Source organism: Pseudomonas sp. 25 R 14, assembly GCF_900004755.1.
In the GTDB taxonomy this organism is placed as follows: domain Bacteria; phylum Pseudomonadota; class Gammaproteobacteria; order Pseudomonadales; family Pseudomonadaceae; genus Aquipseudomonas; species Aquipseudomonas brenneri.
This window is the reverse complement of the sequence record NZ_CVTS01000047.1, coordinates 55,771-109,146: the sequence shown is the minus strand read 5'-3', so window position 1 is coordinate 109,146 and position 53,376 is coordinate 55,771. Positions and strand designations below refer to the sequence as shown.

Sequence of the window (53,376 nt, the reverse complement as noted above, 5' to 3'; positions counted from 1 at the left end):
ATCTGCGACAGGCGACGGTTGGCGATGAATTTGAGGTAGTCCTCCATCATCGCCGCGTTCATGCCCAGCACGCCGCGCGGCATGGTGTCGCGTGCGTATTCGATCTCCAACTGGGTCCCTTGCAGGATCATTTGGGTCGCTTCTTCCTTCATCTCGGCATCCCACAAATGTGGGTTTTCGATTTTGATCTGGTTGATCACGTCGATACCGAAGTTCAGGTGCATCGACTCATCGCGCAGGATGTACTGGAACTGCTCGGCCACTCCGGTCATTTTGTTGCGACGGCCCATGGACAGGATCTGGGTGAAGCCGCAGTAGAAGAAGATGCCTTCCAGTACGCAGTAGTAGGCGACGAGGTTGCGCAGCAGTTCCTTGTCGGTGTCGACGGTGCCGGTTTCGAACTTCGGATCGGAGATCGAACGGGTGTACTTCAGGCCCCAGGCGGCTTTTTTAGCGACCGATGGGATCTCGTGGTACATGTTGAAGATCTCGCCTTCATCCATGGCCAGCGATTCGATGCAGTACTGGTAGGCGTGGGTGTGGATCGCCTCTTCGAAGGCCTGGCGCAGGATGTACTGGCGGCACTCCGGGTTGGTGATCAGGCGGTATACGGCCAGGACCAGGTTGTTGGCGACCAGGGAGTCGGCGGTGGAGAAGAAGCCCAGGTTGCGCATGACGATGCGACGTTCGTCGTCGGTCAGGCCCTCGGGGTTTTTCCACAGGGCGATGTCGGCGGTCATGTTGACCTCTTGCGGCATCCAGTGGTTGGCGCAGCCGTCGAGGTATTTCTGCCAGGCCCAGTCGTACTTGAACGGCACGAGTTGGTTGAGGTCGGCGCGGCAGTTGATCATGCGCTTTTCGTCAACGGCGACACGGGCGCTGGCGCCTTCGAGCTCGGCGAGGCCTTCGGCGACGTCGAGTTTGTCCAGGGCAGCCTTGGCCCGCACGATGGCGGCGGAGTCATTGGCGGTGACGGCGCGGGCTTCGATGGCGGCGGCAGCGCCGGCACCGTCGAGGCGGTCCATGTTGGCTTCGGTGGCGTGGCCGGCGTTGGCGCCTTTAGCGGCTACTTCGCCTTCTTCTTCTTTGTCGAATTCGTCCCAGCTCAGCATGACGTGTCGTCTCCTGCGTGAGGGCCAATGGTGCCCGTGTGAAACCGGATGGTTGGGTGTTCACACGGCCCAGGGGCCGCGGTGGATCTTTAAGGAATCGTTTGTTGCAACAGCTCGCGCAGGCATTAAACGCAATGGGCTACGGGTGTTCTGCTTGAGGCCTGAGGGGCGGAGCGACGGTGTCGTACTCCTGCGGGGCCTCAGGTCTGGCTCGTGATCCCATGTAAAGGGATATTGCAGGCCCGATTTACCCGCGCATTATAGGGAAAAATTTGGCTTTGTGTTGCGGCGGATGGCCTCAGTCGAAGGTCAAAATGACGGCATTTGAGGCCAGAGCGCGAGTTTACGGGGGTTTATCAGGCTAGGATTTTTTTGACAGGCGATAGCCGGCGTTTCTGAAGGCCCGGCCTTAAACAATCGGAGTGTGGATTGGACACAAAGTCCTTGCGCCAAACGGCGCAAGGAGCGGGCGGCCAACGCTACTGGGCAGCCGCTTTGATACTGGCAAACAGCTGGCTGCCCGCTTTGGCCGGATCGGCGTTTTTGTCGCTCATAAAATGGCTGATCACATCGAAGACCGCGCCTTGCACAGCCTGCGAGGTAGACATATTGAATGCCATGCTGGGCGCCAGGGTGCCGGCTTTTTCAGCGTCGGCAAAATCCTTGGCCGAAGCCTGGGCGCAGCTATCGAACTGGCTCATGTCCAGGCCCTTGACCACTGGGATAGAGCCTTTGTTCTGATTGAAGATGTACTGGAATTGCGGCTCCAGCGCGATCTTGGCCAAGTCATCGCGCGCAGCATTATTGCCGGGCGTGTCATTTTTGCTCGACAGCTTGAACATGGCCAGCGAGTCGATGGTGTAGCTGTAGACCCCTTGTGAACCGGGGAAGGGCACGCATTCGTAGTCGATGCCAGCCTTTTTGCCGGCCGCCGTCCATTCACTCTTGGCCCAGTCGCCCATGATCTGCATGCCGGCCCGACCGTTGATGACTTTGGCCGTTTCGAGATTCCAGTCCTGCCCGGCGCCGTCGGGGTCCATATAGGACTTCAATCTGCGCAGGGCGCTAAACACGTCTGTCATTTTTGCGCCGGTCAATGTGGCTTCGTCATGGTCAATGAAGGCTTTCTTGAAGCCGTCTGCGCCGAGGATACTCAGCACCAACCCTTCAAATACCGTGGTGTCCTGCCAGGGTTGGCCACCATGGGCAATCGCAATGAAGCCCGCTGCCTTGAGCTTATCGCCCGCGGCATACAGCTCTTCCAGAGTGGTGGGGGCTTTGGCGACCCCGGCTTTTCTGAGTACCTCGGGGTTGGTCCATAGCCAATTGATGCGGTGGATATTCAGCGGCACGGCAACATAGTGCCCGTCATATTTCATGAGACTGGCGATGCTTTCGGGCAGCAGGCTATTCCAGTTGTTCGCCTTGGCCACCTCGTCGATGCTGGCCAGCAAGCCCAAGTTGCCCCATTCCTGGATATCCGGGCCCTTGATCTGCGCGGCAGAGGGCGGGTTGCCGGACACGGCGCGGGTCTTGAGTACGGTCATGGCGGCTGCACCACCGCCACCGGCCACGGCACTGTTTTGCCAGGTGAAACCATCTTTTTCGATCAGTTGCTTGAGCACGTCCGCCGATTTGGCTTCCCCGCCCGAGGTCCAGTAATGCACGACTTCAACGCTGCCTTTGCTCTCGGCGCCATGGGCGGCGAATGTGCAGAGGCTGGCGAGGGAGATGGCAACGGCAAGGTGATTGAGGGTTTTCATGGGGTGACCCTTTTTGTTTTTGTGGTGAGAAGGAGGAGGTTATTCCAGCCCCAGTCCTTTGCGGCCAAAGGCGTTCAGTTGCGATTTCATGAAGCGATCGTTCCAGTGTTTTTCGTAGTCCTCACGGGGGAAGTCATCTGGCGAGATGCCTTGCTCGAATGTCCGCAGTACATCCTTGGCATAACGCAGGTTTTTCGGACACATGGGTGCGGCGGGTACGTACATCACGTTGCCCCAACCCTGTTGGTTTTCAACGGGGGCGACGCTGTGGACTACATCGCAGTGCCACCACACCGAATCGCCGGCCTGCACGTCCGGGATTGGCGTCATGCCCTGGACCAGCAGCGGGTGCCATTGCTCCAGGATGGGCAGCACCTTGCCCGGCGCAACGCCGCACAGTTCATCTTCGGGGACGTCTTCGAGCAGTGGGCGCAGCAGCAAGTAGGCCATGGCCTTGGGGATCGGCAGGGTATGCAGCACGCCCTGATCGGCGCTCATGTCACACAACGCGGTCCAGCCCTGGAAGGTACGGAAGGCCGAACATTTGGTGCCCGGGTAGGCATATTCATCGACTTCGGTGCGATAAGCGGCGTCCCACGGGTCGTAGGACTTGAAGTCGTTGTGGTAAATCTTTTCGAACACTTTCAGGTAGGCCGGGTGCAGCCAGCGTTCCAGCGCTCCGGAATCGGTGTGCGGGCCCAGGCCCTTGGACGTGGTGCCGGGCGGGCGACGTCGTACGCGATCCGGATACAGGGCGTTGGTATCTGGGTCGAACCACTGCTGGCCGTGGGAGTCGACCGTCCACAGGCGGTTCAGGAATGACTGGGCGCTGCCCATGCGTTCGTGCTGGCGCAGTTGCATCTGGGCGTCGGACCAGTAGATCGGGAAAATTTCCGGGCGCGAGGCCTCAAGGTTGCCGAAAAAATTATCGGCAGGCCCGCGGTAAACCGCGTCGAACAGGTTGTTATCCAGGTAGTCCAGCAGGCTTTTGTCCCACCCCAGCACTTGCTGCCTGGGGAAATGATTGCGGATAACCAGGCAGCCTCGGCGCTTGATCAGCGCGCGTTGTGCTTCGCTGACCTGGCCGTTGGCGATGGTGGCGAAGTCGAGTTCGGGCCAGGCGGAGCCGGTCAGGGCTTGCTGGGCCTTGATCGAAGCAATTTCCGTGGCGATAAAGGTGCTGACTTCGGCAAATAGCGCCGGCACGTCGCCGATCTGCGCGCGCAGCGCCTTTTTCATGGCGACGATGTTGCGCTTGTGGTCGGCTGGCAGTTCGGCGCTTGCGAAGGTCTGGTAGTTGCTCATGGGCTGGCCTGCATTTTTATTATTCATGCAGGTATGGAATCACTTTGGCCTGCCTGGGCGGCAGCCTCATTTGCAGCGTTGAGTAATACGATTGTGGCGTTTATTTAAGGTGAGGCAGAAGAATCAGGCTGGTCCGCTGTTACTGGAAGTGATGCCCGTGCCGGCCACGGAAGTCTGAAGGTGTCATGCCTTTGTGGGCCTTGAACTGCCGGTTGAACAGGGCCTGGGACGCGTAACCCACCTGTTCGGCGATGGTGCTGACGGCCAGGTTGCCTTGCATCAGTAGGGCACAGGCGTGTCCGATGCGTAGCCGGACGATGTAGTCCAAAGCTGTGCATCGTGTGTGTCGACGGAACATGCGATGGAAGGCCGAAACGCTGACGCAGGCCATTTGTGCCAGCTCAGGAATGCTCAGGGGCTGGGCATAGTGGCCGTGCAGGTAGTCCAGGACCCGGCGGATGCGCGCATCTTCAATAATATGAGGCGTGTTTTGCACGGCGATACGCTGCGCTGCGACATCCCGCGACAGGGTGTTGAGCACGGTCAACAGCGAGATCAGGCGCTGGGAAGCATCTTGCTCCACCATGGCCTCGATCACCGGGCGCAGTGCGCGCGAGGTAGCGTCACTGAAACTCAGTGCATGCTGCGCGGCCGTGAGCAAGGCACGGGTCGCGGCCATTTCCGGGAACAGTTTCACCAATGAATCGGCCCAGGCTTCGGAAAACCAGATGACCAGGGCGATGTGCGGTTTGGCCGGGTCGATCGTCTCGGCCGAAGACCAGCTATGGGGAACGTTCGGACCCACCAGTACCAGGTCGCCATCATCGTACAGCGCCACGTCATTGCTGATATAGCGGTGCCCACGGCTGTTGAGGGTGAGGGTCAGTTCGTACTCGGGGTGGTGATGCCATTCAAACGGGATCGCCTGTGCCAGGCGCCTGTTCAACAGGGTCCAGGAGGTATTGGCCTCGGTGGGGATTTTCTCGAAACTGGCTCTCATGAACCTATCCTGCCTTGCGGCGGAGGTGGCAACGCCACAATCGTAGCATTCGGTTCAAGCGAGAGGGGAGGAGCGAATACCTGACTTTGCCGCAAGAACGATTCCTTGCGGCGAACAGTGCCTGGATAGTTTTTAACTAACTAAGTCATTAACCGTTAGAGCAACCATTGCCCATGACTTTGTAATTAAGAATATGCCGCTGGCCTTGGTGGTCTTCATATTCCATGCGAGCTGGAACAACTTCGCAGACATTCGGGATGGAACTCATGGACACGACCTTGGCAATATCCAGGTCAGTGGTGTAGGTGTATTCCTCAACAATAGCGGTGCTCTGGCTGGCTACGTCAGTCGGGATCTCGTCGGCCAGGGCTGCGGTAGCGCACAGGCTGGCAAGGGCCATAACTAATAAAGCTTTCATTTCCAATTTACCTTTTTACAGTCGAAGGGGGGGGCACGGGGCCCTTGTGAGGCCACGTGTGTAACTTGAGTAGAGAGTTCGGATTAACGTGCCTTCGTGGGGGCTGTAACTTGGTTAATCGCGGTGCCTGGTTGGCGAGGTTGATTTTAGGCGCCTGGGTTATATTCATATACCCGTACTTTTGATAAACACTTTTGGTGGTTTTCGTAACAATCCACGACAGAGGTTTTTTCCTGCACAGCAAAACGCGCTACAGGCCACGGGCCAGAGCGTTTAAAGGGCATATCAGGGCAATTTGTAGGGGCTTGTTACTACCATCGTCGAATGGTTCTATAGGCCTGCCCCGGCTACAACAGGGCCATACAACAACAACTATAGTCACCGAGGTAAGAAAGATGAGTGCGGCTTCCCTGTACCCCGTTCGCCCCGAAGTAGCAGCCAACACGCTGACTGACGAGGCGACCTACAAGGCCATGTACCAGCAGTCGGTGGTCAACCCCGACGGCTTCTGGCGCGAACAAGCCAAGCGCCTTGACTGGATCAAGCCTTTCACCACGGTCAAGCAGACCTCGTTCGACGACCACCATGTCGATATCAAGTGGTTTGCTGACGGCACCCTCAACGTTTCCTACAACTGTCTGGACCGTCACCTCGCCGAGCGCGGCGACCAGGCAGCGATCATCTGGGAGGGCGACGACCCTTCCGAGAGCCGCACCATCACCTACCGCGAGCTGCATGAACAAGTCTGCAAGTTCGCCAACGCCCTGCGTGGCCAGGATGTGCATCGCGGCGACGTGGTGACCATCTATATGCCGATGATTCCCGAAGCCGTGGTCGCCATGCTGGCCTGTACCCGCATCGGTGCGATTCACTCGGTGGTGTTTGGCGGTTTCTCGCCAGAGGCCCTGGCCGGTCGCATCATCGACTGCAAATCCAAAGTGGTGATCACCGCCGACGAAGGTATTCGTGCTGGCAAGAAGGTGCCGCTCAAGGCCAACGTCGACGACGCGCTGACCAACCCGGAAACCAGCAGCATTCAGAAAGTCATCGTGTGCAAGCGCACCAATGGCCAGATCAAGTGGAACCAGCATCGCGACATCTGGTACGAAGACCTGATGAAAGTGGCGGGCACCGTCTGCGCGCCAAAAGAGATGGGCGCCGAAGAAGCGTTGTTCATCCTTTATACCTCCGGTTCCACCGGCAAGCCCAAGGGTGTGCAGCACACCACCGGCGGCTACCTGTTGTACGCGGCCCTGACCCACGAGCGCGTGTTCGACTACCGCCCGGGCGAAGTCTACTGGTGCACCGCCGACGTCGGCTGGGTCACTGGCCACACCTATATCGTCTACGGCCCGCTGGCCAATGGCGCGACCACGCTGCTGTTCGAAGGTGTGCCGAACTACCCGGATATCACGCGGGTGGGGAAAATCGTCGATAAGCACAAGGTCAACATCCTCTACACCGCACCGACCGCGATCCGCGCGATGATGGCTTCCGGCACCGCCGCCTGCGAAGGCACCGATGGCAGCAGCTTGCGCCTGTTGGGTTCGGTGGGTGAGCCGATTAACCCGGAAGCGTGGGACTGGTACTACAAGAACGTCGGCCAATCCCGTTGCCCGATTGTCGATACCTGGTGGCAGACCGAAACCGGCGCAACCCTGATGAGCCCATTGCCGGGGGCCCACGCCCTCAAGCCGGGTTCGGCGGCACGTCCGTTCTTCGGCGTGGTACCGGCGTTGGTGGATAACCTGGGCAACATCATCGAGGGCGCCGCCGAAGGCAACCTGGTGATCCTCGATTCGTGGCCGGGCCAGGCGCGTACGTTGTATGGAGACCATGACCGGTTCGTCGACACCTACTTCAAGACCTTCCGCGGTATGTATTTCACTGGCGACGGTGCGCGTCGCGACGAAGATGGCTACTGGTGGATCACCGGCCGCGTGGATGACGTGCTCAACGTTTCCGGGCACCGCATGGGCACCGCCGAGATCGAAAGCGCCATGGTTGCCCACCCGAAAGTCACCGAAGCGGCCGTGGTCGGTGTGCCGCACGACATCAAGGGCCAGGGCATCTATGTGTATGTCACCCTGAAAAACGGTGAGGAGCCGACCGAAGCGCTGCGCCTGGAACTGAAGAACTGGGTGCGCAAGGAGATCGGCCCGATTGCTTCGCCGGATGTGATCCAGTGGGCGCCCGGTTTGCCGAAGACCCGTTCGGGGAAAATCATGCGCCGCATACTGCGCAAGATTGCCACCGCCGAGTATGACGGGTTGGGTGATATCTCCACCTTGGCCGATCCAAGCGTGGTGCAGCATTTGATTGATACCCACAAGACCATGAACGTCGCGTAAGCGGGTTTGTGGGACCAAGCCCCATTCGGTGTAGGCCGGGTGGGGCTTTTTTGTGGGAATTTGAATATGAAATAGGATCGATGTGGGAGCTGGCTTACCTGCGATAGCGGTGGGTCAGTTTCAAATGGGGTGGGGTAGCTGACAGACCGCTCTCAGCGCCAAGCCAATAAATATCGGTTTATCTCGTAGGGCATTTCTGAATGTTACCCAGCGGTGCAAATGTGTAACCTTGCGCCCAAACATGAGGCAAAGTGCTACATCAGCGCCCTGAAAACACCCGTTTTAGACACCCGGCAAAATAAGATCAAACGCTACACTTGCCGGAATAGAAGGGTTTGCGAATAATAGGCCCGCAATTTGCAGCGTTAATAGGTTTAATATCTTTTGTCTCTGCATAAAAAGCAGAGGCTGTCAATGTGTTGGAGTCGCTTTCTCGGTGCTTCTGTAAATTGTTGTCGCATTGAGGAAATATCGGCTTCCGGCCTGTCGTTAGAATGCCGATCACTCGCTCGTCGTCGCCGTGTTGAACTGGTGTAGGACGCAGCACCGCTATTCGGTTTCACTCAGTCGCATCGTGGGCCATGGCTCATACTGCTGTTTTTGTCCTATACCGATGGAGTCCCAAGATGAAGAAACTCGTGCTGTTGGGCGCCCTGGCGCTGTCCGTGCTGTCCATGCAGGCCTTCGCTGAAGAGAAGCCGCTGAAAATTGGTATCGAAGCAGCCTACCCTCCGTTTGCCTCGAAGGCGCCGGACGGCAACATCGTCGGTTTTGACTACGACATCGGCAACGCCCTGTGCGAAGAGATGAAGGTCAAGTGCACCTGGGTCGAGCAAGAATTCGACGGCCTGATCCCGGCCCTCAAGGTGCGCAAGATCGACGCGATCCTGTCGTCCATGTCCATCACTGATGACCGCAAGAAGTCCGTGGACTTCACCAACCGCTACTACCTGACCCCGGCACGCCTGGTGATGAAGGACAGCGTGACCGTCAGCGACAGCCTGGTTGAGCTCAAGGACAAGAAGATCGGCGTACAGCGCGGTTCGATCCACGATCGTTTCGCCAAGGAAGTCCTGGCGCCTAAAGGTGCGACCATCGTTCCTTACAGCACGCAGAACGAAATCTACCTGGACGTGGCTGCCGGTCGCCTTGATGGCACCGTGGCTGATGCGACCCTGCTCGAAGACGGTTTCCTGAAGACCGACTCAGGCAAGGGCTACGCGTTCGTAGGTCCTGCGTTCACCGACGCCAAATACTTCGGCGACGGCATCGGTATCGCGGTACGTAAAGGCGACAAGGTCAACCTGGACCGCATCAACGCGGCCATCGCCGCGATCCGCGCCAATGGCAAGTACAAAGAAATCGAGAAAAAGTATTTCAACTTCGATATTTACGGCGCTGACGCCAAGTAAACCTTCGCAGTTGTCTGTCCAGAATGGCGCAAGCACCAGGGTCTCTGAAGTTTGCGCCATTTTTTCATCCGCCTTTTCGAGGACCTGAATCATGTTGAAAGGCTACGGGGCCGTTATCCTCGATGGCGCATGGTTGACGCTTCAGCTCGCCTTGTCGTCCATGGCCTTGGCCATTGTTCTGGGTCTGATCGGGGTCGCATTGCGCCTGTCGCCGGTACGCTGGCTGGCTTGGCTGGGTGACCTGTACTCCACGGTGATCCGCGGGATCCCCGACCTGGTGCTGATCCTGCTGATTTTCTACGGCGGCCAGGACCTGCTCAACCGCGTCGCGCCGCTACTGGGCTACGATGACTATATTGACTTGAACCCCTTGGCCGCCGGTATCGGCACCCTGGGTTTCATCTTTGGCGCGTACCTGTCGGAAACCTTCCGTGGTGCGTTCATGGCCATCCCCAAGGGCCAGGCCGAAGCGGGCATGGCCTATGGCATGAGCCCGTTCCAGGTGTTTTTCCAGGTGATGGTGCCGCAGATGATTCGGCTGGCAATCCCCGGTTTTACCAACAACTGGCTGGTATTGACCAAGGCCACTGCGCTGATTTCGGTGGTGGGCCTGCAAGACATGATGTTCAAGGCCAAGCAGGCGGCAGATGCCACCCGCGAACCTTTTACCTTCTTCCTCGCGGTGGCGGCGATGTACCTGGTGATCACCAGCGTCTCGTTGCTGGCCCTGCGTTATCTTGAGAAGCGCTACTCGGTAGGCGTAAAGGCGGCTGATCTATGATCTTCGACTACAACGTCATCTGGGAGGCCATGCCGCTGTACCTTGGCGGCCTGCTGACCACCCTCAAATTGCTGTTGATCTCGCTGTTCTTCGGCCTGCTCGCCGCCGTGCCCCTGGGGCTGATGCGGGTTTCCAAGCAGCCTTTGATCAATGGCGCGGCCTGGCTCTATACCTACGTGATCCGCGGCACGCCGATGCTGGTGCAGTTGTTCTTGATCTACTACGGCCTGGCCCAGTTCGAAGCGGTGCGCGAGAGTTTCCTCTGGCCATGGCTGTCCAGCGCGACCTTCTGTGCGTGCTTGGCCTTTGCCATCAACACCAGCGCCTACACCGCCGAAATCATCGCCGGCAGCCTCAAGGCCACGCCCCATGGCGAGATTGAAGCAGCCAAGGCCATGGGCATGTCGCGCTACAAGCTGTATCGCCGGATCCTGCTGCCATCGGCCCTGCGCCGGGCGCTGCCGCAGTACAGCAACGAAGTGATCATGATGTTGCAGACCACCAGCCTGGCCTCCATCGTCACCCTGATCGACATCACCGGCGCCGCGCGTACAGTGAACGCGCAGTACTACTTGCCGTTCGAAGCCTATATCACCGCCGGCGTGTTCTACCTGTGCCTGACGTTCATCCTGGTGCGCCTGTTCAAGCTGGCCGAGCGTCGCTGGTTGAGCTACCTGGCGCCACGGAAGCATTGATATGGAACGCATCGATCACGTACTGCCCTGGGGGCACCTGGGTTGCGAGCGCCAGCTGACGGTATTCCGTTTCGGTCACGGCGAGCGCAAGGCGTATATCCAGGCCAGCCTGCATGCCGATGAGTTGCCGGGGATGCGCGCGGCCTGGGAGCTGAAAAAACGCCTGGCCGAACTGGAGCAGCAGGGTGCCCTCAACGGGGTGATCGAGCTGGTGCCGGTGGCCAACCCGATGGGCCTGGGCCAGTTGCTGCAAGGCGCGCACCAGGGGCGTTTCGAGGTGGGCACGGGCAAGAACTTCAACCGCGATTTCGTTGAGTTGAGCGAGCCGGTTGCACGACTGCTCGAAGGCCGCCTGGGCGATGATCCCCACGCCAATGTGCGCATGATCCGCCAGGCAATGACCGATACGCTCAATGCACTGCCCGAGCCGAGCAGCCAACTGCAAGGCATGCAGCGGGTATTGCTCGGCCATGCCTGTACTGCCGATATCGTCCTCGACTTGCACTGCGACGCCGAAGCCGCGCTGCACATGTACGCGCTGCCCCAGCACTGGCCGCAGTGGCGTTCGTTGTCGGCGCATTTGCATGTGAAAGTCGGCCTCTTGGCGGAAGACTCGGGCGGCAGCTCGTTTGATGAGGCTTGCTCGCTGCCATGGCTGCGCCTGTCTCGGGCGTTCCCTGGGGCGCAGGTTCCCCTGGCGTGCCTGGCGACGACCCTGGAGCTGGGTGGCCAGGCCGATACGGGCCGCGATGAGGCGATCTTCCACGCCGAAGGCATTCTTGCGTTCCTTGCCGAGCAAGGCCTGATCCGTGGTGAGTGGCCGGCACCGCAACACGAGCCCTGCGAAGGCGTGCCCTTCGAAGGCACTGAGCTGCTGTTTGCACCCCACGCCGGGGTGATCAGTTACCTGCGTAAAGCGGGTGACTGGGTAGAAACCGGCGAGCCGATTTTTGAAGTGATTGATCCCCTGGCCGACCGCGTCAGCATCGTCTGCGCCGGCACGTCGGGGGTGTTGTTTGCCGTTGAACGGCTACGTTATGCCCAAGCGGGTTTCTGGCTGGCCAAGGTGGCGGGGCGCGAAGCGCTGCGTCACGGGCGCTTGCTCAACGACTGACCAACTGTTTTTGTGAGAACCGACCGCATGTACAAACTTGAAGTCCAAGACCTGCATAAACGCTATGGCAGTCATGAAGTGCTCAAAGGGGTGTCCCTGGCCGCCGCGGCCGGTGATGTGATCAGCATCATCGGCTCCAGTGGTTCGGGCAAAAGTACCTTTTTGCGCTGCATCAACCTGCTGGAGCAGCCGCATGCCGGCAAGATCCTGCTCAATAACGAAGAGCTGAAGCTGGTGGCCAACAAGGACGGTGCCATGAAGGCTGCCGATCCGAAACAGCTGCAGCGTATGCGTTCGCGCCTGTCGATGGTGTTCCAGCATTTCAACCTGTGGTCGCACATGACTGCGCTGGAAAACGTCATGGAAGCACCCGTGCATGTGTTGGGTATGTCGAAAAAAGACGCCCGTGAGAAGGCCGAGCACTACCTGGCCAAAGTTGGCGTGGCCCATCGCAAGGATGCGTTCCCCGGCCATATGTCCGGTGGCGAGCAGCAGCGTGTGGCGATTGCCCGTGCGTTGGCGATGGAGCCTGAGGTGATGCTGTTTGACGAGCCAACCTCGGCCCTTGACCCGGAGCTGGTCGGCGAAGTTTTGAAAGTCATGCAGGACCTGGCCCTGGAAGGTCGGACCATGGTGGTAGTTACCCACGAAATGGGCTTTGCCCGTGAAGTGTCCAACCAGTTGGTGTTCCTGCACAAAGGCATTGTCGAAGAGCGAGGCAACCCGCGCGAAGTGCTGGTCAACCCGCAGTCCGAGCGGTTGCAGCAGTTCCTGTCCGGTAGCTTGAAATAACCAGCGCTGCTTTTGCGCACTGAAATAGTGCATGCTTCACCCCCCTGTAGGAGCGAGCTTGCTCGCGAAGAGCGTTAACGATAATGCGGGGCGCCTGATACCCCGTGGCGGTCTTGGGTTTTTCGCGAGCAAGCTCGCTCCTGCAGTGGATTATGTTTGTTTACGGGCTAGCATTGGCCCTTGTCTTCATTGCCGTTTTTCGTTTCGGATAGCCTTCCATGACAGCCCATCGCATCGGTTTCCTGATTTGGCCCAGCACTAAAGCCCTGACGCTTGCGCTGGCTGAGGAGGCCTTGCGCGTTGCCCAGCGGGTGCATCCGGATGTGGTCTACGAGGTGTCGTTCCTGCAAGCCGAGCCACCGATCGAGGGTGAGTGGAAATTGCCTGGCGAACCCTGGGCCGGCAAGCTGGAAGGTTTTCAGAAACTGTTCCTGCTGGCCGATGAGCCGCCTACCGTCATCGCCTCGCAACTCGGTTCCGCCCTCAAGCAACTGGTGCGTGCCGGGTGTGTCATTGGTGGTTTGTCGGCCGGGGTCTACCCGTTGGCGCAGCTGGGTCTGCTCGATGGTTATCGCGCCGCCGTGCACTGGCGCTGGCAGGACGACTTTGCCGAGCGCTTTCCCAAGGTCATCGCCACCAGTCATCTGTTTGATTGGGACCGTGACCGCCTGAGCGCCTGCGGCGGCATGTCGGTACTCGACCTGTTGCTGGCGGTCCTGGCCCGTGATCACGGCGCCGAACTGGCCGGCGCGGTCTCCGAAGAGCTGGTGGTGGAGCGCATCCGAGAAGGCGGCGAGCGCCAGCGTATTCCGCTGCAAAACCGCCTGGGCTCCAGCCATCCGAAGCTGACCCAGGCGGTGTTGCTGATGGAAGCCAATATCGAAGAGCCGCTGACCACCGACGAAATTGCCCAGCATGTGTGCGTGTCGCGACGCCAACTGGAGCGAATCTTCAAGCAATACCTCAACCGCGTTCCCAGCCAGTACTACCTGGAACTGCGCCTGAACAAGGCCCGCCAGATGCTCATGCAAACCAGCAAGTCGATCATCCAGATTGGTCTGTCATGCGGCTTCTCCTCGGGGCCGCATTTCTCCAGTGCCTACCGCAACTTCTTTGGCGCCACGCCACGGGAAGATCGCAACCAGCGACGCAGCAGTAGCCCGTTTGAATTGTCGTCGGTGCCGTCCGAGCGCGGCTAAGCCCTTGGTTTGCCCATTGGGCGAAAAATCCCACGGCACTGCCGCAAACCCCTGTCATCTGTTTAAACTGCGCCTTTGCGAAGCTATTTGTCGCATTGGCGTAAACCCGCGAAAAACGCGGGTTGGCGCTATAAGAAGTTGTCGCTTGGCGGCAAGGCCGCGCTGAAAACTGTCCTTACAATCCCTGCATCGCCCGCCAGTTCCAGGCAGGCGTTCCTCTTCAGGAGACTCCGATGTCCGTTGAGCAAGCCCCGGTGCAACGTGCCGATTTCGACCAAGTCATGGTGCCCAACTACGCACCTGCCGCATTCATCCCTGTGCGTGGCGAAGGTTCGCGCGTGTGGGACCAGGCGGGTCGCGAGCTGATCGACTTTGCCGGCGGCATCGCAGTTAACGTGCTGGGCCATGCCCACCCGGCGCTGGTGGGTGCACTGACCGCACAGGCCAACAAACTGTGGCACGTCTCCAACGTCTTCACCAACGAGCCGGCCCTGCGCCTGGCCCATAAGCTGATCGACGCCACCTTTGCCGAGCGTGTGTTCTTCTGCAACTCCGGCGCCGAAGCCAACGAGGCCGCCTTCAAGCTGGCCCGTCGCGTGGCGTTCGACCGTTTCGGCAGTGAGAAATACGAGATCATCGCCGCGCTCAACAGCTTCCACGGCCGTACCCTGTTCACCGTCAACGTGGGTGGCCAGTCCAAGTACTCCGATGGCTTCGGTCCTAAAATCACCGGCATTACCCACGTTCCTTACAACGACCTGGCTGCGCTGAAAGCCGCCGTGTCGGACAAGACCTGCGCCGTGGTGCTGGAACCGATCCAGGGCGAGGGCGGCGTACTGCCGGCAGAGCTTGAGTACCTGCAAGGTGCTCGCGATCTGTGCGATGCCAACAATGCGTTGCTGGTGTTCGACGAAGTGCAGACCGGCATGGGCCGTACTGGCAACCTGTTTGCTTATCAGCATTACGGCGTGGTGCCGGACATCCTCACCAGCGCCAAGAGCCTGGGCGGTGGTTTCCCGATTGCGGCGATGTTGACCACTGAGGCACTGGCCAAGCACCTGGTGGTCGGTACGCACGGCACCACCTATGGCGGTAACCCGCTGGCGTGTGCCGTGGGCGAAGCGGTGATCGACGTGATCAACACCCCTGAGGTGCTGGCCGGCGTCAATGCCAAGCACGACCTGTTCAAGGCGCGCCTGGAGCAGATTGGCGAGAAATACGGCATCTTCACCCAGGTACGTGGCATGGGCCTGTTGATTGGCTGCGTATTGAGCGATGCCTTCAAAGGCAAGGCCAAGGACGTGTTCAACGCCTGTGAGCGTGAAAACCTGATGATCCTGCAAGCCGGCCCGGACGTGGTGCGTTTTGCCCCGAGCCTGGTGGTGGAAGATGCGGATATCACTGAAGGCCTGGATCGTTTTGAACGTGCTGTAAAAACACTCACGCAAGCCTGATTTGCCCTTCTGTAGGAGCGAGCTTGCTCGCGAAAATCGTTAACGATAACGCGGGGCACGTGATGCCCCGCGGTGTTCTTGGGGTCTTCGCGAGCAAGCTCGCTCCTACAGAGGTTTTGAGCCCCCCTGTTTTTAATTATGGATTTTAAGGAGTGACACCATGCTGGTGATGCGCCCCGCGCAAATGGCTGATCTGGGCGAGGTACAGCGTCTGGCTGCGGACAGCCCGATTGGTGTCACTTCCTTGCCGGATGATGTCGAGCGCCTGAGCGACAAGATTGCGGCAAGCGAAGCATCCTTCGCCGCCGAAGTGAGTTTCAACGGTGAAGAAAGCTATTTCTTTGTCCTTGAAGACACGGTTGCCGGCAAGCTGGTGGGCTGTTCGGCCATCGTTGCCTCTGCGGGTTATTCCGAGCCGTTCTACAGCTTTCGCAACGAGACCTTCGTCCATGCGTCCCGCGAACTGAAGATCCACAACAAGATCCACGTCCTGTCCCAGTGCCATGACCTGACCGGCAACAGCTTGCTGACCAGTTTCTATGTGGTGCCGGAGCTGGTGGGGTCGGCCTGGTCCGAGCTCAACTCCCGTGGCCGCCTGTTGTTTGTCGCCAGCCACCCCGAGCGCTTTGCCGACTCGGTGGTGACCGAGATTGTCGGCTATAGCGACGAGAATGGCGATTCGCCGTTCTGGGACGCCATCGGCCGCAATTTCTTCGATCTCAACTACGCCGCCGCCGAGCGCCTGTGCGGGTTGAAGAGCCGGACCTTCCTCGCCGAACTGATGCCCCATTACCCGATCTACGTGCCGCTGCTGCCGGACGAAGCCCAGGAAGCCATGGGCCAGGTACACCCGCGAGCGCAGATCACCTTCGACATCCTGATGCGCGAAGGCTTTGAGACTGACCACTACATCGACATCTTCGATGGCGGCCCGACGCTGCATGCACGGGTCTCGGGGATTCGCTCGATTGCCCAGAGCCGCGTGGTGCCGGTGAAGATCGGCGAGATGGTCAAGGGCGTGGGCCGCCAGTACCTGGTGAGCAACGCGCAGTTGCAGGATTACCGTGCGGTAATGCTGGAACTGGACTACGCGCCAGGCAAGCCAGTGACCCTGGACCTGGAAGCAGCCGAAGCCCTGGGCGTCGGCGAAGGCGCCAGTGTGCGTCTGGTAGCGGTTTAAAAAGCAGAGTTTCGCGGGTGGCTGGAACCAGCGGCCCGTCTGAGGAGATAGCATGATCGTTCGTCCTGTACGCAGCAGCGATTTACCGGCCCTGATTGAGTTGGCGCGCAGCACCGGCACCGGTCTCACCACTTTGCCGGCCAACGAAGAGCGCCTGACCCACCGGGTGGGCTGGGCTGAAAAGACCTTTCGCGGCGAAGCCGGGCGTGGTGATGCCGACTACCTGTTCGTGCTGGAAAACGACGAAGGCCGCGTGGTGGGGATTTCCGCCATTGCCGGCGCCGTCGGCCTGCGTGAGCCGTGGTACAACTTCCGGGTCGGTTTGACGGTCAGCGCCTCCCAGGAGCTGAACATCTATCGCGAGATCCCTACGCTGTTCCTGGCCAACGACCTGACCGGCAACTCCGAGCTGTGCTCGTTGTTCCTGCATGCTGACTACCGCAACGGCCTCAACGGACGCATGTTGGCCAAGGCGCGGATGCTGTTCATTGCCGAGTTCCCGCAGTTGTTCGGCAGCAAGATCATTGCCGAGATGCGCGGCGTGTCCAACGATGCCGGGCGCTCGCCGTTCTGGGAAAGCCTGGGCCGGCACTTCTTCAAGATGGAGTTCAGCCAGGCCGACTACCTCACCGGTGTAGGCAACAAGGCGTTTATCGCTGAGCTGATGCCCAAGTTCCCGCTGTACACCTGCTTCTTGTCCGAGGACGCGCGCAACGTGATCGGCAAGGTCCACCCGGACACCGAGCCGGCCTTGAGCATGCTCAAGAGCGAAGGCTTCAGCTACCAGGGTTACGTCGATATCTTCGACGCGGGCCCTGCGGTGGAATGTGAGACCAGCAAGATCCGCGCGGTGCGTGACAGCCAGGCACTGGTGCTGGCCATCGGCACGCCGGGGGACGACGCCACGCCGTTCCTGATGCATAACCGTAAACGTGAAGAGTGCCGCATCACCGCCGCACCGGCGCGCCTGGCTGCCGGCACCCTGGTGGTCGATCCGCTGACCGCCAAGCGCCTGCAACTGGTGGCGGGTGATCAAGTGCGTGCCGTACCGTTGTCTGCTGCCCGGGAGTCGAAATAATGAATTCGTTGTATATCGCAGGGAACTGGCTGGCGGGTCAGGGGGAGCATTTTGAGTCGCTGAACCCAGTAACCCAGCAAGTGATCTGGGCCGGCAATGGCGCCACTGTCGAGCAGGTTGAGTCCGCCGTGCAGGCCGCCCGCCAGGCATTCCCGGCCTGGGCCACGCGCTCGCTGGACGAACGCATCAGCGTGCTGGAAACCTTTGCCGCGACCTTGAAAAGCCGCGCCGAAGAAATCGCCCGTTGCATCGGCGAGGAAACCGGCAAGCCGCTGTGGGAATCGGCCACCGAAGTCACCAGCATGGCCAATAAAATCGCGATCTCGGTGCAGAGCTACCGTGAACGTACCGGCGAGAAGAGCGGCCCGTTGGGCGACGCCACCGCCGTGTTGCGCCACAAGCCCCATGGCGTGGTCGCGGTGTTCGGCCCTTATAACTTCCCTGGCCACTTGCCTAACGGGCATATCGTCCCGGCGTTGCTGGCGGGTAATACCGTGTTGTTCAAACCGAGCGAGCTGACCCCTAAAGTGGCCGAGCTGACGGTGCAGTGCTGGGTCGAAGCCGGCCTGCCTGCGGGCGTGTTGAACCTGCTGCAAGGCGCGCGGGAGACCGGGATTGCCCTGGCTTCCAACCCGGGCATCGACGGTCTGTTCTTCACCGGCTCCAGCCGCACCGGCAACCACCTGCACCAGCAATTCGCCGGGCGTCCGGACAAGATCCTGGCGCTGGAGATGGGCGGCAACAATCCGCTGGTGGTGGATGAAGTGGCGGATGTTGACGCGGCGGTCTACACCATCATTCAGTCTGCGTTCATCTCTGCCGGCCAGCGCTGCACCTGTGCCCGGCGCCTGTTGGTGCCGGAAGGCGCCTGGGGTGATGCCCTGCTGGCGCGCCTGGTTGCTGTCAGCGCGACGATTGCAGTGGGTGCATTCGACCAGCAGCCGCCGCCGTTCATGGGCTCGGTGATCTCCCTGGCTGCGGCCAAGGCCTTGATGGATGCCCAGGAACTGATGCTGGCCAACGGTGCCGTGGCGCTGCTGGAAATGACCCAGCCCCAGGCGCAGGCGGCGTTGTTGACGCCGGGCATTATCGACGTGACGGCTGTGACCGAACGCGAAGACGAAGAGTTGTTCGGCCCGTTGCTGCAAGTGGTTCGCTACGCCGGTTTTGAAGCGGCGATTGCCGAGGCCAACAACACCCAATACGGTCTGGCCGCGGGTCTGTTGTCGGACTCCGAGGCGCGCTACCAGCAGTTCTGGCTGCAAAGCCGTGCCGGTATCGTCAACTGGAACAAACAACTGACCGGCGCGGCGAGCACTGCGCCATTTGGTGGGGTCGGGGCGTCGGGCAATCATCGCGCCAGTGCTTATTACGCGGCGGACTACTGCGCGTACCCGGTGGCGTCGTTGGAGACCCCGAGTTTGGTGCTGCCAGCAACCCTCACCCCTGGCATTACGCTGATCTAAAAATGTGGGAGCGGGCTTGCTCGCGAATGCGGTCTGTCAGTTGATAGATTAGGTAACTGGTCCGCCGCCTTCGCGAGCAAGCCCGCTCCCACATTCGATCTGTGGTGTGATGAAGATTGTTTATAAAAACAGATGTTCGTGGAGCCTCGCCGATGAAATCCTGTGAAGTCAATTTTGACGGTCTCGTGGGGCCGACCCATAACTACGGCGGTCTGTCCTACGGCAACGTCGCATCCCAGAGCAACAGCCAGCAGTCTTCCAACCCCAGGGAGGCGGCGCTGCAGGGCCTGGCGAAAATGAAAGCCCTGATGGAAATGGGGTTTGTGCAAGGCGTGCTCGCCCCCCAGGAACGTCCTGACGTCGCCGCACTGCGCAGCCTTGGCTTTGCCGGTACCGACGCCCAGGTGATCCAGCAGGCGGCGAAGCACGCCATGCCGTTGCTGGTGGCCAGTTGCTCGGCATCGAGCATGTGGGTGGCCAACGCCGCGACCGTCAGCCCGAGTGCCGACACAGCGGATGGCCGCGTGCATTTCACCGCCGCCAACCTCAACTGCAAATACCATCGCAGCATCGAACACCCGACCACCAGCCGCGTGCTGGGGGCGATGTTTGCCGATCAGCAGCACTTCGCCCACCACGCCGCGTTGCCGGCGGTGGCGCAGTTCGGTGATGAAGGCGCGGCCAACCACACGCGTTTTTGCCGCGAATATGGCGAGGCGGGCGTAGAGTTTTTCGTGTTCGGCCGCAGTGCGTTCGACACCCGTTACCCGGCGCCACAAAAGTACCCGGCGCGCCAGACCCTCGAAGCGTCCCAGGCCGTTGCGCGCTTGCACGGCCTGCAGGATGGCGGGGTGGTCTACGGTCAGCAGAACCCGGCCGTGATCGACGCTGGAGTGTTCCACAACGATGTGATCGCGGTGGGCAACGGCGAAGTGCTGTTCTATCACGAGGATGCGTTCCTCAATACCGAGCAGATGCTCGCCGAGCTGCAGGCCAAGCTGGGCCAGGTCGGCGGCAACTTCCAGGCGATCTGCGTGCCACGGGCCCTGGTCAGCGTGGAAGACGCGGTGCGTTCCTACCTGTTCAACAGCCAGTTGCTGACCCGCGCCGACGGTTCGATGCTGTTGATCGTGCCCGAGGAGTGCCGCAACAACGAGCGCGTCTGGCAGTACCTGCAAGGCCTGACCAGCTCTGGCGGACCGATCGCTGAAGTGAAAGTCTTCAACCTCAAGCAAAGCATGCAGAACGGCGGTGGCCCGGCATGCCTGCGCCTGCGCGTGGCGTTGAAGGAAACCGAACTGGCGGCGGTCAATCCAGGGGTTATCATGACAGCACCGCTGTACGAAACGTTGACCCAGTGGGTCGGCAAGCACTACCGCGACAGCCTGCGCGAAACCGACCTGGCTGACCCGCAGTTGCTGCTTGAGTGCCGTACGGCATTGGATGAACTGACGCAAATCCTTAAACTGGGCTCGGTTTATCCTTTCCAGATCAATTAACGCCACACGGCTGAGACCTCTATATGACCACCGATACCCTGAAGCTGATCCTTGAAGACACCGACGGCACCCAGCTGGAAACTTCCTGCACCCGCGTCGCGGTGGTGTGGCAGGGCAAGGAAATCTGGATCCAGCACGACGGCCGTGGCCAATTGCTGATCGGCGTGGACGTGGAAGAAGGTGACGCCGAATACGCCAACCTGCTGATGCGCCCCCTGGCCACCAACCTGATGAGCCTGCAACTGGAAATGGAACCGGCCGACGTTGAAGGTGATGACGACGATCACGTCCACGGCCCAGGCTGCAACCACTAAGGAAGCTGCTTTATGCTCGCCCTCGGCAAACTGCTTGAACTGACCCTCGCCGGTCGCGAACCGGCGCAAAAAATTCAACTGACTGTCGACGGCGTGCAGATGCGCTGGCTCAGTGAGGGCGCACTCGAAGTGCGGCCTCCTGAGGCCCGGGACAACGGCGCCGATGTGCTGCTGTCGTCCGGTATCCATGGCAACGAAACCGCGCCGATCGAATTGGCCGACCGCTTGCTGCATGGCATTGCCCGTGGGGAGATCAAGCCCCGCACCCGTATTCTGTTCCTGTTCGGCAACCCCGAGGCCATGCGTCGCGGCGAGCGTTACCTCGAACAGGACGTCAACCGGCTGTTCAATGGCCGTCACGAACAAAGCATCGGCCCGGAAGCGATGCGCGCGGCCGAGCTTGAACAGTTGGCGCGTACCTTCTTCAGCGTGCCTGAGCGGAGTCGTTTGCACTACGACCTGCATACGGCGATTCGTGGCTCGAAGATCGAGCAGTTCGCCCTGTACCCTTTCAAGGAAGGGCGCCAGCACTCCCGCGCCGAACTGGCCCGTCTGCGGGCGGCGGGGATGGAAGCGGTGCTGTTGCAGAACAAGACCTCCATCACCTTCACGGCTTTTACCTACGAACAGTTGGGTGCCGAGTCGTTCACCCTGGAGTTGGGCAAGGCCCGGCCATTCGGGCAGAACCAGGGCGTGGACGTCTCGCGCCTGGAAACCCGCCTCAAGCAGATCATTGAAGGCAACGAGCCGGCGACCGAGGGCCTGGACGGTCTGAAGTTGTTCAGCGTGGCCCGGGAAATCATCAAGCACAGCGACGCCTTCACCCTGCACCTGCCGGCGGATGTGGAGAATTTTTCGCAGCTGGAGAAGGGCTATCTGCTGGCGGAAGACATCGCCAAGACCCGCTGGGTGATCGAAGAGGAGGGCGCACGCATCATTTTCCCCAACCCCAAGGTCAAGAATGGCTTGCGGGCAGGGATCCTGATTGTGCCAACCACGGATGTTGGCCTGGCCTGAATCCCGAGACTAACTCGGTCGAATGTGGGAGCGAGCAAGCCCGCTCCCACATTTGCTTTGCAGTGTCGCTTAAACCGCTACCGCCCGCGGCTCATTGCGGCGGATCGCACGGATCTTGTGCAGGGTATCGGCACAGGTCTGTGCAGCTTCCTTGCCCTTGTGCACAAAGTGCTCAAAGAAGAAGTTGTGGTGCTCGCTGCCTGCGTGGAAGTGGTGCGGGGTGAGGGACACGGAGAACACCGGTACTTCGGTTTCCAGCTGCACCTGCATCAGGCCGCTGACCACCGATTGCGCGACGAACTCATGGCGATAGATCCCGCCGTCCACCACCAGGGCAGCCGCGACGATACCGGCGTAACGGCCGGACTTGGCCAGCAGCTTGGCGTGCAGGGGCATTTCAAAGGCGCCGCCGACTTCAAAGAAATCGATATCCGACTCCTGGTAGCCCTGGGCGATCATTTCGGCGAGGAAGCCTTTACGGCTTTGATCAACAATATCTTTGTGCCAGCAAGCCTGGATAAACGCGACGCGCTCACCGTGGTGGTTTTTGCTCTTGCTGTCGATTGCGGTGGGTTGCATGTTCTGACTCCTGTTTATGAAAAAAACAGGGCGTTATGAATCGAATGGGATTTAAGGGTACGGCCGAATCGATCATGCCAGGCATGACTTCTCGCGCACGGCCCTTAGGCGCCAATCCCGTTCTCTCTTCATCCGGACTATGACCGTCGGCCCCGGGATCACACCGGGTCTGCTGACCTTGGCGCCGTCCTGCGTGAGCAGTTCGAGGCGCCAAGCGCTCGCGGGCTATGCGCATTGCGCGCAATTACCGCCGGTGGGGAATTGCACCCCGCCCTGAGAACGTTGCCACCAGAACCCTGGCGGCGGAGAGTTTTTACCATACATTTCGAAAAACTGCATAGCTACGTTTTTGATAGTCAAAATCGATGTGTATCGCTGGACATGCATCTCGATTGCAGGGGCGAGCTTGCTCGCGAAGAATCCGAGGGCAGCACGTTCATTCAGCATGTACGCGTCATCGTTAAGGTTTTTCGCGAGCAAGCTCGCTCCTACAGTAAATGGGTTTTCGCCTTGATATTTTCGGCAGATGCCCGCAGTAATCGGTTACAACAGGGAATCCCCCACTCGCAGAGGCACACTTGATGTCTGTTATTGATCTTCGTAGTGACACCGTGACCCAACCCACCCCTGGCATGCGAGCTGCCATGGCCGCTGCACCGAGCGGTGATGATGTCTACGGTGAAGACCCCAGCGTCAACCACCTGGAAGCCGAACTGGCCAAGCGCCTGGGCTTTGCCGCCGCGCTGTTCGTGCCTACCGGCACCATGAGCAACCTGCTCGCGTTGATGGCTCACTGCGAGCGGGGCGAGGAATACATCGTCGGCCAGCAGGCCCACACCTACAAATACGAAGGCGGTGGCGCGGCGGTGCTGGGCTCGATCCAGCCGCAGCCCCTGGAAGTCCAGGCCGATGGTTCGCTGGACCTGGCCCAGGTCGCAGAAGCGATCAAACCGGATGACTTCCACTTCGCCCGCACCCGGTTGTTGGCCCTGGAAAACACCATGCAGGGCAAAGTGCTGCCCATGAGCTACCTGGCTGCCGCACGCGCGTTTACCCGTGAGCATGGCCTGGCCCTGCACCTGGATGGCGCGCGGCTGTACAACGCAGCGGTCAAGCTGGGTGTCGATGCTCGGGAGATCACCCAGCACTTCGATTCGGTCTCGGTATGCCTGTCCAAGGGCCTTGGCGCGCCGATTGGCTCGGTGCTGTGTGGCTCCAGTGCGTTGATCGCCAAGGCCCGTCGTTTGCGCAAGATGGTCGGCGGTGGCATGCGCCAGGCGGGCTCGCTGGCGGCGGCGGGGCTGTATGCCCTGGACCATCAGGTGGCGCGCCTGGCCGAAGACCACGCCAATGCGCTGTGGCTGGGCGACGAACTGCGCAAGGCCGGCTATAGCGTGGAGCCGGTACAGACCAACATGGTCTACGTGCAGATCGGCGAGCAGGCCCAGGCCCTGAAGGCCTTTGCCGAGGAGCGCGGGATCAAGTTGAGTGCTGCGTCGCGCCTGCGCATGGTCACGCATCTGGACGTCAGCCGGGCACAGATCGAACAAGTGTTGGCGACATTTGTCGAGTTTTCCCGGAAATGACAGTGCTGGCCGTCTAATTGACTGTTTCTATCGTATAAACACGCTGTACCACGGGCAAAGGGCCGATATAATGCGGCCCTTTGCCGTCGCTCCGTCTGATGATGTTGCGCACTGGCCTTTGGCCGCAGCCTCCGTGGAAGAACCTAATGAAAAGCGCAGAAATCCGTGAAGCCTTCCTTCGCTTCTTCGAAGAGCAAGGTCACACCCGTGTCTCCTCCAGCTCTTTGATCCCAGGCAATGACCCAACCCTGCTGTTCACCAACGCGGGGATGAACCAGTTCAAGGACTGCTTCCTGGGCCAGGAAAAACGCGCCTACACCCGTGCTACCAGCAGCCAGAAGTGCGTGCGGGCCGGCGGTAAGAACAGCGACCTGGAAAACGTGGGCTACACCGCTCGCCACCACACCTTTTTCGAAATGCTGGGTAACTTCAGTTTCGGCGATTACTTCAAGCGCGATGCCATTACCTTTGCCTGGACCTTCCTCACCGGCGTGTTGCAACTGCCCAAGGAAAAACTCTGGGTGACGGTCTATGCCACCGATGACGAAGCCTACGACATCTGGACCCAGCAGATTGGCGTGCCGGTCGAGCGCATGATCCGCATTGGCGACAACAAGGGCGCGCCGTACGCTTCCGATAACTTCTGGACCATGGGCGATACCGGCCCGTGCGGCCCTTGCACCGAGATTTTCTACGATCACGGCGCCGACATCTGGGGTGGCCCGCCGGGTTCGCCAGAGGAAGACGGCGACCGCTACATCGAAATCTGGAACAACGTGTTCATGCAGTTCAACCGCACCGCCGATGGCGTGTTGCATCCGTTGCCAGCGCCGTCGGTCGACACCGGCATGGGCCTGGAGCGGATCAGTGCGGTGATGCAGCACGTTCACTCCAACTACGAAATCGACCTGTTCAAGAACCTGCTCAGCGCTTCAGCGGCGGCCATTGGTTGCGCCAACGAAAGCCAGTCTTCGCTCAAGGTGGTGTCGGACCATATCCGCTCCTGCGGCTTCCTGATCGCCGACGGTGTGCTGCCGTCGAACGAAGGTCGTGGCTATGTGCTGCGTCGCATCATCCGTCGCGCCTGCCGCCACGGTAACAAGCTGGGCGCCACTGGCAGCTTCTTCTACAAGATCGTGGCCGCATTGGTTGCCGAGATGGGCGAAGCCTTCCCTGAACTCAAGCAGCAGCAGGACAATATCGAGCGCGTGCTCAAGGCTGAGGAAGAGCAGTTCTCCAAGACCCTGGAACACGGCCTGAAAATTCTGGAGCAGGATTTGGCTGAGCTCAAAGGCACTGTGGTGCCGGGCGATGTCGTGTTCAAGCTGTACGACACCTACGGCTTCCCGATGGACCTGACCGCCGACATCGCCCGTGAGCGCGAGCTGACCATCGATGAGGCTGGTTTCGAGCGTGAGATGCAAGCCCAGCGCGTGCGTGCGCGTTCCGCCAGTTCGTTTGGCCTGGACTACAACACTCTGGTCAAGGTTGACGTGGCCACCGAGTTTACCGGTTACAACGCCACCGCCGGTGCGGCCAAAGTCGTTGCCATCTACAAGGACGGCAAGTCGGTCGACGTGTTGAGCGAAGGTGAAGAGGGCGTAGTGGTTCTGGACCAGACGCCGTTCTACGCCGAATCCGGTGGCCAGGTCGGCGACTGTGGCTTCTTGAGCTCGACGTCCGGCCGCTTTGACGTGCGCGACACCACCAAGACCGGCGGGGCATTCCTGCACCACGGCGTGCTGGTGCTGGGCAGCCTCATCGTTGGTGCGCCGGTGGACGCGCAGGTTGATGCCAATGTGCGTCATGCCACCGCGTTGAACCACTCGGCCACCCACTTGCTGCACGCAGCATTGCGCCAGGTATTGGGCGAGCACGTCCAGCAGAAGGGTTCGTTGGTCGACAGCCAGCGCCTGCGCTTCGACTTCAGCCACTTTGAAGCGATCAAGCCTGAGCAGATCAAGGCCCTGGAAGACATCGTCAACGCCGAGATTCGCAAGAACACCCCGGTGGAAACCGAAGAAACCGACATCGAAACCGCCAAGGCCAAAGGCGCGATGGCGCTGTTCGGCGAGAAATACGGCGACAACGTGCGTGTACTGAGCATGGGCGGCAGCTTCTCCGTAGAGCTGTGCGGTGGTATCCATGCCAAGCGCACCGGCGACATCGGCCTGCTGAAAATCATCAGCGAAGGCGGCGTGGCCTCCGGTGTACGGCGTATCGAGGCGGTGACCGGCGCTGCGGCCCTGGCCTATCTCAATGCAGCCGAAGAACAACTCAAGGAAGCGGCGACCCTGGTCAAGGGCAGCCGTGACAACCTGATCGACAAGCTCTCTGGCGTACTGGAACGCAACCGCCAGCTGGAAAAACAGCTGGAGCAATTGCAAGCCAAGGCAGCCAGTGCGGCGGGCGACGACTTGTCGGCCTCGGCACTGGACATCAAGGGCGTGAAGGTTTTGGCCGTACGCCTGGATGGTCAGGACGGCAAGGCGTTGCTGGCCTTGGTCGATCAGTTGAAGAACAAGCTCGGCCGCGCAGTGATCCTGCTCGGCAGTGTCCATGAGGAAAAGGTCGTATTGGTTGCCGGTGTAACCAAAGACCTGACTGGCCAACTCAAGGCCGGTGATTTGATGAAACAAGCCGCCGCGGCAGTGGGCGGGAAGGGCGGTGGTCGTCCGGACATGGCGCAAGGCGGTGGTGTTGACGCTGGTGCCCTGGACGCGGCCCTGGCCCTGACCGTGCCGTTTGTCGAGGCCGGCATTTAAGGCGCTGTTAATGAGCCCATGGTCTAATCATGGGCTTGCTGAGGTGCTGGAAGATTTGTTTATTGGGCGCCCCTTTACGGGCTGAGGCGGCTTAGAAATGGCTTTGATCGTACAGAAATTTGGAGGCACCTCGGTCGGCTCTGTCGAAAGAATCGAGCAGGTCGCCGACAAGGTTAAGAAATTCCGCGATGCCGGCGACGACCTGGTAGTGGTGCTGTCGGCCATGAGCGGCGAGACCAATCGCCTGATCGACCTGGCCAAGCAAATCAGTGGCGACCAGCAACCGGTTCCGCGTGAACTGGATGTGATCGTTTCCACCGGTGAGCAGGTAACGATTGCCCTGTTGGCCATGGCGCTGAACAAGCGTGGCGTGCCTGCTGTGTCCTATACCGGCACCCAGGTGCGGATCCTGACGGACAGCGCGCACAATAAAGCGCGCATCCTGCAGATTGACGACCAGAAGATTCGTGCCGACCTGAAGGCCGGTCGCGTGGTGGTTGTCGCCGGTTTCCAGGGTGTTGATGAGCAAGGCAACATCACGACACTGGGGCGTGGTGGCTCCGACACCACCGGTGTGGCGCTGGCGGCAGCCCTGAAGGCTGACGAATGCCAGATCTACACGGATGTTGATGGCGTCTATACCACCGATCCGCGCGTCGTGTCCGTGGCCCAGCGCCTGGACAAGATCACCTTCGAAGAGATGCTGGAAATGGCCAGCCTCGGGTCCAAGGTGTTGCAGATTCGTGCGGTGGAGTTCGCCGGCAAGTACAACGTACCGCTGCGCGTATTGCACAGCTTCAAAGAGGGTCCGGGCACCCTCATTACTATTGATGAAGAGGAATCCATGGAACAGCCGATCATTTCCGGCATCGCCTTTAATCGCGATGAAGCCAAGCTGACCATCCGTGGCGTGCCAGACACCCCGGGCGTGGCCTTCAAGATCCTCGGCCCGATCAGTGCCGCGAATATCGAAGTCGACATGATCGTGCAGAACGTTGCGCACGATAACACCACCGACTTCACCTTCACCGTGCACCGCAATGAGTACGACGCGGCGGAACGTATCCTGCAGAACACCGCGAAAGAGATCGGTGCCCGTGAAGTGGTGGGTGACACCAAGATCGCCAAGGTATCGATCGTCGGTGTTGGCATGCGCTCCCATGCGGGTGTTGCCAGCCGCATGTTCGAGTCCCTGGCCAAGGAAACCATCAATATCCAGATGATCTCCACTTCGGAGATCAAGGTGTCGGTGGTGATCGAAGAGAAGTACCTGGAGCTGGCTGTGCGTGCATTGCACACCGCTTTCGAACTGGACGCGCCGGCCCGACAGGGCGAGTAACGCGTTGCCAGAAAGGCGCGGTTGACCCGCGCCTTTCTTTTTTGTCGGGCGAGGGCGCAGGCCTGTTCTTTTGCCCGTGCTCGACAATACTTAGGCATGCAGGGCCATGGCCGCAGGGTTATGGGCTCAAGGCCTTTTTTTGCAGACTGTTGTTCCCGAAATGAAATGCGTGAGGAGAAAGGTATGCTGATTCTGACTCGCCGATGCGCAGAAAGCCTGATTATTGGTGATGGCGAAATCACCGTGACCGTGCTCGGCGTCAAAGGCAATCAAGTACGGATTGGGGTCAATGCCCCCAAAGAGGTGGCTGTCCACCGTGAGGAAATCTACTTGCGGATCAAGAAAGAGAAGGACGACGAACCAAGCCATTAATTTTTATCGTTTTTTATGTTTGCAAACGGGGAAGAAGCTGGTTAATATACGCCCCGTGTTGCGGAGAGCTGGCCGAGTGGCCGAAGGCGCTCCCCTGCTAAGGGAGTACACCTCAAAAGGGTGTCGGGGGTTCGAATCCCCCGTTCTCCGCCATTATTTGCTTAGTACGTTGCAATCTGGTTTTTTCGCTAAGTTGTTGAAATTAAACGAAAAAATAGCTTTACATAGAGATTGAACGGCCTATAATGCGCGGCAACAAATGCACTCGTAGCTCAGCTGGATAGAGTACTCGGCTACGAACCGAGCGGTCACAGGTTCGAATCCTGTCGAGTGCACCATTTAAGAGTTAGTTGCAGCGATGCAGGTAGCTTGGCTCCAACCAGTTGTGATCTGGTCTAAAAACACAATCTGCACTCGTAGCTCAGCTGGATAGAGTACTCGGCTACGAACCGAGCGGTCACAGGTTCGAATCCTGTCGAGTGCACCATACAAACAAAAAGCCCGCCTAGTGCGGGCTTTTTGCCGTCTGGGGTTTTTGTTTTCGAGCTGTCGGGCAGGCATTGTTCTGTAGGATTTGTCTCGGCTTGGTATGTTTTTCTCTCGCCCATGTGTTTTCTTTTCTGCCGGTGTCGTCGCAGTTTCATACGTGCGGCCAATACTCAGCTTTGTGGCGCAAGCACTTGTTCTTTCCAGTTTTTTAACGTTTGAAGCGGCCGGGCGTGTATCATTGCGCCCGTCAGCCCCGCCGGGGCTTGTGGAATACCTCCATGGACTTACCCAGTAGTTACTCAGTACCCCGCTTTACCAATCATGAATTGACTGATTGATCCTTCCGGCGTGCCCCGCTGCTGGGAGTGGAGTTCGCCTATGACCGAAGTAGAAGTAAAGAAAACACAAGAAAGCCTGCAGGATCGCCTGGCGCAAGTTGTCGAGCTGCTGCATCGCCAGCGCGTGGTCGAAGATCTGACCCATCGCCAGGAAGGCCCTCATCAAGACCGGGTCGAGAACCTGGTCCATCGGCAGAATCTCGTCGAATTGCAGCGCAAGCTCGATGACCTGCACTCTGCCGACGTTGCCTACATCCTTGAAGCCCTGCCGCTGGACGATCGTCTGACGCTTTGGCAGTTGGTCAAGGCTGATCGCGATGGCGACATCCTCCTCGAAGTATCCGACTCGGTGCGTGAAACCCTGATCGCCGACATGGACGATCACGAGCTCCTGGCTGCGGCCAAGGAGATGGACGCCGACGAACTGGCCGACCTGGCCCCTGAACTGCCCCGTGATGTTGTCCATGAGCTGATGGAGACCCTCGACGGCCAGCAGCGTGAGCGAGTGCGCTCCGCGTTGTCCTATGACGAGGAGCAGGTCGGTGCGCTGATGGACTTCGAAATGGTGACCATCCGTGAGGATGTCAGCCTGGAAGTGGTTCTGCGTTACCTGCGGCGCCTCAAGGAGCTGCCGGGGCACACCGACAAGCTGTTTGTGGTCGACTACGAGGGCATCCTCAAGGGCGTGCTGCCGATCAAGCGTCTGCTGGTCAATGATCCGGACAAACAGGTCGCCGAGGTCATGGCCAGCGACCCGGTGAGCTTTCATCCTGATGAAGACGCCTACGATGCCGCCCAGGCATTTGAGCGTTATGACTTGATTTCGGCCCCGGTGGTCGACAAGAACGGCAAGCTTATTGGCCGTTTGACCATCGACGAGATGGTCGACCTGATCCGTGAAGAAAGCGAAAACGAAGTCCTCAACATGGCGGGTCTGCGTGAAGAGGAAGATATTTTTGCGTCAGTCTGGCGATCCCTGAGCAACCGTTGGGCGTGGCTGGCGGTCAACCTGGTCACTGCGTTCATTGCATCGCGGGTGATCGGCCTGTTTGAAGGTTCTATCGAGAAGTTGGTGGCGCTGGCAGCGCTGATGCCTATCGTGGCCGGTATTGGTGGCAACTCGGGTAACCAGACCATCACCATGATCGTGCGGGCGATGGCCCTGGATCAGGTGAGTACGGGTAATACCTCGCGCCTGATGCGCAAGGAATTGGCGGTGGGCCTGATCAATGGTCTGGTGTGGGGGGGTGTCATCGGCATAGTGGCCTACCTGCTGTATGGCAGTTGGTCCCTGGGCGTGGTGATGACGGCGGCCATGACCCTCAACCTGTTGCTGGCGGCGTTGATGGGGGTATTGATCCCCATGACCCTGGCGCGACTTGGGCGCGACCCGGCGATGGGCGCCAGTGTGATGATTACGGCCATGACCGACAGTGGTGGTTTCTTCATCTTCCTGGGTCTGGCGACGATCTTCCTGCTCTGATCTGCGGCTCGCTTCCCCTTGCTCGCGAAAAGCGTTAACGATAACGCGGGGCACCCATAGAAAATCGGTGCCCTTGAGTTTTTCGCGAGCAGGCTCGCTCCTACATTCCAGGCAAAAAAAAGCCAGCGCAAGGCTGGCTTCAGCTTTCAGTTGCCGATTATTCGGCTTCTGCAGCTGCCTCAACGTCATGGGCAATCAGCGACACAAGCGCATTTTGCTGACGGTGGGACAGTTGGCGAAACCGCTGCAGCAGCTCGCGCTCGTGCAGTGACAGCTCCGGGCTGTCCATGCGCATGCTCAGTTCGTCACCCAGCGCGCCTTCCTGAATAAGGCTTTGCTCCATGCGCGCGATGATTTCAGAGTTCATGCTGCGGTGATGATTGCGAGCCACCTCGGCAATGCGTTCCCGCATTCCGTCTGGCAGACGTACGACGAACTTGTCAGCCGTACGGCTGGAATAAATTGCCTGTTTCAATGGGCGCATATATTTAACCGGTTAGTTCAGGGGAGCGGTTTTTGGAATTGGCCGCAAGATGTGTGTTAGGACAAGGCTTGCGGACAAATGTTCAACCTGAATTGCAAAGAGGCCGCATCATGCCTCAAATTTGCCAGTTACTTGGCGTCAATTCTGTGACAAATATTGAACTTCCTACAGGCGTTATGCCAGTACTCATTTTCAAATTTGCGGACTGGTTGGAAAACTTTTCTGCGGGGTAATCTGGTTGCTGGTCAGCCCGCAGGCTCTCGATGCAAGAGGGGTTTCGGGCGCACATCCTATAGCAATATGGCCTTTTGCCCTTAATTTTAAGACTAGTGGCAAATGGCCGATTTGCGAGCCGAGGCGACATAAGGTCGAGGGAATATTGGCAGGGTGTCAATCTGTCGTCGCGGGTGTTCAGCGCAGGACGGGGTCGAATTTGAAGCGGCGTCCGACGATCACGGCTATCGCCAGCGCGGTTGCAAATACAGCGCAGGCGCCCAGGCAAAGGGCTTGCCAGTCGGTCGATGAGGTATTGAGCCCCAGGATGCCCGTGGAAAGGGTCAGGATGAGAAACAGCCAGGCGGGCTTGGTCATGATGGGTTCGCTTAGAAAATCAAGTGTTCAGAAGAACCGGCAGCCTGTGCATCCTGTGCCAGATGAACCGAGGGTTGGCCGTTGGCTGTCATGACGGCCAGTTGAGGTCGTTGCTGGGTCTGGTGGCTGCCCGTGTGGCTGAACTGTGCAGTATCACTGTCGTTGCTGGGTTGGAAGTGGAACGTCACCAGCACGGCCAAGGCCAGGGCGTTGAGGATCAGGAGTGTACTGTTCATGGGTGTTTCCCCGTGTTCATTGGCAGGACAGTGTTATAAACATAAGAGTGCAGTCATCGTGCCAGCTAGTATTTTGAGTAAAGTACTTTAAAAACAAATGCTTAGGTTGATCTCAAAAGTATGGCTCATTGCAATATGCAATGATGGCATTTCGCACTGATGCATTTTGCACGATAGGGTGTCAGACCTGTGGACGAAGGCTTATCGCTGGCGGGGCGGGAAGAGGGCTTACGCCTAAAAAGCTGACGGACGACATGACAAAACTCACCTCGGCCGTTAACATGCACGCCGTCCGTCGCAACGCCACTTGGCTGCGTGCCTGTCATTAGTCCCAGTAGCTCAATTGGATAGAGCATCCCCCTCCTAAGGGGAAGGTTGGCCGTTCGAACCGGCCCTGGGACACCATTTGCAGTCTCGTCTCCACCCCGACCGAGATGTTGAAAAACCCCGATCAGAATGTTCTGGCGGGGTTTTTTTATGGGTGGCTGTTTTCTTGGCCGTTTGGCCAGTGCTTTCGGGCTGGCTGGCGAGATATATTGTCAGGACCTGTATCTGTCCCTTGTCGGAGTGCGTCAGACACTCGCTTGCAGGCGAAGGAACTGTTGGGTGTCGAGTTCATCGAAGGCTGCATGCTTCGAAGATCCCGAGGTTTTCCTGTTTGTCGGATCAAAATACCCCCGGGTGCCTGTGTCGTTGGGTGCCTGGGTTTAACGACGCTTTGTCCTCAGGCTAGTGTGAATAGCCTGACACCCACCGCAAGGAGCCGCTCGGACCGCCGATGCGCCAGATCTGGAAATCTTTTCGAGCCCTTTATTTCGCCTCCTTGATGATGCTGATTGGCTCCGGCTTGCTCAGTACTTACCTGGCCTTGCGCCTGGCGGCTGATAATGTCGACAGCCTGTGGGTCGGTGCGCTGATGGCGGCCAACTATTTTGGCCTGGTGCTGGGGGGCAAGATCGGGCATCGCCTGATCGCCCGCGTGGGGCATATCCGGGCCTACGCCACCTGTGCCGGGATTGTCGGTGCCGCGGTGCTGGGGCATGGCCTGGTGGATTGGCTGCCGGCCTGGATCGTGCTGCGGATCATCGTCGGCCTGGGCATGATGTGCCAATACATGGTTATCGAGAGCTGGCTTAACGAGCAGGCGGATGCCAAGCAGCGCGGCGTGGTGTTCAGCGGTTACATGATCGCGTCCTACCTGGGGCTGGTGCTGGGCCAGTTGATTCTGGTCATGCATCCTCAGTTGGGGCTTGAGCTGCTGATGCTGGTGGCGTTGTGTTTTGCCCTGTGCCTGGTGCCAGTCGCCATGACCCGGCGTATTCACCCCGCGCCGTTGCATCCGGCGCCCATGGAGCCGCGCTTCTTTATCAAGCGGGTACCGCAATCCCTGAGTACGGTGTTGGGTGCTGGCCTGATTGTGGGCTCTTTCTACGGTTTGGCGCCGTTGTACGCGTCCCAGCAGGGGTTGAGTACCGAGCAGGTCGGTCTGTTCATGGGTAGCTGCATTTTTGCTGGCCTGTTGGTGCAATGGCCATTGGGCTGGCTGTCGGATCGCTATGACCGGGCGTTGCTGATTCGCTGTTTTGCCCTGTGCCTGGCCGTGGCGGCATTGCCGCTGGCGATCATGACCCGGGTGCCGCTGGAAGTGCTGTTTGTGGCCGGCTTCCTGTGCTCGCTGGTGCAGTTCTGTCTCTATCCGTTGGCCGTGGCTTTTTCCAACGACCACGTCGAGGGTGATCGCCGGGTGTCGCTCACTGCGATGTTGCTGGTGACCTATGGGGTGGGCGCGAGTATCGGGCCGTTGCTGGCTGGTGTGGTGATGAAGCTGTTTGGCAACCAGATGCTCTATGCGTTCTTCAGCTTGTGCGCATTGATCCTGGTCTGGCGCATTCGCCCCAAGGCTGTGACCAACCTGCATCAGGTGGACGACGCGCCGCTGCATCACGTGGCGATGCCCGACAGTATGTCCAGCTCGCCCTTGGTGGCGGCCCTCGACCCGCGTGTAGATGAGCAGGTGGTCCAGGACCAGATGCAAACGACCGTGCCTGAACCTGCGCCCGAAGCTGAGCCTGAGGTAGAGCCACAATCTGAATCCGAGCCGCCGGAGCATCCCGACCCGGATGATCATCCGCATGACCTGAGCCGGGCCCGTCCCTGAAACAAAAAAAAACGGGCAGTTCCCCAAGGAACTGCCCGTTTTTTTGTGCCGCGCGTTTGGCGCTTACATGTCGTCGTCTTTATCGAACCGTCGCGCCTCGCGCTGCAGTTGGTAGACAAAACGCTCGACTTGGCGCTGCACCAGGCCACTCATGTTGTGGAAGCGCACACCGGCAAAGGTGGTGTTGATCTTTTCTTCGAAGTGCAGGTAACGCAACTCCACCGCGGTGGTCATGCTGCCGAAGGGCAGGGCGGCGATAAAGCGGTCATAGACCTGGCCCAGTTGCAGGCGCTCGGAGATGTCACCTTCAAAACGCAACTTGCAGCCGGTGGCGGAAATATCCAGCAACTTGCCGCTGATAGGCGCCTTGAGTTTATCGCCGCCCATTTCGATATTCACCAGTTGCGCCAGTTTCAGCGCCGCACGAAAGGCGTTGCGGCGCTGATGGTAGACCACTTCTTCAGGCAGGCTGCCCTTGTAGATGCGGTGGCCGTCCAGGGCGCCGATGGTCAGGGCGCCATTGCTCTCCCAGGCCACGCGCACGCCTTCGTGAAAGCCTTCGATGCGAAAGGCTTCGCCATTCTCCAGGTAGCGTTCACCTTCGGGTGGAATCATCTCGTCCAGGCTCAGCGTCTTGCTGTCCTTGTCGACATCCACCAGGTAGCTCTGGAAGCGCTGGTTGCGTTCGTGGAAGGTGATGATCAGGGGGTCGTGGCTCTCTTGCAGCAGCCGCAAGGTGCCGGCAATTTCCAGAGGTGTGGTAAGGACCTTGGGTGGCTGCGGAGCATCTTCCGCGCTAAGGGTGTTGAACACGGCTCTTCCATCTCCAGACAAAATACGACTACACGCAAGAACCGGCATTTTGCCAGCATGTGGCGCGCCTTGATAGGGCGCGCGATAAACCGGCGTCAGGCTTGGCTGAGGGTGCTGGGCTTGACCAGCCGGGAAGTGGAACCCTGGGCGTTGTACAGTGCTGGAGGTTCGCCGCCATGCAGGATGCGCAACTGGTTGGCGGTGGTAGCTTGTTGCAGTTGGATCGACTGGCCGTTGAGTACATTGGCCTCTTGGCAGTTGATCAACAACTGATTGAGCGCGGTGCTCTGGGCCAGCAACTGGTCACCGACCGAAGAATGGCTGGCCAACTGCTCCAGGCCGCTGTGGTCGGCGGGCAGGCCCAGGCTGAGCAGGATCTGGCTGCGTTTCTGGCCGTGTTGTTCAAGCAGGATGATCAGCGATTGCTTGCGTGCCAGGATGTCTTCCAGCAGGCGCATGTCGCGCCCGCACAGGGCCACGAATTCGTCTTGAAGCAGCTCCAGCAGGTGTTGCGCGGGAGCCAGGTCTTCAGTGATCAGTTGCAGCAGATTTTCGTCGTGCATGGCTGGCCTTGGGTTTTAAGCGTCCAAAAGCCCGGCGCAGGCCTTTGCCTAGCGCTCGGCTTTGATGATTTTGCTGGCTAAACGGTCGTTGTCGATCTGATAGCTGCCATCGGCAATCGCCTGCTTCAACTCGGCCACACGGGCTTTATTGACAACCGGCTGATCGCGCAGCGAGTCCGTGATCTTCTGCAACTGTTGAGCCTCATTGCTCAAATGCACCGATTCGCCACTTTGGGTCGATGCGGTTTGTTCTGCCTTGGCGGGCAGCGCCGGGGCCTTGGCTTCAACGCTGTCCTTGGCCGCGCTGGTGCGCGTGCCGCCGGGCGTTGGCTGGGCGTTATTCAATCGGCTGAAATCAATGACCATGTTAAAAAACCTCTGGGTATTTGGACGCTTGCCATGTTTTCGGCCATACCCGGACAAACTTTAGGCTCGATCGACAATAAACCTATGCACAGCGACATCGTGTGCACAGTGTAGGAAAAGCCAGCGTCCCACGCCAGTGATCTATAGCGCGACCTCCACTTGGCCCGGGGCCGTTACCCGGGCTTTGATCACGCGCTTGGAATTGAGGTTTTTCACGCGGATCTGCTCGCTCATCCCGCCATTGGCCAGGGCTTCCCCCGGCATTTTCACGTTCAGGCCGCCACTGCTGGCGGATATCACCACATGGTCACCTTTGCGCACGACTTCAGCCTGTTCCAGGTGAACCAGGGTGATGACTTGGTCGGTGACCATTGGTCGGGTCAGTTTTTGCCCCACGGCCTGGTCCACCGAGGTGAGGTAGCCCTGGCTGATCTGGCTGATGTCTCGTTCACGCAGGGCAACGTCTTCAAAACCGATGATGCCGGTGCGCTTGAGTGGGCGGGAGACGGTCACTACGTCGCGAAACAGTCGGACCTGAGCTGGTACGAACACGGTCCAGGGCGAGCTGCCGTCGCAGCGTACGCGCACGGTCACACGGCCAATGGGCTGGGCCGGGCTTTCCAGGGAGCCTGTCAATTCCTTGTCGCACATGGGCATGCGCAAGCGCGGGTCCAGCTGGTTGACCTGGATTTCATAACGGCCCGGTGTCTGGGTGGTCGCCAGATAATCTTCTACAGTGAACTCAAGAAAGCCTTGAGTGACGCCGATAAGCAGATCAGGCAAGGTGACGTTGTCGGCACGGGCCTGATGGCCTGTGCCCAAGGCAAGCAACGCCAACGCCATCCAGGCGCAGAGCAATCTGCGGTACTGTGGCGAGCGAAGGCGTCGGGAAACTGTCGTTTTGATGTCCATGGCCAATAAAAAGCAAAGCGCGTGCCGTTTCGTGTTGGGTGCGCGTCGTACCCGTAAGTTTTGTAGCGTAGGAGTCTGGGCATGGCGGGTGTAATGGATTCAGTGAACCAGCGCACACAGCTGGTAGGGCAGAATCGCCTGGAGTTGTTGCTGTTTCGACTCGATGGCAAGCAGCTATATGGCATCAACGTCTTCAAGGTGCGGGAGGTGCTGCAATGCCCCAAGCTCACCATAATGCCCAAGTCCAACCCGGTCGTGTGTGGCGTGGCCAACATCCGTGGCGCGACGATTCCGATTCTTGACCTGGCGATGGCCACCGGTTCGCCTGGCTTGCAGGATCGCGAAAACCCGTTTGTGATCATCACCGAATACAACACCAAGACTCAGGGTTTCCTGGTGCGCTCGGTGGAACGTATCGTCAACATGAACTGGGAAGAAATCCATCCACCACCCAAGGGCACCGGGCGCGATCACTACCTCACGGCAGTGACGCGGGTCGATAACCAGTTGGTGGAAATCATCGACGTGGAGAAGATCCTGGCGGAAGTGGCGCCGACTTCGGAGCATATTTCGGTAGGCGTCGTGGATGAACAGACCCAGCAAAAGGCCGTGTCCTTGCGGGTGTTGACGGTGGATGACTCCTCGGTGGCGCGCAAGCAGGTGTCCCGTTGCCTGCAGACCGTCGGTGTCGAGGTGGTGGCGCTCAATGATGGTCGCCAGGCCCTGGACTATCTGCGCAAGCTGGTCGATGAAGGCAAGAAGCCGGAAGAAGAGTTCCTGATGATGATTTCCGACATCGAGATGCCGGAAATGGACGGCTACACCCTCACGGCCGAGATACGCAACGACCCACGCATGCAAAAATTGCATATCATCCTGCATACTTCATTGTCCGGTGTATTCAACCAGGCAATGGTCAAGAAGGTCGGTGCCGATGACTTCCTGGCCAAATTCCGTCCTGATGACCTGGCCTCCCGGGTCGTCGAACGGATCAAATCTGCAGATCACGGCTAGGGGCTTTCTCCCTGGCGGTCACACGAGTTAAGAGGCGGTTTCATTGTCTACGGGTAATTTGGATTTCGAACAGTTCCGGGTATTCCTGGAAAAAGCCTGTGGCATATTGCTCGGTGAAAACAAGCAATATCTGGTATCAAGCCGTCTCAACAAATTGATGGAACAGCAGGGCATCAAGTCCCTGGGCGAGCTGGTGCAGCGCATCCAGGGCCAGCCGCGCAGCGGGCTCAAGGAAATGGTGGTCGATGCCATGACCACCAACGAAACCCTGTGGTTTCGTGACACCTATCCCTTTGAGGTGCTCAAGAACAAGGTCTTGCCCGAGGCAATCAAGGCCAGCCCTGGCCAGCGCTTGCGCATCTGGTCGGCGGCGTGTTCGTCGGGGCAGGAACCGTATTCGCTGTCGATGTCCATCGATGAGTTCGAGCGGACCAACATGGGTCAGTTGAAGGCCGGGGTGCAAATTGTTGCCACTGACTTGTCCGGCACCATGCTGACCAACTGCAAGACCGGTGAGTACGACAGCCTGGCCCTGGGGCGCGGTTTGTCCCAGGAGCGCCTGCAGCGTTACTTCGACCCCAAGGGCGCCGGCCGCTGGGCGATCAAGGCGCCGATCAAGAGTCGCGTGGAGTTCCGCTCGTTCAACCTGCTGGACAGCTACGCCAGCCTCGGCAAGTTCGACATCGTGTTTTGCCGCAACGTTTTGATCTACTTCTCGGCTGAAGTGAAGAAAGACATCCTGTTGCGCATCCATGGCACGCTCAAGCGTGGTGGTTATCTGTTCCTCGGTGCGTCCGAGGCGCTGAACGGCTTGCCGGATCATTACCAGATGGTGCAGTGCAGCCCGGGCATTATCTACCAGGCCAAATAGCGTCCAACCCAAAATGTGGGAGCGGGATTGTGTGGGAGCGGGCTTGCTCGCGAAGGCGGTGTGTCAGTCAAGTATCAAACAACTGATCTACCGCCTTCGCGAGCAAGCCCGCTCCCACATTTGTTTGTGTCACACCTTGGATAGCGGCAACGCTCGTTGCCGCTTTACTGGCGCTTCGCGGAAAGCGCTTGCCGCTTTTCCGCCATTGCCGCCGGCAATACCTCCCTAACCCCCTGATTTATTAGGCCTGACAAAGCTGGCATGGCGCTTGCTATATCCCTGTTACGAAAAGCAGGTCAGCCCTAAAGGTCTCCGCCATGAGCATCAGCTTCGATAAAGCGCTCGGTATCCACGAACAAGCCCTGGGCTTCCGCGCCCAGCGTGCCGAAGTCCTGGCTAACAACATCGCCAACGCCGATACCCCGAACTACAAGGCTCGGGACCTGGACTTTGCTGCCGTGCTCGCCGCACAGAGTGACAAGACCAAGAACGGTTCCTTCGCCTTGAACATGACCAATAACCGTCATATCGAAGCGCAGGGCCTGAGCAATGGCGACGAGTCGCTGATGTATCGCACGCCGATGCAGCCGTCGATCGACCAGAACACGGTCGATGCGCAGTTGGAGCAATCGAACTACGCCGAGAACTCGGTGAACTTCCAGGCCAGCTTCACCCTGCTCAACAGCAAATTCAAAGGGCTGATGTCAGCCCTGCGCGGAGAGTAAGTCATGTCTCTATCCAGTGTTTTCAATATTGCCGGTAGTGGCATGAGCGCCCAGACCACGCGTCTGAACACGGTCGCCAGTAACATTGCCAACGCCGAAACGGTGTCGTCGAGCATCGACCAGACCTACCGTGCCCGGCACCCGGTCTTCGCCACCATGTTCCAGGGCGCTCAGAGCGGTGGCAGCGAATCGTTGTTCCAGAACCAGGATGCTGCGGGCCAGGGCGTCCAGGTGTTGGGTGTGGTCGAAGACCAGAGCAACCTCGATGCGCGCTACGAACCCAATCACCCCGCCGCGAATGAAAAGGGGTACGTGTACTACCCCAACGTCAACGTGGTCGAGGAAATGGCTGACATGATTTCCGCCAGTCGCTCGTTCCAGACCAACGCGGAAATGATGAACACCGCCAAAGCCATGATGCAGAAGGTCCTGACCCTGGGTCAGTGATAAGGGGCGCTAAAGAATGTCCGTCACTAACGATGTGTCGAGTCAGTCGACGATCCAGAGTCTGTTCGACTCCAAGGTCAAGGATGCCAAGGCCAACCAGGGCAACCTGGCCGATACCGCCAAGGCCGCCTCGGGTAACCAGTCCCTGGGCAAGGATGCGTTCCTGCAACTGCTGGTTACGCAGTTGAAGAACCAGAACCCGCTGTCGCCCCAGGATAACGGCGCGTTCGTGGCGCAACTGGCGCAGTTCAGCAGCCTGGAAGGCATCAACACGTTGAACGACTCGGTGAACACCATCACCGGCAACTACAAGTCGTCGCAGGCACTGCAAGCGTCGTCGCTGGTAGGGCGCTCGGTCATTATCGAAACCGGCAAGGCCATGGTCGATACGAGCAAGAGCTTCACCGGCTCGGTCGCCGTGGGTTCGTCGGTGGGCAACGTCACCGTCAAGGTCACCGACAAGGACGGCAAGCTGGTCAAGACTATCGAGCTGGGCGCCCAGAGCGCCGGCAAGTCGGACTTTATCTGGGACGGCAAGAACGAAGCGGGCGAGAAGCTTGATTCCGGCACCTACACCTTTGCGGCCAGCACCAAGAATGATGCCGGTGATTCGGTTGCCCTGAAAACCTCGCTGCCGGCTACGGTCACCAGCGTGACCTTGAGCCAGACCGGCGGCGAAATGCTGCTCAATCTTTCTGGCGGCATGGGCAGCATCAAGCTGTCGCAAATTCAGACTATCGGTACATAGAGCCGGCTAAATACGGCAAGAGGAGAGAAACATGTCTTTTAATATCGGCCTTAGCGGCCTCTATGCGGCCAACAAACAACTGGACGTGACCGGCAACAACATCGCCAACGTCGCGACCACCGGCTTCAAGTCGTCCCGTGCAGAGTTCGCTGATATCTACGCGGCGTCCCGGTTGGGCACTGGCAACAAAACCATCGGTACTGGCGTCAACCTGGCCGCCGTTTCCCAGCAGTTCACCCAGGGTGAAGTGACCAGCAGCGGTGGCTTGCTGGACATGGGCATCCAGGGCGGGGGCTTCTTCGTGCAGAAGGGCAGTGACGGTTCGCTGGAATATACGCGTAACGGCTCGTTCAAGCCGGACAAGGATGGCTACATCACCAACAACACCGGCACTTCGCGCCTGCAGGGCTATGCGGCCGATGAAGACGGCAAGATCACCAAGAGCGGCCTGACCGATCTGCGGATCAACCTGTCCAACTTGCCGCCGAAAGCGTCGACCAAGGTTGATTCGACCAGCAACCTGAACTCTTCGAAGCCGGTGATCGACCAGGCGACCAGTCCTTTTGATCCAACGGTAGCGACCTCGTTTACCGAGCAATACGGCACCACGTTGTATGACACTCAAGGCAACGCCCATGAGATGGTGCAGTACATGGTGAAAACCGGCTCCAACACCTGGAAGTCCTACACCCTGATCGATGGCCGCAACCCTGACGGTACACCGGTCAAGGGCACTGGCGCGGTTGCTCCGGTGGCCTCGACGGTGACATTTGATACCGCGGGTGCGTTGAAGGGGATTGTCACCCCGCCAAGTACCGTATCCAACACCACCCTGACCATCAGCAACTGGAAGCCGGGCGTCATGGATAATGGCGTATGGAACCCGGACAACGGCGCTGCCGCCAACCCGGGTGGTATTGCGATCAATATGTCCAGCATCACCCAGTACAACTCGGCCAGCTACCGCAACCCGCCGATTACCGATGGCTACGCCACCGGCGAAATCACCGGGCTGAAAATCGACGGCAGCGGCGTACTGTTCGCCACCTTCAGCAACCAGCAAAGCAAGGCCATTGGTCAGATTTCCTTGGCCAGCTTCAACAACGAACAAGGCCTGCAGCCTGCCGGTGGCACCACCTGGAAAGAAACCTTCGCCTCGGGCCAGCCTGGCTACGATGCACCAGAAGCCGGAACTCTGGGGTCGATCGTGGCCAACTCCCTGGAGAACTCCAACGTCAACCTGACCAATGAGCTGGTGGACCTGATCAAGGCCCAAAGCAACTACCAGGCGAACGCCAAGACCATCTCCACCCAGAGCACCATCATGCAGACCATCATTCAGATGACGTGATGCGCTAGCGCTGCACAAGAAGCCCCTCTTCGGAGGGGCTTTTTTGTGGGCGCAGGAAAAGAGTCCGCCGTGGATTGAGTTACGCGCAGAAAAATGTGAGGAGGAACGCCTTGGCCCCGACGCACCAATGATTGGACAAGAGCCCATGAGGCTCATCCATCAAGAGGAGGGCTTGGTATGTGGGGAGCAGGAGTGTCCGCGCCAGATGCTGGGCGCATTAACTTTGTACCGGCAGTTGCGCGTAAGGAGTCTGCTCCTGCCGGGCCTGTTGGCGAATTGCCTGCGGTCAAGACCTTGCTCGGTCAGCTGTTTGATGCCGAGCAAGCAGGCAAGACCCAGACGGCTCAGGATCTGCGCGATAAGTTGAATGATCTGCGTCAGAAACTGGGTGATGAGAAATTCAAGGAAACGCTTAACAAGCTGACTCAGGAAGCGGATGACAAGTTTCTTGAGTTTCTCAAACGGATGTTGGACGAATGGTTTCCCAGTGATGGTGTAACTCCACCACCACCCAAGGGCGGCGGTGGCGGTGGCGGTGGCGGTGGTGGAGGTGGAGGTGGAGGTGGTGGGGTGAAGCCGGGAGGGTTTGGTCCCTCCGAGGCCATGGGTAATAAGCCGGTTACCGAAGGCTCCAAGCATTTCAACTACAAGCCCGATAACAGCAAGCCAGGGGAAAAACCGAACAACATCTGGAGTGGTTTCAGCCAGGGCCCAGATGGCAACTGCGTTACCGTTTCGTCGATAAAGGCCGCAATGATGCGGTATGGCCAGAAGCCCACGGACGTCTTCAAAACGGTGAACGAGACGAGCGCAGGTTATGACGTAACCATGCGTGACGGCTTCAAGCTTTCTTTGTCCAAAGATGAGTTGAGGCAAGCGGCCACGCACGCGCACTTCAAGGGTGATGATCCGGCGATGATGACTGATGCCAACGTTCTGTACGCTGCGAGTGCCAAGCGGGCGCAGATGGAAAACAACGACGGTACGGCTGGACACAGTTTCATGGCGGCGATGAACAGCCTCAACGATGGTGAGCACTCTCGTGAGGGCCTGGATCGCTTGGGGCTGAAGGGGCTTTACAGGCCGGCTACGGATGCCGACTTGAGAAGCAGTAAGGTGGGGACGGTTGAATATAATGGTCATTCGATGGCCGTGATCGACGGTCGCATCGAGTTGTGGGGGAAGCGAGGCAGCGTGCCTCAGTCGGGTATAGCGACCGTATTGATCTAGCCAGGCCAGGCAAAAAAAGCCCCCGATACGCTAGGCATATCGGGGGCTCTTTAGCCTTGAGAGGTTAAACCCAAGGCGGGCTTAGCTTATTGGCAAGCTTCGCAATCCGGCTCGTCAATCGCGCAGGCCTTTGGCACTGGTGCCGGACCGGCTGGCGCAGCAAGCACCGAATCATCACCATGGTTGCCGCTGGACACAGCGTTCAGCTTGCCGGTGTTGATGGTCGACTTCTCGGTGCTGGTCGCGGCCAGGGCACGGAGGTAGTAAGTGGTTTTCAGGCCACGGTACCAAGCCATGCGGTAGGTCACGTCCAGCTTCTTGCCCGAAGCGCCGGCGATGTACAGGTTCAGGGACTGGGCCTGGTCGATCCACTTCTGACGACGGCTGGCGGCGTCAACGATCCACTTGGTGTCCACTTCGAAGGCGGTCGCGTAGAGCTCTTTGAGTTCTTGCGGGATGCGCTCGATCTGCTGCACCGAACCGTCGTAGTACTTCAGGTCGTTGATCATGACCGAGTCCCACAGGCCGCGGGCTTTGAGGTCGCGAACCAGGTACGGGTTGATCACGGTGAATTCGCCCGACAGGTTCGATTTCACATACAGGTTCTGGTAGGTCGGTTCGATCGACTGCGAGACGCCGGTGATGTTGGCGATGGTCGCGGTCGGTGCGATGGCCATGATGTTGGAGTTACGAATGCCTTTCTGCACACGGGCACGTACCGGCGCCCAGTCCAGGGATTCTTCCAGGTCGACGTCGATGTACTTCTGGCCACGTTGCTCGATCAGGATCTGTTGTGAATCCAGCGGCAGGATGCCCTTGGACCACAGCGAACCCTGGAACGTCTCGTAGGCACCGCGCTCGTCGGCCAGGTCGCAGGAAGCCTGGATCGCGTAGTAGCTGACCGCTTCCATGGACTTGTCGGCGAACTCGACCGCAGCATCCGAACCGTAAGGAATGTGCTGCAGGTACAAAGCGTCCTGGAAGCCCATGATCCCCAGGCCGACCGGACGGTGCTTGAAGTTGGAGTTCTGCGCCTGTGGCACCGAGTAGTAGTTGATGTCGATCACGTTATCGAGCATGCGTACGGCGGTGTTGACGGTGCGTTCCAGCTTGGCGGTGTCCAGCTTGCCGTTGATGATGTGGTTCGGCAGGTTGATCGAGCCCAGGTTGCAAACGGCGATCTCGTCCTTGTTGGTGTTCAAGGTGATCTCGGTGCACAGGTTCGAGCTGTGAACCACGCCCACGTGCTGCTGCGGGCTGCGCAGGTTGCATGGGTCTTTGAAGGTCAACCATGGGTGGCCGGTTTCGAACAGCATCGACAGCATCTTGCGCCACAGGTCTTTGGCCTGGATGGTCTTGAACAGCTTGATCTTGCCTGGGTACTGGGACAGGGCTTCGTAGTACTCGTAGCGCTCTTCGAAGGCCTTGCCGGTCAGGTCGTGCAGGTCTGGCACTTCCGATGGCGAGAACAGGGTCCACGGGCCGTCGTCGAAGACACGCTTCATGAACAGGTCAGGGATCCAGTTGGCGGTGTTCATGTCGTGGGTACGACGACGATCATCACCGGTGTTCTTGCGCAGCTCGATGAACTCTTCAATGTCCATGTGCCAGGTTTCCAGGTACGCACATACAGCGCCTTTGCGCTTGCCGCCCTGGTTGACCGCAACGGCGGTGTCGTTCACTACTTTGAGGAACGGTACGACGCCTTGGGACTTGCCGTTGGTGCCCTTGATGTAGGAGCCCAGTGCACGCACCGGTGTCCAGTCGTTGCCCAGGCCGCCGGCGAATTTGGACAGCATGGCGTTGTCGTGGATCGCGTGGTAGATGCCCGACAGGTCATCCGGCACGGTGGTCAGGTAGCAGCTCGACAGCTGTGGACGCAGGGTGCCGGCGTTGAACAGGGTCGGGGTCGACGACATGTAGTCGAAGGACGACAGCAGGTTGTAGAACTCGATCGCACGGTCTTCTTTGTGCTTCTCTTCGATCGCCAGGCCCATGGCCACGCGCATGAAGAACACTTGCGGCAGTTCGAAGCGGATCCCGTCCTTGTGGATGAAGTAACGGTCGTACAGGGTTTGCAGGCCCAGGTAGGTGAACTGCTGGTCGCGCTCGTGGTTGATCGCCTTGCCGAGTTTTTCCAGGTCAAAGGTGGCCAGGATCGGGTTCAGCAATTCGAATTCGATACCCTTGGCGATGTAGGCCGGCAGTGCCTTGGCGTACAGATCGGCCATTTCGTGGTGGGTAGCGCTTTCGGCGACTTTCAGGAAGCCCAGGCCTTCGGCACGCAGGGTATCCATCAGCAGGCGCGCGGTCACGAACGAGTAGTTCGGCTCACGCTCGACCAGGGTACGGGCGGTCATCACCAGGGCGGTGTTGACGTCGGTCAGGGCCACGCCGTCGTACAGGTTCTTCAGGGTTTCGCGCTGGATCAGGTCGCCGTCGACTTCTTCCAGGCCTTCGCAGGCTTCGGTGATGATGGTGTTCAGGCGGCCCAGGTCCAGCGGCGCGAACGAACCATCCGCCAGGGTGATGCGGATCGACGGGTGCGCTTGCACGGCTTCGGCGGACGGCGCGTGTACGGCACGTTCCTTGGCGCGCGAATCGCGGTAGATCACGTAGTCGCGGGCCACTTTCTGCTCGCCGGCACGCATCAGGGCCAGTTCGACCTGGTCCTGGATTTCTTCGATGTGGATGGTGCCGCCCGATGGCATGCGACGCTTGAAGGTCGCGGTGACTTGTTCGGTCAGGCGGGCAACGGTGTCGTGGATACGCGACGAAGCGGCAGCGGTGCCGCCCTCAACTGCAAGAAACGCTTTGGTGATGGCGACGGTGATTTTGTCATCGGTGTAAGGAACGACAGTGCCGTTACGCTTGATCACACGCAATTGGCCGGGCGCGGTGGCGGACAGATCCATATTCGAATCGGCGGCCTGCGGCACGGAGCCTTGCGGGTTCTCGCGAGTTGTGTCGGTTTGCATGGGGGGTTGTCTCCACATTCTATATTTATTTGGGCACCATCACGGTGCCCACCGTTCCGTCCTGAAGCACTTACAACAGGCCTTGGCCTGGCATAACAACTTCGGGACAGGAGGAAGGGAGCTGTTCGCGCCGCTTCCATGCCGAAGTCTTTGGTTCGGGGCCGGGGCCCTTCACCGTATTCCTGATGGGTGACAGTGTTTGCACTGCAACACCCGTACCGCTTTCTCCCGTTCGGGCTGGAAAACAGCAGCCATCCGCGTGCGCGGTTTGGGCTTTCGAAAAAGGTTTAAGTTCAACCAAACAGGAGCAAGAAAGCGCTTGAGTTTCTTGTCTGAATTGTGTTTGGTCTTTTCGCTTGAAACCCTACATGTAGGGTTTTTTCAGCGCCGAGCTACAAGATAATGCGTTTTGGGGGGCTTAGCAACGCACTACCTGTGGATAACGCTGTGGGTAAAATGTGTATGAAAGGTGGAATAGCCGTGTAGGCCGCAGTACTGCTGCATCGCACCGTTTGTCACCGAATATTCCAAGCTGAAAACACCCGGTTGGATTTTTGCGGGCGCGAACCCTATCACAAAAAAACACGATTACCGAATGCATTTCCTGGCTTGTGTTGCAGGGTCAGGCCATGGCTACAATCGGCCTTTATTCGTGCGATATATTGCTCACTCCACATGACAACTGTAGGAGCGAGCTTGCTCGCGAAGGGCGTCAACGATAACGCTGACTTGCTGAATGAACGCGGCGCCCTTGGTTTCTTCGCGGGCAAGCCCGCTCCTACAATAATTAGAGTTGAGGTAGCGCATGGAGCAAGAAGCCTGGCAGGTATTGATTGTCGAGGACGACCAGCGTCTGGCTGAGCTGACCCGTGACTACCTGGAAAGCAACGGCCTGCGGGTCTCCATAGAGGGCGACGGTGCCCTGGCAGTGGCGCGGATCATTGCCGAGCAGCCAGACCTGGTGATTCTTGACCTGATGCTGCCTGGCGAAGACGGCCTGAGCATCTGCCGCAAGGTGCGCGAGCGCTACGACGGAGTGATCCTGATGCTCACCGCACGTACCGACGACATGGACCAGGTCCTGGGCCTGGACATGGGCGCCGACGACTATGTGTGCAAACCCGTGCGCCCGCGCCTGCTGCTGGCGCGGATCCAGGCCTTGCTGCGGCGCAGCGAAAGCGCCGAGCCCGCCGCCCCGGAAAAACAGCGCCGGCTGCAGTTCGGCCCGCTGGTGGTGGACAACGCCTTGCGCGAAGCCTGGTTGCACGACGGTGGCATCGAACTGACCAGCGCCGAATTCGACCTGTTGTGGCTACTGGTGGCCAATGCCGGGCGCATCCTGTCCCGAGAAGAGATCTTCACCGCCCTGCGCGGGATTGGTTACGACGGCCAGGACCGCTCCATTGACGTACGCATCTCGCGGATCCGCCCGAAAATCGGCGACGACCCGATCCACCCGCGGCTGATCAAGACCATTCGCAGCAAAGGCTATTTGTTCGTCCCCGAAGCTGCCGCCGACATGCTGTCGTGAACTCGATCTTCCTGCGCATCTATGGCGGCATGTGCGCGGCGCTGATCCTGGTGGCCCTGCTCGGCGTACTGGCCCTGCACCTGCTTAATGAAGTGCGCAGTGGCCAGTACCGTGAGCGCCTGGCCCACGGCACCTTTGCCCTGATGGGTGACAACCTGCAACCGATGAGCAGTATCGAGCGCCAGCGCGCCCTGGCGGTATGGGAGCGCTTGCTGGGGATTCCCCTGGCGTTGCAGAAAGTATCCGATGCCCAGTTGGACCTGAGCCAACGCAACCGCCTGCAACGGGGCCAGGTCCTGGTGGAGCAGACCGGGCCCCATGCGGCCAGGGTCTTGCGCCTGGTCAGTGAAAAAGAGCAACTGCTGCTTACCGGCGAAGTGCAGCAGATCAGCGAGCAATTGGCCCGGGCCACCATTTATTTGCTGGCCGATGAGCTGGTGCGTTTCCCGGTGGCCGAGCAGCCACAGCGTCTGGCCGACTTGAAACACGCCAAGGGCTTTGGCTTTGAAATGCACCTGCTCAAGCTCGACGAAGCCGACATGGATGAAGACCAGCGGCGGCGCGTGGCCGAGGGCGACACGGTGATGGCCCTGGGCAAGGGCGGTGATTCAATTCGCGTGTTTGCCGGCATGGTCGGCACGCCGTGGGTCCTGGAAATCGGCCCGCTGTACCAGATGAATCCTTACCCCGCGCAATGGCTGGTGCTGATTGCATTGATTGGCCTGACCCTGATCGGCTTGATCGTGTACCTGCTGGTGCGCCAGCTGGAGCGCCGCCTGCGCGGGCTCGAAGCGGCTGCTACGCGTATCGCCAAGGGCAACCTGGAAGCGCGGGTGCCGGCGCGCGGTGCTGACTCGGTAGGGCGGCTGGCGGCGGCCTTCAATGGCATGGCCGAGCACCTGCAACGCCTGCTGGCGATCCAGCGTGAACTGGTGCGCGCGGTGTCCCATGAGCTGCGTACCCCGGTGGCGCGCCTGCGGTTTGGCCTGGAGATGATCGGCGACGCCGCCACTCCTGAAGCCCGGCGTAAATACATGGAAGGCATGGACAGCGACATCCAGGACCTCGACGGCCTGGTGGATGAGATGCTCACCTATGCGCGCCTGGAGCAGGGCTCGCCGGCCTTGAGCTTTCAAAGGGTCGACCTCAGTGCCTTGCTCGACCAGGTGATCGACGAACTCGCGCCGCTGCGGCCGGCAATTGAAGTAGCGCGCGGGGTATGCCTGTCATCGGCGCACCTGGATGCGGCCTGGGTCGACGCCGAGCCGCGCTACCTGCACCGCGCCCTGCAAAACCTGGTGAGCAATGCCATGCGCCATGCGCAGTCGCGGGTGCTGATCAGTTACCAGGTGGGCCAGGTGCGCTGCCGTATCGATGTTGAAGACGATGGCCCGGGAGTGCCGGAAAGTGCCTGGGAACGGATCTTTACGCCATTCCTGCGCCTGGACGACAGCCGTACACGCGCCTCGGGCGGGCATGGCCTGGGCCTGTCGATTGTGCGGCGGATTATCTACTGGCACGGTGGTCGGGCCTTGATCAGCAAGAGCAACAACCTGGGCGGTGCGTGTTTCAGCCTGAGTTGGCCAAGGGACCAGGACAAGGCTTGAGATAGTCATTGCAGGCAAGCCAGTTCCTACAGTTGATCGAGTACATCCTTTGGAATGCAGTCAAATGTGGGAGCTGGCTTGCCCGCGATAGCTATCTATCAGGCGCCGACAGCTACCAGGCTCAACAACTGCCCCTCATTCACCGCAAACTGCCCCTCCAGCTCCTTTCCATAACACCACTCACTGGACAAATCCGTCAGCAATCGTAAGCGTAAAAATCCTGAGTCAGACCACTCCACCACCTCGGCATGCTCAAAGTAGAAGCGCTTGCGCACGATCGGGTAGAGCGCCTTGAACAGGCTTTCCTTGGCCGAAAACGTCAGGGTCACCCACTGCGCAATCTGCTCCCGTGGCCCGGCAGCCATGCGTTGCATCTCATCCGGGGTAAGGATTTCCCCGGCCAGGCGCTCGGCCCGTTCAAGTGACAGCAGGTTTTCCAGATCCATACCCAGCCCGCGCCATTGCGCCTTATGCCCGACAATGGCCGCGGCATGCCCGGTGCTGTGGGTGATCGAACCGCTGATATGGCAGGGCCACACCGGGGCGCGGTCTTCGCCGATGGCGGGGATAAAGTCCAGGCCTTCGAGCCGTTGCAAGGCACTACGGGCGCACAGCCGGCCGGCGAGAAACTCGGCCTGGCGCTTGGCTACCGAACGTTGGATGCTCGCCGGCGGCGGCACGGCGCAGCGCTGGAAGTCACTGGCCTCAAGCAGTTTTGGCTCGAAGCGCGTGCTCAGGAACACCGTGCCGGGCAAGGCGTCAGGCAATGGCCAATGGTCATCAAGTGGGGTGCAGCAGGCGGGTATTGGGTTCATGCCGGCTATTCTGCACGGGGCGGGACATACCTGGGTAGCCCGCCGGTTCAGACTGTGTTCAGTTCAACCGCCGTAAACTGCGCAAGCATACCTTCAGGGCCGCTATGATATTCCCTGCGGGACAGTGGATTGGCCTTGGAGAGTGTTATGAAATTGCTGGTTGTCGAAGATGAGGCGTTGTTGCGCCATCACCTGTTGACCCGTCTTGGCGACAGCGGTCACGTGGTCGAAGCCGTGGCCAACGCCGAAGAAGCGCTGTACCAGACCGGGCAATTCAATCATGACCTGGCGATCATCGACCTGGGCCTGCCGGGCATGGGCGGCCTGGACCTGATCCGCCAACTGCGCACCCAGGAAAAGACCTTCCCGATCCTGATCCTCACCGCACGCGGCAACTGGCAGGACAAGGTCGAAGGCCTGGCTGCCGGGGCCGATGACTACGTGGTCAAACCCTTCCAGTTCGAAGAGCTGGAAGCGCGGATGAACGCACTGCTGCGCCGCTCCAGCGGTTTTACCCAATCGACCATCGTTGCCGGCCCCTTGTTGCTGGACCTCAACCGCAAACAGGCGTCCCTGGATGAGCAACCCCTGGCGCTGACGGCCTATGAGTACCGGATCCTGGAATACCTGATGCGTCACCACCAGCAAGTGGTGGCCAAGGATCGGTTGATGGAACAACTCTATCCCGATGACGACGAGCGCGATCCGAACGTGATCGAAGTGCTGGTCGGCCGCCTGCGCCGCAAGCTCGAAGGCCCGGCCGGGTTCAAACCCATCGACACCGTGCGTGGCCTGGGCTATCTGTTTAACGAGCGCTGCCGTTGATTCGTTCTCTACGTGTACGCCTGATGCTGGCGGCCACCACCCTGGCCGTGTTGTTCATGCTCGGGCTGTTGCCGGCGATGCAGGGCGCGTTCAGCCTGGCGTTGCAGGACTCCATCGAGCAGCGCCTGGCGTCGGATGTGACCACGCTGATCTCGGCCGCACGGGTCGAAAACAACCGTTTGCTGATGCCGGCGCAGTTGCCCGACGAGCGCTTCAACCTGACCGATAGCCGACTGCTGGGCTATATCTATGATCGCGAAGGCCACCTGGTCTGGCGTTCGCGGGCGACCCGTGAAGAAAACATCAACTACCGCCCGCGTTACGACGGGCGCGGTAACGAGTTCGCGAAGATCCGCGAGGCCAACGGCCAGGAATTCTTCGTCTATGACGTCGAGGTCAAGCTGCTGGGAGGCAAGAGCGCGGCGTTCAGTATTGTCGCGCTGCAACCGGTGCGCGAATACCAGGTGACCCTTGAAGGCCTGCGGGAAAACCTCTACCTGGGTTTCGGCGCGGCCTTGCTGGTGTTGTTGAGCCTGCTGTGGATCGGCCTGACCTGGGGCTTGCAGGCCTTGCGCCGGCTGAGCCAGGAACTGGATGAAATCGAAGGCGGCACCCGCGAGAGCCTCAGCGAGCAACACCCACGGGAGCTGCTGCGCCTGACCGGTTCCCTCAACCGTCTGTTGCACAGCGAGCGCGAGCAGCGCACCCGTTACCGTGACTCCCTGGACGACCTGGCCCACAGCCTGAAGACCCCGCTGGCGGTCTTGCAAGGCGTGAGTGAAGACATGGCCCAGCGCCCCCAGGACCTTGAGCAGGCGCGGGTCTTGCAGTCGCAGATCGAGCGCATGAGCCAGCAGATCAGCTACCAACTGCAGCGCGCCAGCCTGCGCAAAAGCGGCCTGGTGCGCCACCAGGTGCGCCTGCGTCCGGTGCTGCAAAGCCTGTGCGACACTTTGGACAAGGTCTACCGCGACAAGCGCGTGCGGGCGTCTTTTGCGTTGCCAGAGCAATGTGACGTACCCATCGAACAGGGCGCCTTGCTGGAATTGCTCGGCAACCTGCTGGAAAACGCCTACCGCCTGTGTTTGAGCGAGGTGCGCATTACCCTGGATGAAAGTCCGGATGGCGTGCGCTTGTGCATCGAAGACGATGGCCCCGGCGTGCCACCCGACCAGCGTGCGCGGATCCTGCAGCGCGGCGAGCGCCTGGATCGCCAGCATCCGGGGCAGGGGATTGGGTTGGCGGTGGTCAAGGACATCATCGAGAGCTATGGCGCGCGGCTGACCCTGGGGGATTCGCCTCTAGGGGGGGCGGCGTTCAGGATTCATTTTCCGGCTGTTTGATCTTTATTGGATTCACTGGCCTCATCGCGAGCAAGCCCGTCCAAACACCACATCCTCAACTTTCCTGTGCCCGATAAGCCCCCGGCGTCACCCCCGTCCACTTCTTGAACGCCCGGTGAAACGCCGACGGCTCGGAAAACCCCAACTGCTCGGCAATCTCCTGCAACGACAGATCCGCCCGCCCCAGATGAAAAATCGCAATATCCCGGCGCAGCTCATCCTTGAGGGCCTGGAAGTTGGTGCTTTCCTCACGCAAATGCCGGCGCAGGGTCTGCGGGCTGATGTGCAGGTGCTGCGCCACGGCCTCCAGGTCCGGCCAGGGTGTGCGGTCGCGGCTCAGCAAGCGGCGGATCTGGCTGCTCAGGCTATGGCCTTCGTCCGGCCGGGACAGCAGGTCGGCGGGGGAACGTTCGAGGAAGTGCTTGAGGGTGCGTTCGTCCTGCAGCAGTGGCAGGTTCAGGTAGCGACTGTGGAACACCAGGCTGCTGCTGGCCGCGCTGAACACCAGCGGGCAGGGGAACAGCAGGTCGTATTCGCTGGCATGGGCTGGTATCGGGTAGCTGAAGGTGGCCTGCTCCAAGCGGATGCGCTGGCCAATCAGCCAACTGCCGAGGCGATGCCAGATCACCAGCAGGGATTCGCTCAAAAAGTGGTCCGGGTCCCACAACTGCGAATCATCCAGGCTCAGGCGCGCCATGACGCCTTCACGGCTCAGCCGCCAGCGCGGCCCCTGGGGGAACAGGCTGTAGAACAACAAGCCGCGTTGCAGCGCCTTCTCCAGCGTGCGGCAATGAATCAGCGCATGGCACATCATGGCGAAGGTGCCGCGCTTGCTCGGCCCATCGGCGAACCCCAGGTATTCGTCAT

At 59.6% G+C, this 53,376-nt stretch carries 47 protein-coding genes, 4 tRNA genes, 2 pseudogenes and 1 riboswitch (1 of these 54 only partly in view); of the genes and pseudogenes, 37 read left to right on the top strand and 16 right to left on the bottom strand.

Annotated elements, in window-relative coordinates:
• The 5 genes from BFQ03_RS16570 to BFQ03_RS16550 form a co-directional block, all read right to left on the bottom strand.
• Window positions 1–1,112, bottom strand: a 1,112-nt coding sequence (locus BFQ03_RS16570; RefSeq protein ID WP_065943580.1) for a ribonucleotide-diphosphate reductase subunit beta, incomplete at its 3' end; no start/stop codon positions are given.
• A gap of 479 nt (window positions 1,113–1,591) precedes the next feature.
• Complete coding sequence (locus BFQ03_RS16565) at window positions 1,592–2,875, bottom strand: ABC transporter substrate-binding protein (RefSeq protein ID WP_065943579.1); 1,284 nt, start codon at window positions 2,873–2,875, stop codon at window positions 1,592–1,594.
• A gap of 39 nt (window positions 2,876–2,914) precedes the next feature.
• Complete coding sequence (locus BFQ03_RS16560) at window positions 2,915–4,180, bottom strand: DUF1479 domain-containing protein (protein WP_065943578.1); 1,266 nt, start codon at window positions 4,178–4,180, stop codon at window positions 2,915–2,917.
• Window positions 4,181–4,319: 139 nt separating this feature from the next.
• Window positions 4,320–5,180, bottom strand: a complete 861-nt coding sequence (locus BFQ03_RS16555; RefSeq protein ID WP_032861588.1) for a helix-turn-helix domain-containing protein — start codon at window positions 5,178–5,180, stop codon at window positions 4,320–4,322.
• A 148-nt stretch (window positions 5,181–5,328) separates the two neighbouring features.
• Entirely contained in the window at window positions 5,329–5,598 is a 270-nt protein-coding gene (locus BFQ03_RS16550) for a DUF2790 domain-containing protein (protein ID WP_032861587.1), read from the bottom strand.
• Between the two features lie 395 nt (window positions 5,599–5,993).
• Here BFQ03_RS16550 and acs point away from each other — a divergent pair, with 395 nt between their 5' ends.
• From acs to astE, 16 genes and pseudogenes are all read left to right on the top strand, one after another.
• On the top strand, window positions 5,994–7,949 hold the full coding sequence (gene acs, locus BFQ03_RS16545; RefSeq protein ID WP_029294430.1) for an acetate--CoA ligase: 1,956 nt from the start codon (window positions 5,994–5,996) through the stop codon (window positions 7,947–7,949).
• Between the two features lie 626 nt (window positions 7,950–8,575).
• On the top strand, window positions 8,576–9,361 hold the full coding sequence (locus BFQ03_RS16540; RefSeq protein ID WP_032861586.1) for an ABC transporter substrate-binding protein: 786 nt from the start codon (window positions 8,576–8,578) through the stop codon (window positions 9,359–9,361).
• Window positions 9,362–9,452: 91 nt separating this feature from the next.
• Window positions 9,453–10,142, top strand: a complete 690-nt coding sequence (locus BFQ03_RS16535; protein WP_065943577.1) for an ABC transporter permease — start codon at window positions 9,453–9,455, stop codon at window positions 10,140–10,142.
• Window positions 10,139–10,837: an ABC transporter permease gene (locus tag BFQ03_RS16530; protein WP_032861585.1), complete on the top strand. Its 699-nt coding sequence runs from the start codon at window positions 10,139–10,141 to the stop codon at window positions 10,835–10,837. The genes BFQ03_RS16535 and BFQ03_RS16530 overlap by 4 nt, the downstream gene beginning before the upstream one ends.
• Before the next feature lies 1 nt (window position 10,838).
• Window positions 10,839–11,951, top strand: coding sequence for a succinylglutamate desuccinylase/aspartoacylase family protein (locus BFQ03_RS16525; protein WP_065943576.1), 1,113 nt, complete (start codon window positions 10,839–10,841; stop codon window positions 11,949–11,951).
• A gap of 27 nt (window positions 11,952–11,978) precedes the next feature.
• Window positions 11,979–12,743 (top strand): ABC transporter ATP-binding protein, encoded by a 765-nt coding sequence (locus BFQ03_RS16520; protein WP_029294441.1) that lies wholly within the window; start codon window positions 11,979–11,981, stop codon window positions 12,741–12,743.
• Window positions 12,744–12,774: 31 nt separating this feature from the next.
• Window positions 12,775–12,891, top strand: a pseudogene (locus BFQ03_RS30700) (outer membrane lipoprotein carrier protein LolA); the annotation flags it as partial.
• 70 nt (window positions 12,892–12,961) lie between these two features.
• A complete protein-coding gene (gene argR / locus BFQ03_RS16515) occupies window positions 12,962–13,942 on the top strand; it encodes a transcriptional regulator ArgR (RefSeq protein WP_065943575.1) in 981 nt (326 codons plus the stop codon).
• A gap of 233 nt (window positions 13,943–14,175) precedes the next feature.
• A complete protein-coding gene (locus BFQ03_RS16510) occupies window positions 14,176–15,396 on the top strand; it encodes an aspartate aminotransferase family protein (RefSeq protein ID WP_032861581.1) in 1,221 nt (406 codons plus the stop codon).
• Window positions 15,396–15,506 (top strand): annotated as a pseudogene (locus BFQ03_RS30695) (outer membrane lipoprotein carrier protein LolA); the annotation flags it as partial. The gene BFQ03_RS16510 and the pseudogene BFQ03_RS30695, both read left to right, overlap by 1 nt.
• Window positions 15,507–15,556: 50 nt before the next feature.
• On the top strand, window positions 15,557–16,576 hold the full coding sequence (aruF, locus tag BFQ03_RS16505) for an arginine/ornithine succinyltransferase subunit alpha (RefSeq protein WP_032861580.1): 1,020 nt from the start codon (window positions 15,557–15,559) through the stop codon (window positions 16,574–16,576).
• A 52-nt stretch (window positions 16,577–16,628) separates the two neighbouring features.
• Window positions 16,629–17,654, top strand: coding sequence for an arginine N-succinyltransferase (astA, locus tag BFQ03_RS16500; RefSeq protein WP_032861579.1), 1,026 nt, complete (start codon window positions 16,629–16,631; stop codon window positions 17,652–17,654).
• On the top strand, window positions 17,651–19,120 hold the full coding sequence (gene astD / locus BFQ03_RS16495; protein WP_162276357.1) for a succinylglutamate-semialdehyde dehydrogenase: 1,470 nt from the start codon (window positions 17,651–17,653) through the stop codon (window positions 19,118–19,120). The genes astA and astD overlap by 4 nt, the downstream gene beginning before the upstream one ends.
• A 152-nt stretch (window positions 19,121–19,272) precedes the next feature.
• Window positions 19,273–20,619, top strand: coding sequence for an N-succinylarginine dihydrolase (astB, locus tag BFQ03_RS16490; protein ID WP_065943573.1), 1,347 nt, complete (start codon window positions 19,273–19,275; stop codon window positions 20,617–20,619).
• Window positions 20,620–20,642: 23 nt separating this feature from the next.
• Window positions 20,643–20,933, top strand: a complete 291-nt coding sequence (locus BFQ03_RS16485) for a hypothetical protein (RefSeq protein ID WP_003214319.1) — start codon at window positions 20,643–20,645, stop codon at window positions 20,931–20,933.
• Between the two features lie 12 nt (window positions 20,934–20,945).
• Complete coding sequence (gene astE / locus BFQ03_RS16480) at window positions 20,946–21,950, top strand: succinylglutamate desuccinylase (RefSeq protein ID WP_065943572.1); 1,005 nt, start codon at window positions 20,946–20,948, stop codon at window positions 21,948–21,950.
• Between the two features lie 69 nt (window positions 21,951–22,019).
• Here astE and BFQ03_RS16475 read toward each other — a convergent pair whose 3' ends face one another.
• Window positions 22,020–22,529, bottom strand: coding sequence for a 6,7-dimethyl-8-ribityllumazine synthase (locus BFQ03_RS16475; protein ID WP_032861575.1), 510 nt, complete (start codon window positions 22,527–22,529; stop codon window positions 22,020–22,022).
• A 115-nt stretch (window positions 22,530–22,644) separates the two neighbouring features.
• A riboswitch (FMN riboswitch) is annotated at window positions 22,645–22,814 on the bottom strand.
• A gap of 296 nt (window positions 22,815–23,110) precedes the next feature.
• Between BFQ03_RS16475 and ltaE the strand changes: the two genes are divergently transcribed.
• The 8 genes from ltaE to mgtE all read left to right on the top strand — a co-directional run bounded on the left by ltaE (window position 23,111) and on the right by mgtE (window position 30,901).
• The gene (gene ltaE / locus BFQ03_RS16470) at window positions 23,111–24,115 is read left to right on the top strand and encodes a low-specificity L-threonine aldolase (RefSeq protein ID WP_032861573.1); all 1,005 of its coding nucleotides are present in this window, start codon (window positions 23,111–23,113) and stop codon (window positions 24,113–24,115) included.
• Between the two features lie 146 nt (window positions 24,116–24,261).
• On the top strand, window positions 24,262–26,880 hold the full coding sequence (gene alaS, locus BFQ03_RS16465; protein ID WP_032861572.1) for an alanine--tRNA ligase: 2,619 nt from the start codon (window positions 24,262–24,264) through the stop codon (window positions 26,878–26,880).
• 97 nt (window positions 26,881–26,977) lie between these two features.
• Entirely contained in the window at window positions 26,978–28,219 is a 1,242-nt protein-coding gene (locus BFQ03_RS16460; protein ID WP_032861571.1) for an aspartate kinase, read from the top strand.
• Window positions 28,220–28,402: 183 nt separating this feature from the next.
• Window positions 28,403–28,591, top strand: coding sequence for a carbon storage regulator CsrA (gene csrA, locus BFQ03_RS16455; RefSeq protein ID WP_003178872.1), 189 nt, complete (start codon window positions 28,403–28,405; stop codon window positions 28,589–28,591).
• A 62-nt stretch (window positions 28,592–28,653) separates the two neighbouring features.
• Window positions 28,654–28,744 (top strand) — tRNA-Ser (locus BFQ03_RS16450).
• Between the two features lie 108 nt (window positions 28,745–28,852).
• A tRNA-Arg gene (locus tag BFQ03_RS16445) sits at window positions 28,853–28,929 on the top strand.
• A 72-nt stretch (window positions 28,930–29,001) separates the two neighbouring features.
• Window positions 29,002–29,078, top strand: a tRNA-Arg gene (locus BFQ03_RS16440).
• A gap of 380 nt (window positions 29,079–29,458) precedes the next feature.
• The gene (mgtE, locus tag BFQ03_RS16435; protein WP_032861570.1) at window positions 29,459–30,901 is read left to right on the top strand and encodes a magnesium transporter; all 1,443 of its coding nucleotides are present in this window, start codon (window positions 29,459–29,461) and stop codon (window positions 30,899–30,901) included.
• A 157-nt stretch (window positions 30,902–31,058) separates the two neighbouring features.
• Here mgtE and BFQ03_RS16430 read toward each other — a convergent pair whose 3' ends face one another.
• The 3 genes from BFQ03_RS16430 to BFQ03_RS16420 form a co-directional block, all read right to left on the bottom strand.
• Window positions 31,059–31,385: an Arc family DNA-binding protein gene (locus tag BFQ03_RS16430; protein WP_029294475.1), complete on the bottom strand. Its 327-nt coding sequence runs from the start codon at window positions 31,383–31,385 to the stop codon at window positions 31,059–31,061.
• A 411-nt stretch (window positions 31,386–31,796) separates the two neighbouring features.
• Window positions 31,797–31,976, bottom strand: coding sequence for a PA3371 family protein (locus BFQ03_RS16425; protein ID WP_032861568.1), 180 nt, complete (start codon window positions 31,974–31,976; stop codon window positions 31,797–31,799).
• A gap of 11 nt (window positions 31,977–31,987) precedes the next feature.
• Entirely contained in the window at window positions 31,988–32,212 is a 225-nt protein-coding gene (locus BFQ03_RS16420; RefSeq protein WP_065943571.1) for a hypothetical protein, read from the bottom strand.
• 328 nt (window positions 32,213–32,540) lie between these two features.
• On the opposite strand from BFQ03_RS16420, the gene BFQ03_RS16415 reads away from it, so the two are divergent.
• Window positions 32,541–32,617, top strand: a tRNA-Arg gene (locus tag BFQ03_RS16415).
• A 373-nt stretch (window positions 32,618–32,990) separates the two neighbouring features.
• Complete coding sequence (locus BFQ03_RS16410; RefSeq protein WP_065943570.1) at window positions 32,991–34,370, top strand: MFS transporter; 1,380 nt, start codon at window positions 32,991–32,993, stop codon at window positions 34,368–34,370.
• Window positions 34,371–34,433: 63 nt separating this feature from the next.
• Here the strand turns inward: BFQ03_RS16410 and BFQ03_RS16405 are convergent, their stop codons facing one another.
• From BFQ03_RS16405 to flgA, 4 genes are all read right to left on the bottom strand, one after another.
• Window positions 34,434–35,183 (bottom strand): flagellar brake protein, encoded by a 750-nt coding sequence (locus BFQ03_RS16405; protein ID WP_032861564.1) that lies wholly within the window; start codon window positions 35,181–35,183, stop codon window positions 34,434–34,436.
• Between the two features lie 95 nt (window positions 35,184–35,278).
• Complete coding sequence (locus tag BFQ03_RS16400) at window positions 35,279–35,746, bottom strand: flagella synthesis protein FlgN (RefSeq protein ID WP_032861563.1); 468 nt, start codon at window positions 35,744–35,746, stop codon at window positions 35,279–35,281.
• A 48-nt stretch (window positions 35,747–35,794) separates the two neighbouring features.
• Window positions 35,795–36,112 carry a flagellar biosynthesis anti-sigma factor FlgM gene (gene flgM, locus BFQ03_RS16395; RefSeq protein WP_032861562.1) on the bottom strand — a complete coding sequence of 106 codons (318 nt, stop codon included), beginning with the start codon at window positions 36,110–36,112 and terminating at the stop codon, window positions 35,795–35,797.
• A gap of 141 nt (window positions 36,113–36,253) precedes the next feature.
• On the bottom strand, window positions 36,254–37,024 hold the full coding sequence (flgA, locus tag BFQ03_RS16390) for a flagellar basal body P-ring formation chaperone FlgA (RefSeq protein WP_065943569.1): 771 nt from the start codon (window positions 37,022–37,024) through the stop codon (window positions 36,254–36,256).
• 81 nt (window positions 37,025–37,105) lie between these two features.
• On the opposite strand from flgA, the gene BFQ03_RS16385 reads away from it, so the two are divergent.
• The 7 genes from BFQ03_RS16385 (at window position 37,106) to BFQ03_RS30275 (ending at window position 43,410) form a co-directional block, all read left to right on the top strand.
• Window positions 37,106–38,038, top strand: a complete 933-nt coding sequence (locus BFQ03_RS16385; protein WP_065943568.1) for a chemotaxis protein CheV — start codon at window positions 37,106–37,108, stop codon at window positions 38,036–38,038.
• Window positions 38,039–38,081: 43 nt separating this feature from the next.
• Window positions 38,082–38,909 (top strand): protein-glutamate O-methyltransferase CheR, encoded by an 828-nt coding sequence (cheR, locus tag BFQ03_RS16380; protein WP_032861559.1) that lies wholly within the window; start codon window positions 38,082–38,084, stop codon window positions 38,907–38,909.
• Window positions 38,910–39,226: 317 nt separating this feature from the next.
• The gene (gene flgB / locus BFQ03_RS16375) at window positions 39,227–39,634 is read left to right on the top strand and encodes a flagellar basal body rod protein FlgB (RefSeq protein WP_032861558.1); all 408 of its coding nucleotides are present in this window, start codon (window positions 39,227–39,229) and stop codon (window positions 39,632–39,634) included.
• A gap of 3 nt (window positions 39,635–39,637) precedes the next feature.
• Entirely contained in the window at window positions 39,638–40,081 is a 444-nt protein-coding gene (gene flgC, locus BFQ03_RS16370) for a flagellar basal body rod protein FlgC (protein WP_032861557.1), read from the top strand.
• 16 nt (window positions 40,082–40,097) lie between these two features.
• Window positions 40,098–40,829: a flagellar hook assembly protein FlgD gene (flgD, locus tag BFQ03_RS16365; protein ID WP_032861555.1), complete on the top strand. Its 732-nt coding sequence runs from the start codon at window positions 40,098–40,100 to the stop codon at window positions 40,827–40,829.
• Window positions 40,830–40,860: 31 nt separating this feature from the next.
• The gene (gene flgE, locus BFQ03_RS16360; RefSeq protein WP_032861554.1) at window positions 40,861–42,180 is read left to right on the top strand and encodes a flagellar hook protein FlgE; all 1,320 of its coding nucleotides are present in this window, start codon (window positions 40,861–40,863) and stop codon (window positions 42,178–42,180) included.
• A gap of 192 nt (window positions 42,181–42,372) precedes the next feature.
• Window positions 42,373–43,410 carry a hypothetical protein gene (locus tag BFQ03_RS30275; RefSeq protein ID WP_239695250.1) on the top strand — a complete coding sequence of 346 codons (1,038 nt, stop codon included), beginning with the start codon at window positions 42,373–42,375 and terminating at the stop codon, window positions 43,408–43,410.
• Window positions 43,411–43,496: 86 nt separating this feature from the next.
• On the opposite strand, the gene BFQ03_RS16350 is transcribed toward BFQ03_RS30275, so the two are convergent.
• Window positions 43,497–46,388 (bottom strand): ribonucleoside-diphosphate reductase subunit alpha, encoded by a 2,892-nt coding sequence (locus tag BFQ03_RS16350; RefSeq protein WP_065943566.1) that lies wholly within the window; start codon window positions 46,386–46,388, stop codon window positions 43,497–43,499.
• A gap of 805 nt (window positions 46,389–47,193) precedes the next feature.
• On the opposite strand from BFQ03_RS16350, the gene BFQ03_RS16345 reads away from it, so the two are divergent.
• Window positions 47,194–47,919: a response regulator gene (locus tag BFQ03_RS16345; protein WP_029300726.1), complete on the top strand. Its 726-nt coding sequence runs from the start codon at window positions 47,194–47,196 to the stop codon at window positions 47,917–47,919.
• Window positions 47,916–49,526: an ATP-binding protein gene (locus tag BFQ03_RS16340; RefSeq protein WP_032861551.1), complete on the top strand. Its 1,611-nt coding sequence runs from the start codon at window positions 47,916–47,918 to the stop codon at window positions 49,524–49,526. Before BFQ03_RS16345 ends, BFQ03_RS16340 begins: the two co-directional genes overlap by 4 nt.
• 98 nt (window positions 49,527–49,624) lie before the next feature.
• On the opposite strand, the gene BFQ03_RS16335 is transcribed toward BFQ03_RS16340, so the two are convergent.
• Window positions 49,625–50,341, bottom strand: coding sequence for a 4'-phosphopantetheinyl transferase family protein (locus BFQ03_RS16335; RefSeq protein WP_065943565.1), 717 nt, complete (start codon window positions 50,339–50,341; stop codon window positions 49,625–49,627).
• Window positions 50,342–50,488: 147 nt separating this feature from the next.
• Here BFQ03_RS16335 and BFQ03_RS16330 point away from each other — a divergent pair, with 147 nt between their 5' ends.
• Window positions 50,489–51,166, top strand: coding sequence for a response regulator transcription factor (locus BFQ03_RS16330; RefSeq protein WP_032861548.1), 678 nt, complete (start codon window positions 50,489–50,491; stop codon window positions 51,164–51,166).
• A complete protein-coding gene (locus tag BFQ03_RS16325; RefSeq protein ID WP_032861547.1) occupies window positions 51,163–52,509 on the top strand; it encodes an ATP-binding protein in 1,347 nt (448 codons plus the stop codon). The genes BFQ03_RS16330 and BFQ03_RS16325 overlap by 4 nt, the downstream gene beginning before the upstream one ends.
• A gap of 55 nt (window positions 52,510–52,564) precedes the next feature.
• Here BFQ03_RS16325 and BFQ03_RS16320 read toward each other — a convergent pair whose 3' ends face one another.
• Window positions 52,565–53,376, bottom strand: partial view of an AraC family transcriptional regulator gene (locus BFQ03_RS16320; RefSeq protein ID WP_065943564.1) — the 3' portion only. 187 nt of this gene lie beyond the right edge of the window; the window shows 812 of its 999 coding nt (coding positions 188–999); the start codon falls outside the window, past its right edge — the gene reads right to left on this strand; the stop codon is at window positions 52,565–52,567.

What these genes read in the sequence shown, in the direction of transcription:
- BFQ03_RS16430 (WP_029294475.1), bottom strand. Translation starts at nt 31,385, where the DNA reads ATGCGCCCATTGAAACAGGCAATTTATTCCAGCCGTACGGCTGACAAG.
- BFQ03_RS16475 (WP_032861575.1), bottom strand. Translation starts at nt 22,529, where the DNA reads ATGCAACCCACCGCAATCGACAGCAAGAGCAAAAACCACCACGGTGAG.
- mgtE (WP_032861570.1), top strand. Translation starts at nt 29,459, where the DNA reads ATGACCGAAGTAGAAGTAAAGAAAACACAAGAAAGCCTGCAGGATCGC.
- BFQ03_RS16535 (WP_065943577.1), top strand. Translation starts at nt 9,453, where the DNA reads ATGTTGAAAGGCTACGGGGCCGTTATCCTCGATGGCGCATGGTTGACG.
- BFQ03_RS16385 (WP_065943568.1), top strand. Translation starts at nt 37,106, where the DNA reads ATGGCGGGTGTAATGGATTCAGTGAACCAGCGCACACAGCTGGTAGGG.
- BFQ03_RS16345 (WP_029300726.1), top strand. Translation starts at nt 47,194, where the DNA reads ATGGAGCAAGAAGCCTGGCAGGTATTGATTGTCGAGGACGACCAGCGT.
- aruF (WP_032861580.1), top strand. Translation starts at nt 15,557, where the DNA reads ATGCTGGTGATGCGCCCCGCGCAAATGGCTGATCTGGGCGAGGTACAG.
- BFQ03_RS16485 (WP_003214319.1), top strand. Translation starts at nt 20,643, where the DNA reads ATGACCACCGATACCCTGAAGCTGATCCTTGAAGACACCGACGGCACC.
- BFQ03_RS16420 (WP_065943571.1), bottom strand. Translation starts at nt 32,212, where the DNA reads ATGAACAGTACACTCCTGATCCTCAACGCCCTGGCCTTGGCCGTGCTG.
- BFQ03_RS16560 (WP_065943578.1), bottom strand. Translation starts at nt 4,180, where the DNA reads ATGAGCAACTACCAGACCTTCGCAAGCGCCGAACTGCCAGCCGACCAC.
- csrA (WP_003178872.1), top strand. Translation starts at nt 28,403, where the DNA reads ATGCTGATTCTGACTCGCCGATGCGCAGAAAGCCTGATTATTGGTGAT.
- BFQ03_RS16555 (WP_032861588.1), bottom strand. Translation starts at nt 5,180, where the DNA reads ATGAGAGCCAGTTTCGAGAAAATCCCCACCGAGGCCAATACCTCCTGG.
- BFQ03_RS16540 (WP_032861586.1), top strand. Translation starts at nt 8,576, where the DNA reads ATGAAGAAACTCGTGCTGTTGGGCGCCCTGGCGCTGTCCGTGCTGTCC.
- astA (WP_032861579.1), top strand. Translation starts at nt 16,629, where the DNA reads ATGATCGTTCGTCCTGTACGCAGCAGCGATTTACCGGCCCTGATTGAG.
- flgE (WP_032861554.1), top strand. Translation starts at nt 40,861, where the DNA reads ATGTCTTTTAATATCGGCCTTAGCGGCCTCTATGCGGCCAACAAACAA.
- BFQ03_RS16565 (WP_065943579.1), bottom strand. Translation starts at nt 2,875, where the DNA reads ATGAAAACCCTCAATCACCTTGCCGTTGCCATCTCCCTCGCCAGCCTC.
- acs (WP_029294430.1), top strand. Translation starts at nt 5,994, where the DNA reads ATGAGTGCGGCTTCCCTGTACCCCGTTCGCCCCGAAGTAGCAGCCAAC.
- BFQ03_RS16410 (WP_065943570.1), top strand. Translation starts at nt 32,991, where the DNA reads ATGCGCCAGATCTGGAAATCTTTTCGAGCCCTTTATTTCGCCTCCTTG.
- flgA (WP_065943569.1), bottom strand. Translation starts at nt 37,024, where the DNA reads ATGGACATCAAAACGACAGTTTCCCGACGCCTTCGCTCGCCACAGTAC.
- BFQ03_RS16525 (WP_065943576.1), top strand. Translation starts at nt 10,839, where the DNA reads ATGGAACGCATCGATCACGTACTGCCCTGGGGGCACCTGGGTTGCGAG.
- ltaE (WP_032861573.1), top strand. Translation starts at nt 23,111, where the DNA reads ATGTCTGTTATTGATCTTCGTAGTGACACCGTGACCCAACCCACCCCT.
- BFQ03_RS16350 (WP_065943566.1), bottom strand. Translation starts at nt 46,388, where the DNA reads ATGCAAACCGACACAACTCGCGAGAACCCGCAAGGCTCCGTGCCGCAG.
- BFQ03_RS16330 (WP_032861548.1), top strand. Translation starts at nt 50,489, where the DNA reads ATGAAATTGCTGGTTGTCGAAGATGAGGCGTTGTTGCGCCATCACCTG.
- BFQ03_RS16400 (WP_032861563.1), bottom strand. Translation starts at nt 35,746, where the DNA reads ATGCACGACGAAAATCTGCTGCAACTGATCACTGAAGACCTGGCTCCC.
- flgC (WP_032861557.1), top strand. Translation starts at nt 39,638, where the DNA reads ATGTCTCTATCCAGTGTTTTCAATATTGCCGGTAGTGGCATGAGCGCC.
- BFQ03_RS16530 (WP_032861585.1), top strand. Translation starts at nt 10,139, where the DNA reads ATGATCTTCGACTACAACGTCATCTGGGAGGCCATGCCGCTGTACCTT.
- BFQ03_RS16510 (WP_032861581.1), top strand. Translation starts at nt 14,176, where the DNA reads ATGTCCGTTGAGCAAGCCCCGGTGCAACGTGCCGATTTCGACCAAGTC.
- BFQ03_RS16520 (WP_029294441.1), top strand. Translation starts at nt 11,979, where the DNA reads ATGTACAAACTTGAAGTCCAAGACCTGCATAAACGCTATGGCAGTCAT.
- argR (WP_065943575.1), top strand. Translation starts at nt 12,962, where the DNA reads ATGACAGCCCATCGCATCGGTTTCCTGATTTGGCCCAGCACTAAAGCC.
- alaS (WP_032861572.1), top strand. Translation starts at nt 24,262, where the DNA reads ATGAAAAGCGCAGAAATCCGTGAAGCCTTCCTTCGCTTCTTCGAAGAG.
- flgB (WP_032861558.1), top strand. Translation starts at nt 39,227, where the DNA reads ATGAGCATCAGCTTCGATAAAGCGCTCGGTATCCACGAACAAGCCCTG.
- astE (WP_065943572.1), top strand. Translation starts at nt 20,946, where the DNA reads ATGCTCGCCCTCGGCAAACTGCTTGAACTGACCCTCGCCGGTCGCGAA.
- BFQ03_RS16460 (WP_032861571.1), top strand. Translation starts at nt 26,978, where the DNA reads ATGGCTTTGATCGTACAGAAATTTGGAGGCACCTCGGTCGGCTCTGTC.
- flgD (WP_032861555.1), top strand. Translation starts at nt 40,098, where the DNA reads ATGTCCGTCACTAACGATGTGTCGAGTCAGTCGACGATCCAGAGTCTG.
- BFQ03_RS16425 (WP_032861568.1), bottom strand. Translation starts at nt 31,976, where the DNA reads ATGACCAAGCCCGCCTGGCTGTTTCTCATCCTGACCCTTTCCACGGGC.
- BFQ03_RS16335 (WP_065943565.1), bottom strand. Translation starts at nt 50,341, where the DNA reads ATGAACCCAATACCCGCCTGCTGCACCCCACTTGATGACCATTGGCCA.
- BFQ03_RS16550 (WP_032861587.1), bottom strand. Translation starts at nt 5,598, where the DNA reads ATGAAAGCTTTATTAGTTATGGCCCTTGCCAGCCTGTGCGCTACCGCA.
- flgM (WP_032861562.1), bottom strand. Translation starts at nt 36,112, where the DNA reads ATGGTCATTGATTTCAGCCGATTGAATAACGCCCAGCCAACGCCCGGC.
- astB (WP_065943573.1), top strand. Translation starts at nt 19,273, where the DNA reads ATGAAATCCTGTGAAGTCAATTTTGACGGTCTCGTGGGGCCGACCCAT.